Source organism: Aerococcus sp. 1KP-2016, assembly GCF_002252085.1.
Lineage (GTDB): Bacteria > Bacillota > Bacilli > Lactobacillales > Aerococcaceae > Aerococcus.
The window spans coordinates 1-57671 of record NZ_NEEY01000005.1; the positions used below are offsets into that span (position 1 = coordinate 1).

Sequence of the window (57671 nt, forward strand, 5' to 3'; positions counted from 1 at the left end):
GGCTTTATGCCATCAATCATATGTTTTTTCACTCCTTCTCTGATATCTCTTCTCATTCCTATTCCACTCCAATTCTATAGGGGATAAGAAGAGTATATAAAAAATGTAGGAAAACCAACAATTTTACATTGTCATTTTCCTACATTTTATAACTGTTCTTTACATCTCAAGCGCATTTTAAATGTTGCGTTATATACTTATTTACTATGTTTGATTTGTGTATTATCTAAATCAGTTCGAACAACCAGGACGTCACATGGTGCATTACGAATCACATATTCAGAGACAGAACCAATAAATAGGCGTTCCACGGCATTCAGACCAGTGGCACCTAGCATGATTAAATCAGCTTTATAGTCACCTGCCAAGCTATGGCAAAGTTGGTATTTGGCCGAACCATAATCTAAAACCGTTTCGACATGTTCAATACCTGCTTTGTGGGCAGCTTCTTTATATTCATCGAGCATCACTTTAGCTCTGCTAGTAATTGCTTCAGGGATTACTTCATTATACATGTTCGTCGTCTGGAAGGCGGAGGTATCGACAATGTGGGCGACAATTAAAGTAGCATTGTTCCGGCTAGCTACTGCTACCGCTTTCTTAAAGGCTAATTTAGATTCATCTGATCCATCAATTGGGGCTAAAATACGTGAATATTCTTGATACATTTTGCTCACGCTCCTTTCTTATATTATACCACTATGGATAAATATTGTAAGCGTTTAAGCTATCAGACAATCATAATTACCAAGTGGAATGTTAGAAATGAGCATACAAAAAAGGATGTAGCTAAAGCTACATCCCCCTAAAAATTTAATTTTATGGAAGAGCTCCGTTATGTGCCGTGACGAAATCTATCTGTATTGAACCCGCATTGATATACAGGTGGGAACTACATATCTACTTCGGCAGTCCTCGTGATGAGGCGTTACGTCCATAAACCTTGGCAGTTCCCTAGATAGCTAATTGTTCGGTCAACACATTGTAAGAAATCTCGAACACTACAGAGTAATTCTTCTTGTCATTATCATACATCTTTTTCTGCTAAAGTTCAAGTTTCTGCATCTGAATGCAGCTTATTTATTTTCCCGTTTACGTCTATTTTCTTCTAAAGCCCGTTCGTAATTGCCAGTACTACCAGCTTGGTAATAATGGCGACCAATTAAGGTATCTGGTAAGTATTGTTGACGGACCCAATGATTTGGATAGGCATGCGGATATTTATATTCAACACCATGCCCTAATTGACTAGCACCTTTATAATGCGCATCTTTTAAATGGGCTGGAATTAATCCTGCTTTACCTGAACGTACATCTGCCAGTGCTGCGTCAATGGCTTCAATTGCAGAATTAGACTTAGGTGATAAGGCGAGGTCGATAATCGCGTTTGCAAGCGGAATACGCGCTTCAGGGAAACCCAACTGGTTAGCAGCTTGCACGGCAGCTACTGTACGTTCAGTGGCACCTGGATTGGCTAAACCGATATCTTCATAGGCAATGACCAATAAGCGTCGACATAAAATTGCTAATTCACCCGCTTCAATTAAGCGAGCCGCATATAAGAGGGCTGCATCGACATCGCTGCCGCGGATACTTTTTTGAAAAGCTGAAATAACATCATAATGCATATCACCATCGGCATCATGTGAGAATGACTTCATCTGCATACTTTCTTCCGCAATGTCGAGTGTGATATGGATTTTGCCATCTTCACTTGCGTCAGTGGACTTCACACTCAGTTCTAAAGCATTTAGCGATGAACGGAGATCACCAAATGCGGCATGAGCGAAATGTTCTAAGGCATTGTCGTCTACAATTACTGAAAAATTGCCCAAACCACGTTCTTCATCTTCAAGCGCGCGTTTCAAGCCAAGCATGATATCTTCATCAGATAGGGGCTGGAGTTGAAAAATTTGCGTACGTGACCGAATGGCTGGACTCGTATTAATGAAGGGATTCTCAGTTGTCGCACCGATTAGCGTGATTAAACCCGATTCCAAATGGGGTAGTAAAAAATCTTGTTTTGTTTTATCAAGACGATGAATTTCATCTAGCAGTAATACGATACCACCAGAAAATTTGGCTTCATCGACCACAGCTTGCAAATCTTTCTTGCTGTCAGTGGCCGCATTTAATTTGCGGAAAGCATATTTGGTTGAACCAGCTATCGCAGATGCGATTGACGTTTTACCAATACCAGGCGGACCGTATAAAATCATAGAAGATAATTGTTTGGCCTTGACCATGCGGTGGATAATTTTACCTTCCCCAACCAAATGCCTCTGACCAATAATTTCTTCGATGGTGCGAGGTCGCATTCGATAGGCTAAGGGATTTTGTTGTGGCATGGTTTCGCCTCCTTTACATGAATGTTTTATCCAAATTGTACCATAATCACTGCAGTCCTGCGAATGTATGTTCTTATCAATAGAAGAATTGAGCTTCATAAATGGTCTCATAAGTGATTTAATGATAAAATGAAGCAAGCAGGTAATATGCATCGAGTTCGTCATAACGGTGCAAGCTTAGTAGAGTATATGAGGAGTTAGTGCAATATGGATTGGTTACAAACATTCATTCAACAAGCAGATATGAAACACGCCTTTAAGCAAGCGTCAATAGGAATTGAACGAGAAGGGCACCGCATCACACCAGATGGCGATTTAGCCTTATCTCCTCATCCTAAAAAAGTCGATGGTTCAACATCTGCTTTCTATATTCAACGCGATTTTGCGGAATCACAATTGGAGTTGGTGACCCCCCCTGCATATACATCGAGTGAAGTTTTAGAATGGTTGCAAGCAATCCATGAAGTGGCAATTGAATCCTTAGACAATGATGAACGGATTTGGCCATATTCAATGCCTCCTAAATTACCAAATGTTGACCAAATCAAAGTGGCAGACTTGGAAGATTTGGATGCAGTAGCCTACCGTGACTATCTAGTTGAAGCTTATGGTAAACAACTGCAGATGATTTCTGGTATTCACTTTAATATGCAAATTTCACCAGATTTTATTCATAAATTACATACAGAACTTATCGTCAAAAAGGGCGATACACGTAGTCTAAAAACCTTCCAATCAGACTTTTATTTACGATTAGCACGGAACTTCTTGCGCTACCAATGGCTACTGGTTTACTTATTTGGTGCAGCACCTGTAGCTGATGCATCTTTTTATCGTGACAAGCATGATACCTTTGAGGATGGACCCATTCGCTCTATCCGAAATTCACACCTGGGCTATATCAATAAGTCAGATGTTATCTTTACTTATGACAATCTAGAAGATTATGTCACTTATTTAGAAGAAAATGTGACAAATAAACATCTAATTGCCGAGAAAGAATTTTATTCAAATGTCCGTTTGAGAGGGGCAAAGAAAGCACGTTCATTACTCACAACAGGAATTAAGTACCTAGAGTTTCGTTTATTAGATATTCAACCGGATGCGCCATACGGTATCAAAGCTAGCGATATCGATTTTATGAAGTATTTCATCTTATATTTAATTTGGTCCGACAAAGACACCAATATGGATGAAGTGCGATACGGTATTCAAATGAAAACACAGGTTGCCGAGGAAGGTGCCTTTGATATGACTAGCATGCAAGCAGAGGGACGACTACTATTAGCCGATATGCAAGAGATGTTGCAAGCAATTGATGCCGACCAAGCAATTATCGATGTAACAACCCATATGCAAGCGCGTATTGAAGATCCAAGTTTAACGCCAGCTGCACAAATGATGACAGCAATGAAAGATACAGAGGGCTATTTACTAGCAGGTAAAACTTTTGCTGAAGAGTTATACCAATCAGCCTGGGAAAAACCATATGCGCTAGGTGGTTTTGAAGATATGGAACTTTCAACGCAAATTCTGATGTTCGATGCGATTCAAGAAGGGTATCAATTTGAAATTTTAGACCGTGACGACCAGATGTTGCGCTTTACTTACAAGGAACATCAAGAAATCGTGAAGAACGGTAATATTACAAGCAAGGATCCATACGTAGCACATTATGTAATGGAAAATAAAGTTGTGACGAAGCGCGTATTAGCTGAGGCTGGTTTTCGTGTGCCACAAAGTTTAGAATTTAAAGCGATTGACCAAGCCATGAAAGTGGCAGATTTATATGTGGCAAAAGCTTTTGTCATCAAACCAAAATCAACTAATATGGGATTAGGCATTTCAATTTTTAAACATGGGGCAAGTGCTGCAGAGTTTAAAGATGCTTTGGAGATTGCCTTTAAAGAAGATGGCGCTGTGTTGATAGAAGATTTTGCTTTTGGTACAGAATATCGTTTTTATGTACAAGACGGTAAAGTCTTGTCTATTGTCAATCGTGTTGGCGCTAATGTTATCGGTGATGGTAAATCTACAGTTGAAGAGCTTGTAGCGTTGAAAAACCAAGACAGCAAACGGGGGCACGATCACCGTTCCCCATTAGAGATTATTGCGCTTGGTGCGATTGAGGTTAATACATTAAGACAGCAAGGATATGATATTACAAGTATCGTACCAGAAGGTGAACAAGTATTTTTACGTGAAAATTCAAATATCTCAACCGGTGGAGATTCTATTGAGATGTTGGAAGATATGCATGATTCTTATAAGGAAATTGCTGTGAAGATGGCGAAGACGTTACAAGTGAATATTACGGGACTTGATTTAATGATTTTGGATATTCATGAACCAGCAACAGCTGATAATTATGCTTTAATTGAAGCAAATTTTAATCCAATGATGATGATGCATATTTACCCTGCATATGGTCAAGGTAAGCGTATCTCGAAAGAGTTATTACAATTTTTATATCCGGAAAAAACAAAATTTACAGGAGGAAAAGAATGAACGGCATCTATTTAGATTATGCGGCCACCACACCAATGGATCCAGAAGTCATTGAAGTTGTCGCAAAAGCCATGCAAGAAGATTTTGGAAATGCATCTAGCTATATAAGATAGGACGTGCATCAAAGCAAAAAGTAGAAGGGGTACGACGCTTAATTGCAGAGACTTTGAATGCAAAAGTCGACGATATTATCATTACCTCAGGTGGGACTGAGTCGAATGACTCTGCCATCTTGCAAACAGTTAATCGCTTAAGAGATAAAGGAAACCATCTTATTTCAACAGAGGCGGAACATTCTAGTGTATACCAAACCATGCGTCATCTTGAACGTCAAGGCATGGAAGTGACCTATTTACCGTTTGATGAAGAAGGACACATCGATTTTGATGCACTAAAAGCGGCGATTCGTCCTGATACGATTCTCGTTTCGATTATGGCAGGGAATAATGAGGTGGGTTCATTGCAAGATATCCAAGCAATTGGTGATTTATTGCATGAACGTGATATCTTCTTCCATACAGATACCGTCCAAACATATTTAAACGTCCCATTAGATGTAGAATCATTACATATTGATGCATTATCAATGTCTGCCCATAAGATTTATGGGCCTAAGGGTATTGGATTTATGTACTATCGTAATGCTACGGCTGACTATGCACCTTATGTCAAAGGGGGCAACCAAGAAAATAAAAAACGTGCGGGTACAGAAGCATTGCCATTAATTATAGGTATGGGCAAAGCCATCGAAAAACAATACAATAATATGGCTGGTCATCAAGCGCACCTAAATGAAATGCGAGATTACTTCTTAGCTGGTGCTAAGGAAAGAGGTATTGAATTACATATCAATGGTCCTCAAACGAGTGAATTAGCACATGTTTTAAATGTGTATTGGCCAAATCATCAATCTGATCAAGTGCTTATTAAGTTAGATTTACGAGACGCATATCTATCAGCTGGATCAGCATGTACCGCAGGCTCACTAGAACCTTCACGTGTATTAGTGTCAATGTATGGCGAAGATTCGCCACGAATTGCACAAAGTTTACGTATTTCATTCGGTGAACCCACAACGACAGAAGAAATTGACCAAATTTTAGATATCTTCGAATCTATTAAATAAATAATAGGGGGAAAAGAAATGGCATTTGCAAAAAAAGTACAATTAAAAGGTGCAACTAAAGCTTTTAAATTAGCAGATACAGTGAAAAAGTATACCTTACGTGACTATGGTTTCCAAGAAGGTAAGCAAGGTAATTTTGAATTTGAACGCGTGGTGAAACCAACCTTCAATGATAGTCGTGAAGTTTTATTCAAGATGAAAGTGTCCTCAGATTTAGAGGGCTTTACCATGAATGTAACGAATTTAAATGGCATGCAAGCGATCAATGTTTATAAGAATGATACCTTGCAACCTTTGAGAGAAGCCATTGAGCATTTACAAGCGGATCTTGTTGAACGTGGTGTACTTGAAGAAATTGCTTAGAATATAACGATATATAGGAGAAAAGTAAGCGTATCGCTTGCTTTTTTTTATATTGGGTATATACTTTAGACTTGTGATTTTATATCTACTATCAACCAGAAATACGACCTTAAATCGTAAATTTATGGCAGAAAGATGGTGATGTTGTGGTAGAAAATAATTCATCAACAAAAAAACCTAGAGTTGTTGTAGGAATGAGTGGTGGCGTTGATTCCAGCGTGACAGCTTTATTACTAAAAGAACAAGGGTATGACGTTATCGGTATCTTTATGAAGAACTGGGATGACACAGACGAAAATGGTTTCTGTACAGCGACGGAAGATTATAAAGATGTTGCGGCAGTAGCTAGTCAAATCGGTATTCCTTATTATTCAATTAACTTTGAAAAGGAATATTGGGAAAAGGTATTCACTTATTTCTTAGATGAATACAAACGCGATCGTACACCAAATCCGGATGTAATGTGTAATAAGGAAATTAAATTTAAAGCCTTTTTAGACTATGCATTAGAATTAGGTGCAGATTATGTAGCAACTGGACATTATGCTCAAGTTGAACGCGATGAAGATGGAAAAGTGCATATGTTACGTGGTGCAGATAATAATAAGGATCAAACATACTTCCTTAATCAATTATCTCAAGATCAATTACAACGTGTTATGTTCCCATTAGGTCACTTAGAAAAACCTGAAGTACGTCGAATTGCTGAAGAAGCAGGGTTAGCAACAGCTAAGAAAAAAGACTCTACAGGTATTTGCTTTATCGGCGAAAAGAATTTCAAAGAATTTTTAGGTAACTACCTACCAGCTCAACCTGGTAAGATGATTGCTGAAGACGGTACAGTAATGGGCGACCACATGGGCTTAATGTACTACACAATTGGCCAACGTAAAGGTTTAGGCATCGGTGGCGGTGGCCAAACAGATGATCCATGGTTTGTTGTAGGTAAAGATCAAGCGCAAAATGTATTGTATGTTGGACAAGGTTTCCACAACGATAAATTATACGCTGACTACCTAATGGCAAGCGATTTATCATTTATCGATGACGAATTTACAGCGAAATCTTTTGATTGTACTGCAAAATTCCGTTATCGCCAAAAAGATACACAAGTTCATGTGGATATCTTTGAAGATGGTAGTGCAAAAGTTACTTTTGCTGAACCAGTACGCGCAATTACACCAGGACAATCCGTTGTATTTTACAATGGTGCAGAATGCCTAGGTGGCGGTACTATTGATGCTGCATTTAAAAATGAAGCAGTCAAAGAACTACAATACGTTTAATTAGACATTTAACATATATTCAGACGATGCAATTCAATAACTAACATAATAGAGGCGTGATGTCATGGTCATGTCTCTTTTTGTTGTACTGGTAATAACAGTCTGTGGATTTTACCTTTCACCTGGGGTAGCTGTGGTATAATAGGCAGGATGATAAAAGTAAGAAAGGGGGAAATTGCCAGGATGGATATGGAGCAAACAAATGCGCCACAGGTGGATTATGTCATTGGTGAAGTAAAAGCAACCTTCTTCTTTAATGAAACAAATTTCTATAGGGTGATGTCGGTTTCGGTTGATGAGACCAATACCATGTATTCAGAAAACGAAATTGTCATGACTGGAAATTTCCCAACAATTCAAGATGGTACAACCTATTTATTTAAAGGAAAATTAGTAGACCACGCCAAATATGGTGTTCAATTCCAAGTGGTATCTTATGAAGCAAAACGTATTTCTTCTAGAGAAGGTTTAATACGTTACTTATCTTCAGAGCAATTTCCAGGTATTGGTGAAACATTAGCTAGTAGGATTGTAGATGCATTTGGTGAAGAGACGGTTGAAGTCATTTTAAATGAACCAGATCGTTTAAGTGTAGTAAAGGGGCTATCCAAAAAAACACGACTATTACTACATGAACGCATCAAAGCTCAACGAGGTAACGAGCAAGTTTTCGTCAAATTAGCAGAAATGGGCTTTTCATCCCGATTAGCAGCACAAATTTATGGTCTTTACCATAATGAAGCAATCACATTGATAGAAGAAAATCCTTATATTTTAATCGATGATATCCGCGGTTTTGGTTTCCAAAAAGCCGATCAAATTGCTTTAAATATTGGTTTTCCACTAGATTCACCTGTACGTATTGCAGGTGCGGTGACGTTCGTCTTGAACCACGCTACCTTCGAATCAGGGAATACATATGTGATGGAGCAACCTTTAATCGAAAAGACACAAGAGGTATTAATGCAAGGCCAAAGTCAATTTATTGACGGGGACAGCATTGCTGCTACCATTTCGGATATGAATGAAACGGGCCGCGTCATAGTATCTGAAGAGGGGCGGGTAGCCTTACCGACTTTGTATTATGCTGAAGTTGGCATAGCCAAAATGATGAGCAAGATGCAGCAACCACAATATCAACCCTCCTATCCTGGTGTTGATTTGGATGAAGAAATCAACAAATTAGAAGATGATTTTGGTATTCAGTATGGCAATGCCCAAAAGAAAGCCATCAAGGAAGCTTTAACCTCGAAGATGTTTATCTTAACTGGGGGACCAGGTACTGGGAAGACGACAGTACTGAATGGTATTGTGCATTTATATGCACGCTTGAATAATATTTCTTTAAATGTCGATGAGTATGATCCAGGTGCTTTTCCCATATCTTTAGCTGCACCAACAGGACGTGCAGCGAAACGAATGACAGAGATGATTCACTTGCCAGCATCGACAATTCACCGCTTATTGGGCTTAACTGGGGAAGAAGATGACCGTGACGATTCAGATGAATCTAATTTCCAATTAGAAACAGACTTGTTAATTATTGATGAAATGTCTATGGTAGATACCTGGCTAGCCTTTAAACTACTAACAAGTGTACCTTCTTTTATGCAAGTGATTTTTGTGGGCGATAAAGACCAACTTGCCTCTGTTGGACCGGGCCAAGTCCTAGCCGATTTATTATCTTCGCAAACGGTGAAAACAAGGGAGCTCGATGAAATTTATCGGCAAAAAAACCAATCAACAATTGTTCAATTAGCGCATGAAATTAAACAGGGCATTGTACCGAAAGATTTGATGGTGAATCAAGCTGATAGGTCATTTTTTAAGGTATATGCAGACCAAGTAGCCGATTTGGTAGCAATTATCGCTAAAAAAGCGATGCAAAAAGGCTACAATAAACGAGATATTCAAGTACTTGCACCCCAATATAAAGGTCAAGCAGGTATTAATGCGCTAAATGAACGGTTGCAAGCAACCTTAAATCCAAATATTGATGGTAAACGTAGAGAATTAGCCTATTTTGAACAAATTTTTCGTGTTGGTGACAAGGTGTTGCAACTGAAAAATCAAGCAGAAAAAAATGTTTTCAATGGTGATTTAGGTGAAATCGTAGCGATCTTTTTTGCCAAAGAAACGACCAACAAAGTAGATGAAATTGTCGTCAAATTCGACGAAACTGAAGTTACTTATGAACGAAATGATTTTGCTGAAATTACTTTGGCCTACTGTACATCTATTCATAAATCACAAGGGTCCGAATTTCCGATTGTAATTGTACCTCTAGTCCGCCAACATCACCGGATGCTGAAACGTAATTTACTATATACGGCGATTACACGGGCCAAACAGTCATTAATCATGTGTGGTGAACCGGATGCATTTCAAACGGCCATTCAAAATGTAGACGCCAGTCGTCAAACACAATTAAAGGATTTCCTGCTTGAAAGTAGTGATACCTTAGCGGAAATGGCTGAAGAGGGCATGGATTTTGTAGCAGAAACAGTAGCTGACGAAAGTAGTGATACAAAGAATACAGGGAAAAAACCGATGCATTATGGTCCGGTGGCAAGTGCAACAGATTCTTCAAATGAAGAAAAAGAATCATATTTGACGGCTGAATTGGTCATTTCTCAAAAGATTGATCCAATGATTGGTATGGCTGGTATCAGTCCGTATGACTTCTAGGTAGGATCTGGATAAAAACTTGACAAAAACCGCTATCTGTCAGTATAATTTGTAGGTAAATGGCCGGAATGCCAACAAGCAGAAAGAACCATATTTTATTGACCCTAAGCGAGAGTGATCAGGTGCAAGCACTCAACCAATAAAATGCTCTCTTTCTTTATTCAATAGTCGAAAGACTACGCGCTAGCGTTATCCAGCAACTAGAGAGGTAATGTAAACATAGCATTGCAAATGAGGTGGTACCGCGCATAGTCGTCCTCAATTTGCAGGGCTATGTTTTTTATTATAGGAGGAAAATATGAAACAATTAACATCAGCAGAAGTACGCCAATTGTGGTTAGACTTCTGGCAAACAAAAGGTCACAGTGTGGAGCCAAGCGCTTCTTTAATTCCAGTTCAAGATCCATCTTTATTGTGGATTAACTCTGGTGTAGCAACCCTTAAAAAATATTTTGATGGATCAGTTGTACCTGAAAATCCGCGTATTACCAACTCTCAAAAATCAATTCGTACCAACGATATTGAAAATGTTGGGGTTACAGCTCGTCACCATACACTATTTGAAATGTTAGGAAACTTCTCAATCGGGGACTATTTCAAAGCAGAAGTAATTCCTTGGGCATGGGAATTCTTAACTGATGAAAAATGGTTAGGCTTAGACCCAAGCAAGTTATATATGACTTACTATCCTGAAGATACTGAAACAGTAGCCTTATGGAAATCAACAACTGGTTTAACTGATGACCACTATGTACCAGTAGAAGATAATTTCTGGGATTTAGGTGCAGGTCCTTGTGGTCCAGATACAGAAATTTTCTATGACCGTGGCGAAAAATATCAAGACTTACCAGATGAAGACCCAGAAATGTATCCAGGTGGTGAAAATGAACGCTACTTAGAAATCTGGAATATTGTATTCTCACAATTCAATCACTTACCAAATGGTGAATATGTACCATTGAAACATAAAAATATTGATACGGGTATGGGTCTAGAACGTATGGTTTCAGTTATCCAAGATACACCAACTAACTTTGAAACTGATCTGTTCATGCCAATCATCGAAGCTGTTCAAGCTTTGGGCACAAAGGCAAAATATGGAGATACAAAATTAACGGATGTATCATTTAAAGTAATCGCTGATCATATACGTGCAGTTACCTTTGCTATTGGTGACCGTGCATTGCCATCTAATGAAGGTCGTGGCTACATTTTACGTCGATTAATTCGTCGTGCAATTATGCATGGTCGTCGTTTAGGAATCAAGGGCAATTTCTTAGCACAATTGGTACCAGTTGTTGCAGATATCATGGAAGCTTACTATCCTGAAGTGAAAGCAGATCAATCATTCATTCAAGATGTGATTGTGACAGAAGAAAACCGCTTTAATGAAACTATTAATGAAGGTGAAGCGATTATTGAAGAGGTCATTTCTAGTCTTAAAGCGGCACATGAAAAATTAATGCCTGGGGAACAAGCATTCAAATTATATGATACTTATGGTTTCCCATTAGAATTGACACAAGAATATTTAGAACAAGCAGGTATTGAAGTTGAATTATCAGGTTTTGAAAAATCGATGCAAGAACAACGCGAACGTGCACGTGCAGCACGTAAATCTTCTACGGGTATGGCAGTTCAATCAGATATTTTAGGTGAAATTGATGTTGATTCTGTATATGTTGGATATGACCAATTAGAAGTAGAAACACGTATCAATACAATCCTTGCTGATGATGCATTTGTCTCACTTGCACAAGCGGGTAGTGAAGTTTATGTAGTTGCAGACCAAACCCCATTCTACGCTGAAATGGGTGGACAAATTGCTGATACAGGTGTGATTGTAGACGAGAATGACCAATTGATTGGTAAAGTAGTAAATGTTGTTCGTGCACCAGGTGGTCAACACTTACATGAAGTTGTCTTGGAAGCGCCATTGGTATTAGACCAAACGGTTGTATTGAAAGTGGACCGTCGTCGTCACCATTCTATTGAAAAGAACCATACTGCGACTCATTTATTACACCAAGCATTAAAAGATGTATTAGGTGATCACGCAAATCAAGCTGGTTCATTGGTGACAGAAAACCATTTACGTTTTGACTTCTCTCACTTCGGTCAAGTTACACCGGATGAATTAGTTGAAATGGAAGCAAAAGTTAACCAAGCAATTGCAGATGCTTTCCCAGTTGTTACAACTGTCACAACTATTGATAAAGCAAAAGCAGCTGGTGCTCAAGCATTATTTGGTGAAAAATACGGCAATGAAGTGCGTATGGTTGATGTAAACCATTGGTCAATCGAACTTTGTGGTGGCACGCACGTCGCTAATACAGCAGAAATCGGTGTATTCAAAATCACTTCTGAATCTGGTATTGGTGCCGGAGTTCGTCGTATTGAAGCAGTTACTTCTTTAGCTGCTATTCAAGAATACCAACAACAAGAAGCAATTCTAAAAGAATTAGCAGAAGGTTTGAAAGTGAAGAAATTCTTTAATTTAGTAGGACGTTTTGCACAATTTAGAGAAGAGCATAAAGAAACTGTACAGCAATTAGGTGCATTACGTGATAAAATGAATGCGCAAGCAGCAGGTCAAATTTTTGATCAAGTAGAAGAAGTGGGCGGATTAACCATCATCGCGCAAAATGTACCAAATTGTTCTATGGATGATTTACGTAAAATTGCGGATGAATGGAAACAAAAAGCATCTTCTGATGTGTTAGTATTAGCAACATCAGCGGAAGAAAAAGCAAACTTGCTAATTGCGGTAAGCCCTAAAGCAATCGAAGCTGGCGTTAAAGCCGGTGACATGATTAAACAAGTAGCACCAAAAATTGGTGGTGGCGGCGGTGGCCGACCAGATATGGCTCAAGCGGGTGGTAAAAATCCAGCTGGTATCGCCGATGCACTTGCGTTTGCAAAAGAAATTATTGCTAAATAGTGGCGATTTCTTGTTAATACTTGTATAATTCGGTAAACTATAGATAATATTTGGAGGTGTTCTGATGACTAATAAAGATGAAACAGTCCTATTTAATTTCGGTGATAACAACGAAAAAGGCGTCAAAGAAACATTAGAAATCGTTTATGATGCATTGAAAGAAAAAGGCTACAATCCAGTAAACCAAATCGTTGGGTACTTACTATCTGGTGATCCAGCTTATATTCCACGTCATAACGAAGCACGTAATATCATTCGCTATCATGACCGCGATGAAATTCTTGAAGAGTTAATCGTGAACTACATGAAACAATCTGGGCGTAATTAATGCGATACATCGGACTAGATGTGGGTTCTAAAACAGTAGGCATTGCTGTCTCAGACCCATTTGGGTGGACTGCACAAGGGATAGAAATCATTCCGATTGATGAAGAAAGTGGCAATTTTGGTACCGACCGTATGGCGGAATTGATTAAAGAGTATGAGGTAGAAGCCGTTGTGATTGGCTTACCCAAAAATATGAACAATTCAATTGGTCCCCGAGCGGAAGCTTCACAAAAATATGGTCAATTAATGATAGATACCTTTGGTTTGCCAGTATATTACCAAGATGAACGTTTAACGACCGTTCAAGCGGAACGGATGTTAATTGCGAACGATGTAAGTCGTAAGAAACGCAAAAAGGTCATCGATAAGTTAGCTGCAGTACTCATTTTACAAAATTATTTAGATGCCCACCCATCGTAATGGTGTATAATAGATTTTTACCTAGATTTTAAATTTAAAGGAGATTAACACATGACTGAACATCACGACCACGAGCATGATCATTTACATGACCACGATCACGAACATGACCACGCAGACCATGAACATATTACAATCGTAGACGAAGAAGGTAACGAACAATTATTCGAAATCTTGTTTACGTTTGATTCAGAAGACTTTGGAAAATCATACGTTATCGTATATCCAGCAGGCGTTTCTGATGACGAAGGTGTAGAATTACAAGCCTTCTCATATGTAGAAAGTGGCGACGGCTACGAAGGTCAACTGAACCCAATCGAAACTGAAGAAGAATGGGATATGGTTGAAGAAGTATTAGCAACATTTATCGAAGATGAAGATTTATAATCTGTCGCTTTAAGTAAATGTCAATAAAAGAGAGAAAGCATCCAATTGATTTTGGGTGCTTTTTTCATGGAAAAAACGAAATAAATAATTGATGAGAAGAGTGGAAAATACTTGTAAATGAAATCATCAAGAGATAGAATGTATCCATAGATAAATTTCATCCATGAATGGAGGGTATTCAATGAAGATGAAAAGTGGGGTTGAACAAGCCCTTTGTATAATGATTATGCTGGCAACCCAGGCCGATCACCGTCCCATAAAAAGTACAATTTTAAGTCGGCGTCTTGAGGTGTCTGATTCATACCTGAAAAAAATCATGCGTTCTTTGGTGGTTTCAGGTTTGGTGCATTCTATAGCTGGTAAGGATGGCGGTTTTGTATTAAAGAAATCACCTAAAGATATGACGATGTTACATATTTATGAAGCGATTGAGGGCAAAGAAAGTTTTGTTCGACCAACAAATTTAGCAGAAAAAGTATTTTTACATGCTGATAAAATTAAGAATAAAAAACGCGAAGTATTAGATGTATTTTCTGATGCTGAGCAATTATTTAAACAACGATTACAAAAATATACACTTGAATCATTATTAATGGCAGGCACTAATGAAGTGAATGTTATAGATTGGGAATCAATTGTTACTTCTAACGAAAAAGAATAAGAATGGACGTGTGCTACTTTGATTAAGCAAGAATGGCAATCAATATTTACAAAGAAAAAAATGATCATTATTTTACTAGGGATAGCTTTTATTCCTTCGTTATACACAGTAATTTTTTTGAGTTCTATGTGGGATCCATATGGAAAACTTGCGAATTTACCAGTAGCCGTTGTGAATGAGGACAAGGCAGTTCAATATAATGATGAAAACTTAGCAATAGGGGATAATTTAGTGGATGAGTTGGAAAATTCAGATGAAATGGATTTTGAATTTGTGTCAAAATCAGATGCTGAGGCTGGATTAAAAGATGGTGATTACTATATGGTCATCACCATTCCCGAAAATTTCTCAGAAAACGCCACGAGCTTACTTGAAGATGAACCCAAACAAATGATCTTAAATTATGAAACCAGCGCGGGACATTCTTATATTGCCTCCAAGCTAACCTCTTCTGCAGCTAATACGATTAAGGATTCCGTATCTAGCGAAGTGACTAAAATATACGCGGAAACAATTTTTGCACAATTACAAACTGTGGCAGATAAAATGCAAGATGCTGCGGATGGTGGTAGTCAAATTAAAGACGGTGTAGAAGAAGCTGCAGATGGAAATGCTACAATAACAGAAAATTTAAACACTTTAGCATCATCAAGTCTAATTTTTGCTGATGGAGCAGATAGCTTAGATGTTGGTTTAAACACATATATTGATGGTGTCAGTCAAGTAAACGAAGGTGCTACGGCTTTAAACGAAGGTACCAGTCAATTAACAGATAGTATGCCTGCCTTGACATCGGGCGTAAGTCAATTGACTAGCGGTGCAGGCGATTTAGCTGATGGTAGTGCTACTCTAAGTGCTGGGTTAACTACTTTGTCTGATAATACAGTGACATTAGCAGATGGCGCTAATAGTTTGAACGATGGCATGGTGCAATTAGCTGAAGGGAGTCAGGCTTTAACAGATGGCTTATCACAATTAAATGCGAGTCTAACAAGCGAAGAACAGGCTGCGAAAATAACAGCTTTACAAACTGGATTAGATCAAATGAAATCAGGTTTAGATAATTTAGATAGTAGTTTACAGAATTCAAGTTTAGCTGGAGACTTATCAGATGTTACTGGCCAATTAGAGACATTATCGACTGCAATGGCAGATGTGCAAACACAATTGACCAGTATTGTAGCAGTTAGTGACCCAGCTAGTAATACAGAAGCTGTTTTAACAGCAATTGAAGCAAGCGGGGCTGCATTAACGCCTGAACAAGAGGCTGCAGTTAGTACGGCTGTTGCAAACCAATTTACGACAGTGGCCACTACTCAAGCGGGCTCAGTTCAAACGATTTCTACTGATTTATCGTCTCTATCTAGTTTGCAAGACGTTGATGTTACGGCAATTGGTAGCCAGATTGCTAATTTACAAGCAAGTGTTCATCAATTAACTGAAGGGTATGATGCTTTATATGATGGTACCAATACCTTAATTGATGGCGTTAACCAAGTGGCATCTAGTAGCGATACCTTATTAGCGGGCGCACAGACACTGGATGCTGGAATAGATCAAGCACAAAGTGGTGCTACTGCATTAGCTTCAGGTATGAGTCAACTGAATGACGGTACCCAAGAATTGAATGCGGGTGGTTTATCACTAACAGATGGTTCTAATCAATTGAGTGAAGGTCTAAATACATTGAATAGCCAAACAGGCACTTTGGCTGATGGCGCCATTCAATTGCAAGCAGGTACACAAGCCTTGGCTGATGGTACTGGCCAACTAGTTGCTAATAGTGGTCAATTAACTGATGGTACTAGCCAACTTGCAGATGGTGCAGGGCAAATTGCAGATGGGGCAGATCAATTGGCGAATGGATCACAAACATTAGGTGACGGCCTAGGCACAATCGCTGATGGTACATCTGAATTAAGTACACAGTTAGCGAATGGTAGTCAAACGCTGAACGAAGTTGATGCAACTGACAATACGTATGACATGATGGCAGAACCAGTCGACACTAATCAAACTGAAACCGCACCAATTCCAAATAATGGTACAGGGATGGCGCCATATATGATGTCTGTTGCTTTATTCATCGGTGCAATTACCCTAAATCTAATGTTCGATAGTTATACACCTAAAGGTCGCCCTAAAAATGGCATCAGCTGGTGGGCAAGTAAATTCTCTGTGTTGGCAGTGGTTGGTATTTTACAATCCTTGATTATGGTATTTCTATTACATACAGTGAATGGTTTAGAAACATTTTCTATGAGTAAAACATTACTCGTAACGATAATAACGGCCTTAACTTCAATTTCGATTGTCATGTTATTTAATTTATTGTTTGATAAAATTGGCTCTTTCATAATGTTAATTTTCTTGATTTTACAACTGTCAGGTTCAGGTGGTACCTATCCAATTCAATTGTCAAATCCATTCTTTGAAGCGATCCATCCCTACCTACCAATTACTTATTCTGTAGATGCCTACAGACAATTATTCGGTATAGGTGGTAGCATACGCACTGATGTATTTGTTTTAACGTCAATTCTGATTGTGTTCACGCTTTTAATCATTCTCTTCTACACTATAAAGTACAAGAAATTGAAAGCAAATGACTTTAAGACGCAAGCAGCAGTGTAGTGCAATTTTGTTAAAAACACGGTTAGGGGAATGTTACCTTACCGTGTTTTTTGATGTAGATTCAATTGCAGTCGGATTTCACATCCTGTCTGACCGCTCGTGCTCACATTCTGTAGTTGAGTTCGACAAAGCTGTCCCTTGCCCACTTCAAAATAGTTTGCGTCACATTTCATGTGCCACGGCACTATTTCTCCAGTGGTTAGGGCCAAAGCGCTTTTTCTCACCTCCTGTTCAATATTACAGTTTTTTTACGTTTGTTGGTTTTTACCAACTTTTATGTTGTTATTTTGGCTGTTCATGTATAATGGTTATATTAGTTTACTAGAAGAGGAGTCGCTATATGTCTAAGAAAGCGCGTGAAGAATTTTACGAGAAACAAAAACAAATTGATAAGAAATCAAATGGGACGGCTTCAAAAATCACTATGTGGGTGATTCTTGTGTTTATTGGCTTGTTAGTGGTTACAGGGTTATCATTAGGGTTCATGGCTATTCAAGGTGGCTTTGGTAGTTCGGATGAAACTGTTGAAGTGGAGATTCCAGAAGGCTCAACTGCATCTGATATAGCTAAGATTTTAGATGATCAAGGGATTATTTTTAATGATTACTTGTTTGTAACTTACCTAAGATTAACTGGTGAAGATGCAATTGAAGCAGGGACCTATACATTAAATAAAAACTTAGGATTCCAAGAGGCTTCAAATCAATTACAGCAAGGTGCAACAATTGAAGTGGCTACGCTAGCAATTCCAGAAGGTAGTTCATTAGAAGATATTTCGCAAATTATTGCAGATACTATGGGATTAGAACAAGCAGATGTTCTTACACAGATGACAGATGAAAGTCTATTCAGTGACTTGCTAGCACAGTATCCTGATTTATTAACGGATGTTTCTGAGAATGAGGATGTTCGTTACAAATTGGAAGGATATTTATATCCTGCAACCTATGAATTAGATTCATCAGCAACAGTTGCTGATGCAGTTACTATGATGGTTTCAGAAATGGAAAATATTCGCCTACAACATACGGCAGATATCGAAGCTTCTGGTTTAACTTTCCACGAATTTTTAACTTTAGCATCTTTAGTTGAAGCGGAAGCATCAACCAAAGAAGATCGTGAAATGATTGCAGGTGTGTTTAATAACCGATTAGCAATTGATATGCCGATTCAATCAGATATTTCAGTTTTATATGCGAATAATACACATTCTGCATACGTGACAAATGAGGATGCAGCTGTAGATTCTCCATATAATCTATACATTAATACTGGCTTAGGCCCTGGACCATTTAATAATCCTGGTCTTGAAGCGATTGAAGCCTCAATGAACCCAACTGAATCTAACTACCTATACTTTGTAGCGGATTTAACAACAGGGGAAGTTTACTACTCTGAAACATATGAAGAACATGCGGCGCTTGTTGAACAATATGTAACAGAAGCAAACGCAGATTTATAATATATACACATAAAACATAGAAAATAGCTTGAATTTACTTGCAATTAGGAGAATTTTTCTCTATATTTAATAGCAGTGAATTTGAGCTAATTTTTTGAATATTAGGAAGGTGTGTTTTTTTATGCGCAAACCAATTATTATTGGTGTAACAGGTGGTACAGGTTCTGGTAAGACGACTGTAACGCGTAAAATTATGGAAGAATTTGGAGATGTAAGTTTAGCTTATATTCCTCAAGATGCTTATTATAAAGATCAAAGTCATTTAACGATGGATGAACGTGTGAAAACAAATTACGACCATCCATTAGCATTTGATACAGAGTTATTAAACCAACATATTACAGCTTTATTGAATGGCCAAGCAATTCAAATGCCTGTATATGATTTTACACAACATAACCGTAGTACAGAAACAATTACAGTAGAACCAAAAGAAGTCATCATTATCGAAGGAATCTTAATCTTCTCAGATAAAGACTTACGTGATTTAATGGATATTAAAGTTTTTGTTGATACAGATGATGATATCCGTATCATCCGTCGTATTAAACGTGATATGGCTGAACGTGGACGTTCATTAGATTCTATTATTGATGCATATACAACAGTTGTAAAACCTATGCATGAGCAATTTATTGAACCAACGAAAAAATTTGCGGATATTATTATTCCTGAAGGTGGATCCAATAATGTTGCCATCGATTTAATGACAACTAAAATCCGCTCCGTATTACCAGCTGATTTAAATATTGAAGAATAGAATTAATTTTAACAATATTATATAAAGTGTATTGCAAAATATGCATTTCCATGATATTGTGTTCCTATTAATCTTTTTTGGTTAATAGTACTATATATGTTGTTAGGAGAAGAAGTATGGCAGAAGAGACATATCCAATGACCCAAGAAGGTCTTGAAAAGATTCAACATGATTTAGAAGAATTAAAAATTGTTAAACGTAAAGAAATCGTAGAACGTATTAAAATTGCACGTTCATACGGAGATTTATCAGAAAACTCTGAATATGAAGCAGCAAAAGATGAACAAGCTTTTGTTGAAGGTCAAATTCAAAAATTAGAAAAAATGGTACGATATGCTAAAATTATCGATCCTAATTCAGTAGATGAAGGAATCGTATCTTTAGGTCGTAAAGTTACATTTATCGAATTGCCAGATGGTGATGAAGAAGTTTACTCAATTGTTGGTCGAGCAGAAGCAGATCCACTAGACGGCAAAATTTCTAACGAATCACCAATTGCACGTGCCTTAATTGGCAAACGTGTTGGTGATGAAGTGTCAATCGCTACACCAGGCGGAGACATGACAGTTAAAATTACTAGCGTTGATGCTATCTAATCGTATAATCAAGCGAGTGCACACTTTCCATTGGAGGGTGTGCACTTTTTTTTGTAACTAGACGTGCTTTCATGCAATCATTTAGAATTTTCCGACTAAAGCCGCATGTATTTTTACAGTGGATGGATTACCATTAAAGCATAAAATAAGATAAAATGGAGATATCAAAGAAAGAATGGCGGGAAGTTATGAAAAATCGATATTTGATTTTTGCGTGTTTTGCTGTGCTAATAATTATCACAGGTCTATTTGCCTTACCGCAAAATATTTTTTTGTTTGCGCTTGGCTGCTTCTTATTAGCAATAGCGGAACGTGTAAAATTGCATGAAAGTCAAAATAATCAAAATCGGCGTTTGGAAAATGCATTATTAGTAGCGACTGGGTGTTTTTTCATCTTTATGAGTATTATTACACTGAGATATGTTAGTGGGATTATTGTGACATTGATTGCAATCGCTTTGTTCTATTTTACATTTGTCAAAACGCATGAACGTAAAGATTCAAATAAATTAGCAGTACGTCAAACAAAAATAGTGGCTGCTGAAGACGGTCAAAAATATGATAAACCTTTTTTACAATTCGAACAACTTTTCAACAAAGAACGATACGGAGAAACGATATATGCTTGGGAAGATACGGAAATGTATTATCTCTATGCCAATAATTTTATCGATTTTGGTTCGACCATAGTGCCCATGGGTACGAATGTTGTTGTGATTAATCAAGTATTTGGGCAAACAAAAGTTATTGTCCCGGAAGGCGTAGGCCTCTCACTGCATGCAAATGGTTTCCGAAGTGAAATTTCTTGGAACGGTGATATAAGTGTTTTAAATAATGAACGCCGTAATCTTCAAACTGAAGAATATGAAAAAGCTAATCGTAAAATATATTTACAAATTTCCCAAGGTTGGGGGCGTATTGAGGTGATTTTCCTATGAAAGGACGTCGCTTCTTAGCTATATTTTTAACTATATGGGTATCCTTGTTATTATCGAGTGTAATTGCAAATTTAGTCATCAATATTGCTGCTGGGACACTCAAATTGCAGTGGCATTATCAGTCGTTCTTACAGATGTTCATGCCGCTCATTAGTGTATTGTTTATTCTTATAGTGATTGCGTTTATCGCCACCATCATTTTATATTTGTTTCTTTTCAAGGATGAAGGATTGCTATTGGCTAAATTACGCGCTTTACAGCAACGGAAATATGATGATCCGGTATTAATTCAAACTTCAGATAGCATCTATTTATCAGAAGATGTCGAAATAGCATTGAAGAAAATCCGTGAATCTGGTCAAAATATGGAAGTAGCCCTGCAAGCGAAAACGGTGGCTGATGAAACAAATTCCCAATTAGATCGCAATGAATTAGTGAAGCAGGAACGCCAACGGATTGCCCGTGAATTACATGATTCAGTCAGTCAACAGCTATTTGCTATGACCATGCTTTTATCAGCTATTCAAGAGCAGTCTGAGGGAATAGATCCGGTTAATCAACAATTAATCGCTAAAGTAGCAGATATGGTTGATCAAGCCCAAGCAGAGATGCGTGCTTTATTGTTACATCTACGACCAATCTCCCTTACTAATCAATCCTTGGCCAAGGGGATTGAGCAACTATTTAAAGAATTAGAAACGAAGGTCAAAATCAATTTCGAAGCCAGCGTAAATGATGTTCAATTATTACCTGAAGTTGAAAATCACCTATTTCGAATTGTTCAGGAGTTGCTATCAAACAGTTTGCGTCATGCTAATCCCACTATTATCGAATGCCAATTATACGAAAAAGACCGCAACATTTATTTGCGTTTTTCTGATGATGGGGTAGGTTTTGATATGGAAAAAGAGGTAAGTAACAGCGGTGGTTATGGTTTGAAAAATATTCGTGAGCGCGTGGCTCAATTAGGTGGTACTGTGAATGTGATTAGTTTTATCAATCAAGGGACCCTGGTACAAATTGTAGTTCCTAGACAAATGGAGGAGAGCAATGATTAGTGTTTTATTAGTGGATGATCACGAAATGGTCAGATTAGGTGTGAGCACTTATTTATCAACTCAAGCAGATATCGAAATCGTAGGTGAAGCCAAAGATGGTCTAGAAGGCAAAAAAATGGCCCTAGCCTTACGTCCAGATATTATCTTGATGGATTTGGTTATGGATAATATGGATGGCATCCAGGCTACCCAGGAAATCCTGGCTGAATGGCCTGAGGCCAATATTTTAATTGTTACAAGTTTCATAGATGATGAAAAAGTGTACCCTGCAATGGAAGCAGGCGCTAAGGGCTATATTTTGAAAACATCAGCTGCCCATGAAATTGCTTCTGCCATACGTCGTACGAATGCAGGTGAATCGGTCATTGCACCAACCGTAAACGACAAATTAATTGCCCATGAAGTAGCAGCCAATCAACATCATCTCCATGATGATTTAACGAGTCGTGAGCGTGAAGTATTACAACTCATTGCGGCAGGTAAATCAAATCAAGAAATTGCGGATGAATTATTCATCACACTGAAAACAGTCAAAACGCATGTATCCAATATCCTTAGTAAATTAGCAGTAGAAGATCGAACACAAGCAACTATTTATGCTTTTCAAAACAACTTAGTGAAATAATGGTACACAGAAAAGGCTGAATCAAGCAATGCTTGGTTCAGCCTTTTTATATAATGAATAATCAATCTTAGACAGGCATTACGACAGCCATAATCATCGGATTACGTTTCGTACGTTTGTATAAGAAGGGTTGGAGCGCATTTTGCATTGCGTCACGTAAAATCTTTTCATTTACTTTCTTACCAGAATTTAGATGACCAATGACAGTTGTTCGAATTACTTTTTGCGCATCTTGAATTAAGCCAACAGATTCTCGCATATAGATAAATCCACGAGATACGATATCTGGGCCAGCGAGCAATTCATTCTTAGCAAAGTCTACTGAAACAACTGCTAGCACTAAACCATCTTCAGAAAGGTTATGACGGTCACGTAAGACGATATTACCAATATCACCAATACCTTTACCGTCTACATAGACAGCCTCACCAGGGAAGCTACCAGCACGGCGAGCAGACTCTTGGGTTAGTGCAAGGACTTCCCCATTCTTCATCACAAAAATATTCTCACGAGGAATACCAACTAATTCAGCTTGGTCCGCTTGAATACTTAACATACGGTATTCACCATGGACAGGCATGAAATATTTAGGTTTCATCAATGTTAACATTAATTTTTGTTCTTCTTGACTACCATGACCAGAAGTATGGACATTATTCACTTTACCGTGAATAACTTCAGCGCCAGCTCTAATAATTGGTTGATCACACGGTTAACACTCAAAGTATTCCCTGGAATAGGGCTTGAAGAGAAGATAACAGTATCATCAGGTTGAATTGAAATTTGGCGATGTGTACCGTTGGCAATACGAGATAAAGCAGCCATTGGTTCCCCTTGAGAACCTGTACACATAATCAATACTTCATTAGCAGGGTATTGGTTGATTTCACTACCTTGAATGAAAGCATCTTCACCTACATTGAAGTAGCCAAGCTCAATTGCATTTTTAATCGCAGATTCCATTGAACGTCCAAAGACAGCAACCTTACGACCTTGCGCTACTGCTACATCAATTGCTTGAGACAAACGAGAAATATTTGATGCAAATGATGCAAAAATAATACGGCCGTCGATATTTGAGATGATATCAGATAGTGATTCACCAACTACACGCTCAGATTTTGTAAAACCAGGTACTTCAGCATTTGTAGAATCTCCTAATAGTAGTAGGACGCCTTCTTCCCCGATTTGAGCCATTTTATGGATATCAGCTGGTTTCCCTACAGGTGTGAAATCAAACTTGTAGTCCCCAGTGAATACGATGTTTCCTGGTGGTGTTTTGACTACGATCCCCATTGCATCTGGAATAGAGTGAGTTGTACGGTAGAAAGAGATTGAAGTCTTTCTGAATTTGATAACTGAATCTTCATCAATGATGTGCAATTCAGCATCACGTAGCAAACCGTGTTCTTCCAGTTTGTTTTTAATCAAGGCCATAGCTAATTTTCCAGCATAGATAGGAATATTAATTTGTTTTAATAAGAAAGGAATACCACCAATATGGTCTTCGTGACCGTGAGTGATGAATAATCCCTTCACTTTTTGTTCATTTTGAATTAAGTATTGGTAGTTAGCGATAACATAGTCAATACCTAGTAAATCGTCTTCTGGGAACTTAACCCCAGCATCTAATAATAGTATTTCATCTTGAAATTGGATACCGTAAGAGTTCTTACCGATTTCGTCTAATCCCCCAAAGGCGAAAACGCCAACTTCATTGTTTTTTATGTCGACTTTCATTAATTAGAAAGCTCCACTACTTTGAAGTCTGGATTTTGTTGTTCATACTCTAAATGAGCACCTTCAAGAGGTTGGATAAACTCAACTAGATAGGGGGTTTCTTCTTCTAGATAAGCACGTACCTCACGTTTAGTTTCTGCTTGAATATACATAGTATGTGTTGATTCACGACGTGGAACTTCTTGACGTGAATTTTGATAAGTTACTTTAAAAATCATTGTATGCTCCTTTTGTTAATTTATTAGAAATGTGATCTTACTCGCTTATACCATTCTAACATATTTCATATTGCTTGCGCACTTTTTTGTAGAATTTTACCGTAATGGCACGCTTTCATATCAGGAATTTTCAATTTATGCTAAAATAAGCCTGAATAAGGCTTGGGGAGGTAATTATGAATATTGCAATAAAGAGTGCAAAATATGCGACTGCTACTTTTGTAGCCATTTTTCTAGCACAATGGTTGGGCTTGAATTACGCTGTATCGGCAGGGATTATCGCAATCCTATCCTTAGCCGAAACGAGTAAGAAAACCATTCAATACATCGGTAATATTACTTTGACAATGTTACTCAGTTTAACGGTTGCAACAATTTTATTTCAACTATTTGGTTATGAGATTTGGGTATTTTCATTGTACCTACTGATCACATATCCGGCAGCAGTTTTTTTGAAGAGTGACAATGCGATTGCACCATGTGCGGTATTCATTTCGCATTTGTTGTTGGAACAGTCGTCGAGTTTTGACTGGTGGATTAATGAATTATTATTACTGGTAATTGGTGTCGGTATTGCCATGATTGTTAATTTGTATCAAACATCCTCTAGTAACCAGATGAATCAAGTGAAATCTGAAATTGAAGAAAAGATGCAAGGCATCTTAAATAATTTAGCTGATAAGATGGATGATCCACAGCACCAAGATTTTCTAGTATATGAAGCAATCGATCAAACGAATGATTTGGCTAAGCATGGCCTATTTCTAGCCATGAAGGAGGTTGAGAATAATATTTCCGGGCAAGTAGACAATTACTATATTAATTATTTTGAGATGCGTATGAGTCAATTAACACTATTATTTGATATTAATGATTCCTTAGATAATATTTATGAATTAACCGATCAAACTTATGATTTAAGTGGATTTTTCCGTCATGTTAGTCAAGAATTATCTGAATCGAATACAGCAGCAAAACTACGCAATGAATTAGGCCAATTGAAGGATGAATATCGTAATTCCCCTCTACCGCAAAGTCGAAAAGAGTTCGAAACACGGTCAATCCTTTTTGATGTTTTACTCGATTGTGAGAAATTTTTAGCCTTAAAGTATGAATTTTATAAAAGTACTCACCGAATCAAACAATTGAAAAAACGTTAAAAAAGACATGGTTCCTATTCCGGAGCCATGCCTTTTGTTTTTAAACGTATAAGAAAATGGAGAAGAACATGCAAATGCTACCGCCTAAGACAAATAAATGCCAGATAACATGCCAATATTTGAAATCGTCATGGGCATAGAAAATGGTACCAACCGTATAGGTCACACCACCAGCAATTAACCACATGATACCACCAGTACCGATTGCTTCAATCATTTGCGGTATTGCGATGACACCAAACCAACCCATAAGGATATATAACCAAGTTGAGTATTTTTTCATTTTATCCAAGAAGAGGATTTTACCAAAGATACCCAAAAAGGCAATTAACCATTGGGCAATAAAGATGAACCAACCAAATTTACCACCAATTGCTACAAGGGCATAAGGGGTATACGATCCTGCAATCAAAAGGAAAATTGAAGAGTGGTCAATAATCTTTAAGATGCCAGATGCTTTGGTAAATGAAAGGCTATGGTATAGCGTGGAAGCTAAATAGAGCATACACATAGACAAACCATAAATGATGTAAGAAACAATTTCGATGGGATTCTCATTTGTTAACCCCTTGCGAATAAGGAAGATTGTTGCGACAATCGACAAAATAAAACCAATCCCATGAGTGATAGAGTTTAGAACCTCATTCGTGATATAATAGGACTTCGGATAGGGTAAATTGATTCTTTCGTTTGAGTGTGAGTTTGTAGACATCGAATTCCTCCTTAAGCAACTTGCAGATATTTCACATGTAGTATAGCATAACTGTAAAGTACATGATAAGAATTATAACTATGCAAATATCTAAACAAGTGTATTATAATTACTGTAAGCGTTTTAAAAAGTGGAAACATTTTGAGGTGAAAAAATATATGGCTCCTAAAATGGATTGGCATCTTGCAGGTGAATTGACGAAACAAACCCAAGCAGAGATTGAGAAAATCGAGAAAGTACATATCCTTGTAATAGGAAAAACGGGTGTAGGCAAGTCCACACTGATTAACAGTATATTTCGAGAAAAATTAGCAGAAACTGGTATTGGCCAGCCTATTACCAAACATTTACAAAAAATTGAAAAAGATGACATCCCAATGGTGCTCTATGATACGCGAGGATTAGAGTTGGATGCAGTGACCCAAAAGCAAGTATCTGATGATATAAACCAAACATTAACCAATATGGCTAAGAATAATGAGAAGATGCATGTTGCGTATTATTGTTTGAATGCAAATATTAGCCGCATTGAACCAGTAGAAATTCAATTAATCGAGGATTTATCGAAAAAAATGCCGGTTATTTTAATTTTGACTCAGGCAATCGGTGAACAAGCACTGAAGTTTGAAGAATATTTAATAAATCTAAATTTACCAGTTCAAAGTATCATTCGTGTGATGGTAAAAGATTACCAAGTAACACCTGAATATACGATACCAGCCTATGGTTTAAAAGAATTGGTCGAACGGTCATTTGGTTTACTACCCCAGAACTTACATATAGCTTTTAACAATGCCCAACAAATTGATATTGACCGTAAAGCAAGAGCCGCGCGACGTTGGGCGCGCAAATATATTGTATCGACCTTTGGGGTAGGGTTTACCCCAATACCATTTTCAGATGCAACGGTCTTAGTCCCCATGCAAATCGGTATGATGGCCCATTTAACAGCCATCTTTGGTATATCACTAGATCATGCGACAACCTTAGGTATTGTGGGTGCTATTGGTGGAACGGGCTCAGCAACTTATATTGGACGTCTGATCGTTTCAAATCTAGCGAAACTGATTCCCGGAGCGGGCTCAGTGGCAGGTGGTATCATTTCTGGAACCACAGCGGCATTAGTAACAACAGCCCTTGCAATGTCTTATATAGAGGTATTAACTTTTATTGCTATTAAAACAGCAAATAACGAAGTAGTTTCACCTAAAACAGTTCGTAATTTGATGAAGGAACGTTATAAAATTCGCTTGATTAGAGGGAAAAAGGATCCAGATTTTCAGGATGCAATGGTAAAAGTATCTAATCCTACTGATGGGGAAAAACAATTGGATAATGAGACATCGCAAACACAAACCAAAGTTATGAGAGACATGTCTGAACCAAAGATTAACTGGCCATCGTGGCCGCGAAGAGGCAAAAGATAAAGAATTTGTAAAATAGCTTGTTATGAAAACTATTGTATATGGTGTTCATAACTTTATGATATAATGTAGTTATAATGATATATGTGGGTGAGACAAGTGGAAGAACAAGAAGCGTATGAAAAATGGGTAAAAAGTTTAGATGAGGTCCGGATGCCAAGATGGGAAGAAATTACAGAAATCCCACTTTATATGGATCAATTGATTGCCGTAGTAACTAAGTATTTAGAACCATTTCAAGTGTTCTCAGATGATAAGATTCCAGTTACTTCATCGATGGTGAACAATTATGTGAAATTAAATTTGATCCCGAAACCAATTAAACGCCATTACAACAAACGACATATCGCTTATTTAATCGTGATTACTTTATTTAAAGAAGTCATTTCGATTCAAGATATCCGACGCGTATTAATTTTTCTTGCCAATTCACAGGGAAATTCAAATGCCTATAACCAATTTTGTGAACTATTAGAAAAAACAATTAAGCACAGTGGTAATGTGTATTTAAATAAAACCGATGATTATGAAAATAATCTAAACTATGCAAGTAAAGAGGATTATGACCGCTATATTATTTTCTTGGCATGTGAGATGATCACAAACTTGCTTTTTGCCAAGAAATTTATCGACTTAATTGAGCAAGAAAACGAAGAAAAGTCAGACAATGAATAAGTAACCGGAGGTATTATTTTGGAAAAGTTAGGATTTATAGTAGATTCGGGATCTGATGTCCCTCAAGATGTCATCAGCAAATATGACGTTGAAGTTCTGCCCTTAAGTGTGAACTTTAATGATGGTCATTATTTAGATGGCGTAACCATTCAACCACAAGAAGTATTTGAACGTATGGAAGAAGAAATTCCCAAAACGTCATTGCCAAGTGGAGATTTAATCCAACAAGCATTTGAAAATTTAATTGCAAAAGGTGTTACACAAATTATTGCAATTACGATTTCATCAAATCTATCAGGGACCAATAACTCTGTTCGTCTTATTGCGGAAGAATATGACAACGTGGATTGTTTCCTATTAGATACAAAAAATGTAGGTATTGGGTCAGGATTATTCATGGTTGCAGCAACTAAATACTTTGAAATGAAAAATGATTTTCAAACAATCAAGGAAAAGTTGCAAGCCTCAGTTGAATACGGTCACGTATTCTTCCATGTACCAACACTTAAATATTTAATTGCAGGTGGTCGTATTGGCCGTGTGGCTGGTGCCGTTGGTTCATTGCTAAATATCCAACCAATTATTACTTGTGATGAAGATGGTATCTATACAACAATTGCGAAAATCCGTGCTTCTAAAAATAATAACGAAGAGAAGACGATTAATAAACTATTAGAATTACTGGTGTCTGCTGGCAAGAACCAAGACCAGTACTTACTTGGATCATGTGGTGGAAACCCAGCAGCAAGAAAGACGGCAGCTAAATTATTGACCAGTCTAAAAGAGGCTTTGCCACATTATGAAGAAGCATATGATGTGCAGTTAAGCTCAGCGTTAGCTGTTCATACAGGTCCAGGTTTACTAGGTTGTGCAATCTTGCCGCTATTTAAATAAACGTTTTAAAAGGCACTGAAGTTCCCTATTGGGAGGTCTTCAGTGCCTTTTATTATTTTCGGCGTGCGCGTAACATTGAAATTAGTAAGATAAGGGCAATCACCGCCGTTACAACAAAGAAGGCAATGCCTAATAATTCCGCATAGTAAGTTTGTGCAGAAGTGATGATAAAGGTGGATGCGAGAATAAGCGATGATAGGATAACCCCGAATATCACGCGATTAATCATACTGTTAATATCTCGTAACCGTTCATCAATATTTTCAAAGGTAATGCGGACATTTAAGCGACCATTATTGATATTATCAACCATGGTCTCTAATTTATTTGGTAGATGTCTGATAGTATTAACTGAGCGAAAAGCTTCACGTGCTAAAAGACTAGGATCGACATATTTCTCCCAAGAGATTGCACCACTTGATAAAAAGAATGATTGGAATATTTGCATAAAATCTAAATTAGGGCTGAGATTTTGCGCAACGCCTTGTACCATCGCTACTGTTTTTTCTAACATGATATATTCCGATGGGAAGGTTAAACCATGGCGATGACCAAATTTTAATAAATCCTGGAAAATAGCATCAATATTCAAAGCTTCCATTCCGGCAGTAAAATATCTATCGAATAAATCATCAATATCACGGTACAAAAGCACTTTATCGAGCGGTTTATTTTGCTTACAAATTTGCAAGAGTAGATTCACTAAGTGGTCAATGTCTTTGGCAATCAAGGCGCTTAAAATTTGGATTAGAATTTTCTTTTCTGAAGGGGAAACTTTTCCCATAGCACCAAAATCAATGAATACAATACTGCCATCTTGAATCATGATATTACCAGGATGAGGATCCGCGTGGTAAAAACCATCCTCAAAGACTTGGTACAAATAAGAGAGTACCAATTTGTGTGCTATATCATCTAAATCATAGGATTCTTGCTTTAATGCATGTATCGTCCGATGGAAATACCTGATTCATAATCCTGAACTAACACACGTTTATTTGTGAGGGGTAAATAAGGCAAGGGTGATTTTATAGTTGTCCGATTTCGGTGATTTTCACTAAAGCGCAACATATTATGGGCTTCATTGACGAAATCTATTTCTTCCATTACCTGCCGTTTAATATCTTTTAAAATTTCAACAGGATTGACAATGACATCGATAAAGATTGACGGCACAGCTTCTACGACACGAATAAAAATATTGATATCCCGGATTAGTTGGGCTTCAATTTCAGGTCGCTGAATTTTGATGACTACTTTCTCACCCGTTTTGAGTTGGCCCTCGTGGACTTGGGCAATAGATGCAGATGCGAGTGGTTCATGGTTCACATAAGCAAAATCTTCCTCAAATAAATGACCACTTTCAGAATAATACTGGTCCTGAATAACGTCAAAAGATAAGGGAAGGGTGTTTTCTTGTAATTTCTGTAGCTCAGTTAAATATTCGGCCGATAATAAATCACTTCTTGTTGACAAAATTTGGCCAATTTTAATAAAGCTCGGCCCTAATTCTTCAAAAGCTTGGCGTAGTGCTTGGGGTCGATTATCATTTTCCCGTTTTTTGAATTTATGTCTAATTTCACCGAAACCATATGTACCTAGAACGGAAACCATTTCACGAAATCGGCTAGAATCACTTTGCATATTATCACCGTCAATTCTTAAAAAGGCATCTTGTTATGCAACAAAATGCCTTTAACTTTACTTGTATGATGCATTAAATTTCAGTTGTTGTATCGTCAACTTCAATTGAATCTGCAGCAACTGTATTCGTACCCTTTAATTTGCTCACTTCTTCAGTTAGGGCTTCAACTTGCGTTTGTAAATTTAAAATACGTTCGGATAATGTTTTATCCAAAGGGTCTTCAGTACGTACGCCATTATCACCTTGAACAACTCGTTTAATATCTTCACTTAGGACTTTACCTTCAGTAACAGAAATTTGGCCTTTTTCAATCAAAGTTTTTAGCGTTTCTTCAGCTTTTTCATAAGATAAACGGGTGCCACCAACAGCGGCTAGGAATAAATTTTTAATTGTATCCATTTTGAAACACTCCTTTTAAGGTAACTGCTTAGTGATAGGGTACTTATATAATATAGTATAAGTTATGCTTGTTCAATAAAATTGTATACAAAATTCTCCTCGGATGGATTGAAATCTACCTCAAAGTCATACCCATTGAAGAACCATTCATCATTTTGTGTAATGTAATAGTAAATACCATCAACGGTTTGATCTGCAAGTACGTTACCCGTGGGTGCTTCTATGGTCAAACCTACAGAGAATCCCTCATGAACCGCTGTTTTCCCGTAAACACGGCTATGAAAACCAACTTGACTGCCTTCAGTCAGTCCCATTTCTTCGACAAAATATTGTTGAGCTGCTGGCGTAATTGATAACTTCATTGTATATGCTCCTTCTTACTTTCAATTCATTATAGGTTCATTATAACTCACTCAATTTTTAAAGCAATTGATTTATTTAAGCGCCTTCATAGCAAGGTTTTCATGCTTGTTGAATTCTTGTTATTCCACCATTAATCCTAGGAATTATGATAAAATATTCATATAGTTACTGAATAGGAGGAAGCAAGAATGACATCAGTCGTAACATTTGATAATGTATCGTTTAAACCAAACGAGGAGGCATTATTAAGTGATGTATCTTTTGAAATTGAACAAGATGAAATGATCAGGATTGAAGGACCATCAGGTAGTGGAAAGAGTACCCTATTAAAATTAATTTCCTCATTGATTCCAAGAACGACGGGGCAAATATTATTTGAGGGGAAATCTATTGAAGCTGTGGGGTATCAAGAATATCGTAAAGCAGTGTCTTATGTGGCTCAAAATCCGCACTTATTTGGACAAACTATTCGAGATAACTTCGAGTTGGTTTTTGAAGCGCATGATGCAGACTTTGATGAAGCTAAAGTTCTGACATTTATGAAACAATTTGGTTTATCGCATATTGAATTGGACAAATCAATTCATAAAATCTCCGGTGGTGAAAAACAACGCGTGGGTTTAATCCGACATTTATTATTTCCACCAAAAGTGTTGCTACTAGATGAAATTACCTCTTCATTGGATGAAGAAAATCGTCATCGAGTATGGGAGATTTTACTTGATTATAAGCAACAACATAAAGTATCTATTTTGTGGGTTAGTCATATTGAAGATAATGATATTTTCCCGGATAGAATTTTTCAAATTAAGAATAGAGCATTAACTATAGAAAAGGGTGCAGCAAATGACTAGTCAATTAACAACAACACCAACTTCATTAATGTTTTCCTTTGTCTTAGTTTTATTCGCAGTGTTCATCTCTTACCGTGAAAAACTAGGTTTGGAAAAAGAAATTTTATGGGCTATGTTCCGAATGGTCATCCAGTTAGTTGTGATTGGATACGTACTAACTTATATTTTTCAAATTGATTCTAAAATTGTAACTGCAATTATTATGGCCTTTATGATTTTTAATGCAGCATTTAATGCCGCTAAAAGGGCAGATAAAATTCCTAATGCCTTAAAAATTTCCTTGATTGCCATCTTGGGTGGTGTGGCAGTATCTATCCTGGTGCTTGTTTTCTCAGGATCTATTCAATTTGTACCAGCTCAGATTATTCCAATTACTGGTATGTTAGTAGGTAATGCAATGTCAGTACTTGGCCTATCTTTTCGTAATTTGAATAATGAATTTGCAAAAGGACAACAAGAAGTGAACGAACGATTAGCGCTGGGAGCATCCATTAGATTAGCATCTGCAGATATAATCCGAGAATCTATCAAAGGCTCATTGCAACCAACTATCGACTCTGCGCGTACCGTTGGTTTGGTCCTACTTCCGGGTATGATGACAGGTATGATGTTAGCCGGTGCAGTACCAATGGATTCTATCATGTATCAGATTTTAATTTACTTTATGATGGTGGCTACATCGGCTATTACTTCAGTGATTGCAGTTTACCTATCTTACAAACATTTCTATTCTGAATATGGTCAACTACAATTACCGCAATAGATAATTAAGCGTATTTTTGTACATAAAATTTAGTAAATACAGTAAATGATGATGGGTAATGGCATCATCAAGGGGGATTCTCATGGGTTTGAAATACCAAGAAATAGTAAAAGTGCATCATTTTCATTGTAACGCATTTGGCGAAATGACACTTTCAGCACTGCTAGATATCATGCTGATTGCTTCTAATAATCAAGAAACAAGTATTCCAGCAGATAGTCAGGGTTTTAGAGATAAGGCTTGGGCATGGATTATTACACAAAATCAAATTGATATTAAGCGCTTACCACGCTATAATGAAGAAATTATCGCATACACTGAACCAACGACCTATAACAAATTTTTCTGTAAACGGTATTTCGCATTAAAAACGACCAATGACGAAATTTTGGTTGAAGCTGAAACGACTTTCGCATTAATCGATTTGAATCAGCGATCAATCGTTAGAATACCAGAAGAAATTGGCGAATGGTATCAAGTAGTACTTGAAGCTAAACCTAGTCGTCGTAAACGATTAGCCAAAACTTTAGTAGAAGATAGCAAGCAAAATTCATTCGAAGTAAAATTTTTAGACATTGATGTTAATAATCATGTAAACAACACCATTTATTTGAAATGGTTATCAAATTCCTTAGGTATGGAATGGTTTGAAAAATATGAACCTATGTCCTTTACCATCGCATATGAAAAAGAAATGTACCTACATCAAGAAGGTACCGTTCATTCAGATTTAAGTAGTTTAGATGAGACACTGTCTCGTGGTGATCACTTTGTGACCCATCATATTATCGATAGTGTAGACAATGTCCACTGTTTAACGGAAATTACTTGGAAAATAAAATAGTAAGTTTGGAGTTATTATGCAAGTGAATAGAGATTACTATATCATCGACCGTAAAGAATGGAATCATTACTTACAGGACTTAAACAATCCATTCGATATTAATTTAACTAATGAACAATTGAATAGCCTAACATCCTTGAATGACTCCTTAACGATTCGAGATGCAATCGAAGTATATAAACCCTTAACCCAGTTAATTTCTATTTATCGTGAAAATTATAATCAGTTAGAGACAAAACGGGCAAAATTTATGGGGATTTCTGAAAAAATACCGCCTTTTATTATTGGTATAGCCGGTGGTGTGGCTGTAGGGAAAAGTACTACAGCGCGTTTATTGAAGCTATTCCTAGCGCATGCCTATCCTAAATTAAATGTCGAATTAGTTACAACAGATGGATTTCTATACCCAAATAAAATATTACAGGAAAAGGGTATCATGAATCGAAAAGGATTTCCAGAATCTTATAATATGGAGAAATTGGAACAATTTTTAGTGGATGTGAAGAGCAATAAAGAAGAAATTGTTTATCCGAAATATTCTCATTCAATTTATGACATCATTGAAGACGGGTCAAATGTGTTACGCAATCCACAAATTTTGATTGTTGAAGGAATCAATGTGCTACAGACGGCGGAAAACTCAAATGTGTTTATGAGTGATTTCTGGGACCTTTCTGTTTATGTGGATGCTGACTCAGATATGATTGAAAAATGGTTCTATCAACGATTCCGTTTATTAGTTTTACAAGCAAAGGATCGCCCCGAAGATTATTATTATCAATTCAGACAACTTTCATTTGAAAAAGCTATGCAGATGGCTGGCGATACCTGGCGCAATATTAACTTGGTCAATTTACAAGAATATATCTTACCAACGAGAAATCGTGCAAATATCGTGATTCATAAAGAAGATCATCATTATATTAATGAACTTTGGATCAAGAAATATTAATAGAGAGTGGGATGATATATGGAGAAAAAACGTACGTGGCAACGTTTATTGGGCTTATTGTTCATTTTCGTTTTGTCATATTGGGGAATCAACAATCTTGCAGTGATTAAAAATGCATTTGATGCAATTATTGGCGTTGTAAGACCATTTCTATTAGGAGCAGCACTCGCTTTTGTATTAAATATCCCGCTAAACTTCTTTGAAAAGCATATGACCAAATGGTTAGGTGGTTATAGAAAATGGTTTAGAGTAGTGGGTATTTTATTTGGTTTTAGTATTATCGTTGGTATTATTTCCTTTATCGTTTTCCTAGTTGTACCAGATTTACAAGAAACGTTAGGGTCATTTATTGCCCAAGTACCAGCAGAAATTAATTTACTTTACAGTAAAATAAATCAATATATCATGGATAATCCGGAAATTGTGGCAACTTTTAATCAACTCAATTTGGATGTTGAACGGTTGCGGACACAAGCTTTCGATATGATACAAAGCTTTTCATCAGGCGTTCTAGACACGACATTTAGTGTGGTAGGAAATCTAGTCAGTGGTGTATTTAATGGTTTTGTAGCTATCATCTTTGGGACATCTATTTTATTTAAGAAAGAAACTTTGATACGCCAATTAAAGAAAATCATCTATGGCACACTCAATTTAAAGTGGGCCAACTATGTGGTCAATGTTGGTTCGGAAGCGAATCAAACTTTTTCTCAATATGTTAGCGGTCAGGTCACAGAAGCGGGTATTTTACTGACATTAGTGTTCATCGGTATGAATATCTTTCAGTTCCCCTTTGCCTTGTCTGTTTCCGTATTAACGGGGTCAATGGCCTTAGTCCCAATTTATGGGGCTGTGATGGGTGGTTTTGTTGGTTTCTTACTAATTGCCGTAGTAAATTTCCAACAAGCTATTTGGTTTGTAGTATTTATTGTGATCGTCCAACAATTTGAGGGGAACATTATTTATCCAAGAGTTGTGGGTGGTTCTGTCGGTCTGCCAGGCATTTGGGTCTTATTTTCAGTAACAGTAGGTGGTGCGTTCTTTGGGATTGCCGGCATGTTATTGAGCGTACCAGTTTTTGCCTTGTGCTATAAATTAGCATCAGCAACTATTAACTATAATTTAGAAGAAGCTGGGCTAGCAATTTCAACAGACAGCCGAAATTTACGGGCTAAGAAATATAGATAAATAGAGGTATCCATGTATACAAAAAAGCAGTAGCGACACTGAAGTCGCTACTGCTTTTTTTGGTTCTATTATAAATAGTGTTGGTGAGCTTTCACATTGAATCCCATGTACACCTTTTCTTGTATCGAGCGTTCTATGAGCCATTAAGAGTATCCTAATGATACTTCGACAGGTGACTCTTCAGAGAATTGACTATTGTATAAGTCAGCATAGAAGCCATTGGCAGCCATTAATTCATCATGGGTACCGAATTCTGTAATATTCCCTTCTTGCATCACTAAGATGAGATCTGCATCACGAATAGTCGATAGACGGTGAGCAATCACAAAACTTGTACGGCCTTCCATGATTTTATTCATGGCTTCTTGAATTAATTTTTCAAGACGGGTATCAACTGAAGAAGTGGCTTCATCCAAAATTAAAATATCGGGATCAGCAATCACGGCCCGTGCGATTGTCATTAATTGTTTTTGACCTAAGGAAATATTATTGGCCTCTTCATTGATTTCCATTTCATAACCGCCTGGAAGGGTATGGATGAAATGGTCGACATTGGCAACTTCGGCTGCTTCCTGTACTTCATAGTCATTGGCATCTAATTTACCAAAGCGGATATTTTCCCTTACCGTGTCTGTGTACAACCAAGCGTCTTGAAGTACCATACCGAAATGATTTCTTAATTCTTCACGGGTCATAGATTTTGTTGGCACACCGTCAATTTTAATTGCGCCAGCATCAACATCATAGAAGCGCATTAATAAATTGATAAGGGTTGTTTTACCAGCACCTGTAGGACCAACGATTGCTACAGTTTGACCTGGTTTAACTTTTAGTGAAATATCTTTCATTAAAGGTTTTTCTGGATTATAACCAAATCGTACATGATCAAATTCGACGGCACCTTTTACTTTTGCAGGTAGATGACCTGAAACGGTTTCTTGTTCTTCTTCTTCCTCTGCTAGAAAGTCAAATACACGATGCGATGCAGCCAAGGCAGCTTGTAGCACACCACTTAATTGCGTCAACATTTGAATTGGTTGCGTAATTTGCATCACATATTGTACCAGTGCTTGTAAGTTACCTACAGTCAATTTGCCAGCTAATGTAAATAAACTACCAGCTAGCGCAGTAGCTACGTAACCCAAGTTACTTACTGTGCTCAGTAGGGGCATCATTAATGAAGATAAGAAACTTGCCTTAAATCCGTAATCACGGAGATATTTGTTACGACGTTTGAATTCCTCAATAGATTCTTGCTGATGACCGTATACTTTAATTTCGGTAAAACCACTTAGTTGTTCTTGCGTATAGCCGAATAAGTTACCAAGAGCATTCGCTTGATCTTGGAAGGCAGATTGAGATTTATTAATGATTAATTTTGCGAATAAATAGGATAAAGGGATCGTTGCCAAGATAATAAAAGCCAATTGCCATTGGATGATAAACATAGAGATAACGGCAAAACTAATACCAAGTATGGCATTCAAAAATTGAATAAAAGATTGTTGTAGGGCATTCGTTATTGAATCAATATCATTGGTCATGCGAGACAAAATATCTCCTGTAGCATGACGATCAAAATATGAAACAGGCATACGGTTGGCTTTTTTCGCGACATCATTACGTAAATCGTAAATAGCACTTTGGACGACATTCGTTAACCAAAATTGGCCCAGAAATTCACCAGACCAGTAGAAACAACCACGGATGAAATACATTACGGCTACAAAACCAATGTATTGATAATTAATACCAGCACCGGGCACGCCTTTCATCATATCTACCACATTAGCAGTTAACTCAGTGATGGCTAAACCTAATATAATTGGTTCTAGTACACTAGCTATATTCATCCAAACAGTTGCAAGCATGGATAGGAAAAATTGTACTTTATATGGTTTGATGTAGGTCCATAAGTTCGCAAGGATTTCTTTTGTTGGGATTTCTTGTTTTTCCACTTGATTAGTAGTCACGGTTTAATTCCTCCTCACTTAATTGAGATGATGCGATATCATAGTATAATTTAGAAGATTTCAATAGTTCTTTATGCGTACCAAGAGCGGCTACTTCACCTTCATCTAGGACAATGATTTGATCAGCATGGATAATTGAACTTACACGTTGGGCAACAATAATAGTAGTAGCATCTTTTGTTTCTTCTTTCAATGCTTGACGTACTGCGGCATCTGTTTTGAAGTCTAATGCTGAGAAGGAGTCATCGAAGATATAGATTTCACGGTCAGCTATAATCGAACGTGCGATCGATAGGCGCTGCTTTTGGCCACCTGAAAGGTTAGCACCACCTTCATCTAAATGGGTGCCATACTTGGTATCAAGACGGTGAATAAATTCATAAGCCTGAGATACACTGGTAGCATGCTCCATATCTGCTTCATCGGCATTAAATTTACCGTAACGTAAATTTTCAGCAATGTCCCCGGTGAACAGTAAGGCTTTTTGTGGTGTATAGCCAATTTTATTGCGTAAGGCATTTAACTCATAGTTTCGAACATCCACACCGTCGACAAGTATTTGACCTTTCGTAACGTCGTAGAAGCGAGGAATTAATTTAACTATCGTAGATTTCCCAGATCCAGTAGAGCCAATAAAAGCAACGGTTTGTCCTGGTTCTGTTTTGAAAGAAATATTTCTTAACACAGGTTTTGATGCATCAGGATAAGCAAAGTCAACATTACGGAATTCTAATGTACCATGTTCTTCTGTATCTGTGATGGCTACCTGTGCATCTGGTTCAGCGACGGTGATGGGGGTATCCATTACTTCTTGAAGACGACTAGCAGATACAGATGCACGCGGAAACATCATGAAAATATTAGCAAATATCAATAATGAATATAGGGCATGGAATACATATTCGATGAAAGCAACCATGATACCGACTTGCATATTACCTTCAGCAATCATTGAAGAACCAAACCATAAGATTGTAATAATAACCATGTTTAATAGTAACGAAAAGATAGCCGGCGTGATGGCGATTGTTTTAAATAGTTTACTAGATAGGCTCTTGTAACTCTTATTCACTTCTTGGAAACGACCTTGTTGGAAGTTTTCATTGTTAAATGCACGAATGACACGCAGACCCGTGATATTTTCTCGTAAGATACGATTGATATTATCAAGCTAGCCTGTTGTTTTTCAGAAATAGGTAACGTGTATTTAGCAATAAATATGACGGAAAGAATGATGATAATGGAAACTGGAATGACGAAAACACCTAGCGCGGGTGAAATTGAAAAAATCATGACAATAGAGAAAATTAGCATCATCGGTGATACTAATCCTTGACGTAAGATCATTTCCATAAATTGTAAAATCACAAAAGCATCTGTAGAAATACGGGTTGTTAATGAAGCAACTCCTAATTCCTGAAACTCATGATGCGATAGGGACTGCATTTTTTCATAGGCATCATTACGTATGTTCATGGTCATATCATTTACGATACTTGAGGTGGTATATGAAGTGATTGTACGTGATAACAAAGATAAAAGAACTAATCCTACCATGATGAGGGCATATTGCCATAATAATGGTCTATTTTCATTAATAATTGCGTTATCAATCATTTGTGCTAAGTAAGTGGGTAAGCCAATCATTACGCCAGCTACACCGAATGTGGCGATGAATGTAATCAATAATTTACCCGGGTAACGTTTGACATATTGCCAAATAAATTTCAAATTGTTCTCCTCCTTTAAATCTGTGGGTCAATAGATACCCAGCAAAATATTTTTTAAGCTTTTTGAAGATAATTTAACCGTAAATTGAATAAAAGCAGACCAAATAAAATTTGATCTGCAATTTATAATCAGCATTTGCATGCATCTTTATTTTGCGTATAAGCTACGAATACGGTCTTGTACGTCTTTGTTTTCTAGGAATTCTTCATAGGTTGTATCCATACGGTCAACAACACCATTTGGCGTTACATGAATAATACGGTTTGCAATTGTTTGAATAAATTCACGGTCATGCGATGTGAATAAAACAACTTCTTTGAATTTGATTAATCCCTCATTCAGGCTTGAAATTGATTCAAGGTCTAAATGGTTTGTAGGGTCATCCATTACTAATACATTAGCTTTAGATAACATCATCTTAGATAGCATACAACGGACACGTTCGCCCCCTGATAGAACATCAAGATTTTTATTTACTTCATCTCCAGAGAAAAGCATACGACCTAGGAATGAACGTAGGAAGGTATTATCTTCTTCTTCTGGACCATTGGCAAATTGACGTAACCAATCAAGAATACTTTGTTGGCTATTTTCAAACTCATGAGAGTTATCACGGGCCAAGTATGTTTGGGTGGTGGTTACACCCCATTTGTAAGTACCTGAATCTGCCTCCATGTTACCAGTAATGATTTCCATCAAAGCTGTCGTGGTTACATCATTACGAGATACAAAGGCTACTTTATCATTTGGACGAATATTGAATGATACATTGTCCAAAACTTTTACACCATCAATCGTTTTAGAAAGATTTTCAACGGTTAACACATCATTACCAATTTCACGTTCAGGTTCGAAGCCAACGAATGGATATTTACGGCTTGAAGGGTGAATATCATCCAATTCGATTTTTTCCAACGTCTTTTTACGTGATGTTGCTTGTTTTGATTTAGATGCATTGGCAGAGAAACGGGCGATAAAGTCTTGTAATTCCTTAACTTTTTCTTCTTTCTTTTGATTTGCATCTGCTTGTAATTTTGCAGCCAATTCAGAAGATTGTTTCCAGAAGTCATAGTTACCTACATAAAGTTGGATTTTACCATAGTCAACATCACAGATGTGTGTACATACTTTATTTAAGAAGTAACGGTCATGGGATACGACTAATACAGTGTTAGGGAAATTGATGATGTATTCAGATAACCATTCGATGGTTTCAGAATCCAAACCATTGGTAGGCTCATCTAGTAATAATACATCGGGGTTTCCAAATAATGCTTGCGCAAGTAATACTTTTACCTTATCTTGCTCTTGCAATTCGCTCATTAGTTGGTAGTGCATATCTTCTGAAATACCTAAGCCACGTAATAATTGAGCCGCTTCATTTTCAGCATCCCAACCATTCATTTCTGCGAATTCAGCTTCTAATTCACCAGCACGAATACCATCAGCTTCAGAGAAATCAGCTTTTGCGTATAGGGCATCTTTTTCTTCTCGTACTTCATATAAACGTTCATTACCCATAATTACTGTATCTAAGACAGTGTGTTCTTCAAAACCAAAGTGATTTTGGCTTAAGACTGATAATCGTTCACCAGCACCTAGAGATACATTACCTGTTGTAGGGCTTAGTTCACCTGACAATACTTTTAGGAAAGTAGATTTACCGGCACCGTTAGCACCAATAATGCCGTAGCAGTTTTCTGGTTGAAAATTAATATTTACTTCATCATACAATTTGCGGCTACCAAATTGCACACTTACGTTATTTACTGTTAACATTTTGTTCCTCTTTCTTCCAATTGATGATATAGCGTTGGTAACGCTCGACAAATCTCATGGTACATGATAAACACCTTTGAATCAAATACTATTCATTCAAAGGTGTCAAATTTCATCATAAACTTATAATTCAGTTTATATCAGAATGCTTATTTTTTATTGATACGATTTTGTAAACGCTCAAACCAAGTCATTTTACTTTTTGGCACATTGTTGCGTGATTTTTCTAATTCTTGTTGTGCTTTTTTCATAAAAATTTGTTGAGAATCTACAGGTGGTAGATCATTTGTTACATATTGGTATGAGCAATCAGGTAATTTGTAACGAGCTTTCGTGTTGTCATCTAAGTAAACTTTAAGAATTTCCATGATTTCATTATGAATATTTTTATCTAAAACTGGGAATTCTATCTCAACACGACGAATCATATTACGTGTCATCATATCGGCAGATGATAGGAATAATTTTTCATCGCCATTGTTCTTAAACCAATAAATACGGCTGTGTTCTAGGAACCGACCCACAACAGAGATGACATTGATGTTGTCAGAAACACCTGGGATACCTGGTACTAAACAGCAAATACCGCGGATGATTAAATCCACTTTAACACCGGCTTGACTTGCTTCGTACATTTTTTTTATCACATCTTTAGAAGTTAAAGAGTTCATTTTGGCAATAATGTGACCATTTCCATTCACTTTATGTGATTGGATTTCTTCTTCAATATCTTCAATGTAATTATCACGGATATCAAACGGAGATACGTGTAAGTAGTGGTAGTCTGGTTGATTAGAATAACCGCTTAAGTAGTTAAAGAAGTCAGTTGCATCTTCAGCAATACCTTCGTTTGTTGTGATAATACCCATGTCTGAGTAGAAACGAGCGGTTTTGTCGTTGTAGTTACCTGTACCTAAATGCACATAACGGTATACGCGACCATTTTTTTGTTTCACAACCATGGCAATCTTAGAATGTGTTTTCAAGTGGGTTTTACCATAGATAACATGACAACCGGCTTCTTCTAACACTTTGGCCCATTGTACATTGTTTTCTTCGTCAAAACGTGCTTTTAACTCTACTAATACGGTAACTTGTTTTCCACGTTCTGCTGCTGTTTTTAGGGCAGAGATAATTGGTGAATTACTAGAAACACGATATAGCGTTTGTTTAATTGCAAGTGTATTAGGGTCATTCGCCGCATCTTGAATAAATTCAACTACTGGTTTAAATGAATCATATGGGTGATGTAGGAAAATGTCGCGTTTTTCTGCTAATTTAAATAGGTCAGTAGTTTGCAATTCCGCTGGATAAACCGGTTTAAATGGCTTGTAACGTAAGTGTGGGAAGTAATTTTCTAAAACATCGATGGCATCGTTTAATCCAGTTAAATCTAACGGTCCATTGACGAAGTATAAATCACGCTCGAATAAGCCCAATTCATCTAATAGGTATTCAATATCCCCCTCGATAATCGCTTGATTTTGGTTATTTTCTAACTGAACCTCAATCCGTACAGCCATACCATTACGACGTTGTACCAAATAGTCTTCAATGACTGTTAATAGGTCTTCGGCACCGTCTTCTTGGATATCTAAATCTGCATTTCGTGTAACACGGAATAGGAAAGTAGAATCAATTTGGTAACCAGTGAATAACGTTTCGATAAAGTTGGTCACGATATCTTCCAAATAAATGAAGTAGTTATGGCCATCTTCTTCATAATGATAAAAACGGTTCACTAACTGTGGAATTGGGACAATGGCTACTTGTTGTTCGCCTTCACGGCTCAAGTTCACGAAAATATGAATTAATTTATTATTTAAACTTGGAAAAGGGCGATAAGCATCAATACCTAAGGGTGTCAGTGTAGGGTAAATTTCATTAAAGAAGAATTTCTTCATTTGTTCTTTATGATCATTTGGTGCTTCGTTATAGCTAATGAAGTGGATATCATAGTTTTCTACTTCTTTTTCAAGTCCTGGTAAAGTGCATATTGGTAATCATTATTTTCATGATTTTTCTCAGAAACAGCAATTAATTGTTGTTCTGGTGTCCATTGTTTTTTGGTATCTAATTCATTGATATTCAAATGATATTGATCTTGTAAACCCGCAACACGTACCATCATGAACTCATCAAGGTTTGAGGTACCGATACTTAGAAAACTTAATCTTTCTAGAAGTGGATTACGATCATCAGCTGCTTCTTGCAGCACACGGTGGTTAAAATTTAACCACGATACTTCACGGTTTTCATAGTAATCTGGGTTATCAAGATCCAACTTTACTAATTCAGTCATTTTTTTGATTTCTCCTTTTTATTAAATGGTTGATGAAATGGAGAGATATTGTCTTTTAAGAAATGGCTAGATAAGATTTTGCATGGATAAATTCTAAGGAGATGTCTTTGCCAATCGCTCGTTCAATATGTTTCTTTTGATCTTCTGAACGATAGACTTCCGATAATAATTCACCTTGATAGAAGATGCGTAGAATTAGGCTACCACCTTTTCGTACAAGGTCCATACTTTTGACTATATTATTATGCGAATCATTTAAACATTCTGCAAATTTAATTAAGCCTCCAATATTTTGAAGGGATTCCACTTGTTTGTCTTCTAGCATCTCTCCATAACTTGATAGGTATCGGTCGAATAATGTTTTATTTTTATAAGATGCTAAAACAGCTAGTGCTAATCGATGTGGATGTGAAAATCCATTTAAATTCGAATTTGATAAAAGGTAGAAGGTATGTTGTGATGCGTTGCCTGGCTCAATCATTTCGCCAAGGTTATATAAATATGCACCATAATCCATCAATTGTAATTCAGTATCGTTCAATTGAATGTAGCCATCTTCATTTAAGGCATCATACAGTTGTCGTGTAATCACCATGCGTTGTGCGGCGTCTGACATTGAAAATTGATAGATGCTAGATAATCTTTCAACTGTTTCCTGGGCAACATGATTGATATCAAAGGCTGCTGGATATTTATTTTCTAAATATTCATAGACGATACCTTCACGTAACCCTTGTTGTGAGAATTTAAAGATGGGCGAGCCACTGCTTGAATCAATTCTTGGAAAACAATAATTGCTGGGATAATGATATCCGCACGGTTGGAAGAAAGACCTTCTAATTTCAGCATATCTTTCATTGTTTGTTCTACGAAGATATTATAAACGTCATCAATTTCTTCGGGACTCATGGTATATTCGTGTAATCCAGCCATACCATATTTGGTATGCATCTGGTGTACACGAGCAACATTACGCGCAGAACCACCAATAGCAAAGATTGGTAACTGTAAATCAGCGAAGAAAGGATGTTCAGCAAAGGATTGCTTCACAAATTTCCGCGTTTCCTTAATGGCTTTTGCATCGTTAAAATCCTTACCTTCAAAAAATCTTTCTTGTAATGAAACTACCCCAAATGGGAATGAGAAAAATTCAACAAGGTTTTTATCTTTGAAAAGGGTGATTTCAGTTGAGCCACCACCAATGTCAATTGAAATACCATCACGGTCGCTCATAGAATGGGCAACAGCAGAGAAACCATAAAAAGCTTCCATTTTCTCTGGTACTAATTCGATCGTCACACCAGTTTTCTTTTGTACCTGGTCAATAATATCATCCCTATTTTTTGATTGGCGAATAGCAGCTGTAGCTTTTGGTAAGATACGGTCTGCTTTCAGGATGGCAGCTTCTTTGGCAAAGGCGCCAATGATACGTGCTAGCGTATCAATACCTTCTTGTGACATTTCATTGTCATCCGTAATATATTGAAAAATACGTGCAGGTATTTTAATATTCTGAATTTCTCGCATTGCTAAATTATCTTCTACTTGAAAGACAACAAGGCGAATAGAGTTTGAGCCTATATCAATCAAACCAATTCGTTCTTTCATAATGGTTGTGTCCTTTCGTTTCTCGTGAGCAACAGTAACAACTAATTTTTAAATTTATCTAAAATTAGTATAACTTAATTTTTGTATTCAGAAAACCTTAATTGCCTTAGTTTACATATATAGGCCCAATTAGCAGATGAGTGTATGTAAAAAGGACCATGACAGATGACATGATCCTTTTGCATACGTTTAACATAAAGTAAGCTTTTAATTTTTGGCGCCTGCTAGCTCTAGGGCATGGTGAATGGCATTGGCCACACCAGCATTGTAATTTGTAGTCGTTTCATATTTGGCTACATCTTTTACACCTTGTTCGGCATTAGCCATAGCAAATGAATAACCAGCTACTTTTAACATGGATAAATCATTGAAGTTATCGCCAACAGTAACCACATTTTCGATGTTGTAACCATGTTCTTGGCAATATTTTGTTACGGCAATCCCTTTAGTACCGTCTGCATGATTAATTTCAATATTGTATTTGAATGATGAGGTCACGTGTGTATCTGGATAAGCTGCTTTAATTTCTTCACCTAATGGTTTGATGGTATTTTCTGGGTCAACGTCAACAAAAGTAATTTTAATGATGTCTTGACCCTCCTCAGTGATTAAGGTACGTAAATCATCACGAAAATCAATCGTAGTCACTTCATTAGATTGCGTTGCTCGAGTACGCGCTTCTTCAACTGACATATCAGGATTTAAACTTTGGATAAGCTCAGTAATCCCAACGATACGCTGTTCAAGTGAAGATGAGTAGACATTTTTACTTGTCATAGCTTCCATATAATAGCCAACTTCATAACCTTTATTTAGAATAGCCAAAGCTGTCTCTTTATCGATATCCACCTCGTACTCAACTTGACCATTACGATCGAACAAAATAGAACCATTCAAACCGATGATAGGGCAGCGGATACCTGCTTCATCTAATTTTACCTTAGCCTCTGTGTAGTTACGACCTGTACAAACGACAAAGGGAATCCCCATGTTATATGTTTGCATGATCGCATCAATATTTGCTTGCGGAATTTCCATATTTTCATCTAGCAACGTGCCATCCATATCCGATACAATTAGTTCAATCATGTAAATGCTCCTATCTATCTTTTATTATCTTTAGTGTACCATGATAGAAATATTTCCACTAGCTAAAGGGGACCAAAAAGGGTAGAAGTGTTCGCGAAATCAGTCGAAAAATGGTATAGTGGCATTTATATTTTTTAACGTTTATAGAAAATGAAGAGGGGATCTTATGACTACTTTAGCAAAAATGCCAGACGATTGGGCAGGGCATGTATCTTCTGTCCTCAACACAGCAACTTTTCAGCAGTTTACGGCGCAACTTGAACAAGCTTATACGAGAGAGACCATCTATCCGGATGCGCGCAATGTTTATGAAGCATTTCGTTTAACACCATTTAATCAAGTCAAAGTTGTCATCCTAGGGCAAGATCCCTACCATCAACCAGGCCAAGCGCATGGTTTAAGTTTTTCTGTCCAAAGCGAGGTCAAATTGCCACCTTCTTTACGGAATATCTACAAAGAATTGCAGACTGATTTGGATATTCAACCAGCAACGCATGGAAATCTTACGGCGTGGGCAAAGCAAGGTGTTTTATTGTTGAATGCTGTTTTAACTGTTCCAGATAGCCAAGCGAATGCTCATAAAGGCAAAGGGTGGGAAGCTTTAACGGATGCTGCAATTGCAGCCTTGAACGAGAAGGAAACGCCAGTGGTATTTATCTTATGGGGCAACTCTGCCAAAGCAAAAAGGACCTTGATAGATGAACGTAAGCATTTTGTACTTACATCCGCCCATCCAAGTCCATTATCAGCTTCACGCGGTTTCTTTGGGTCAAAACCATTCTCTCAAACGAATGATTTACTGGAATCATCAGGTCAAACGCCAATTGATTGGCATGTATAAAACACAAGAATAGTTTATGGCGAGTATTTTTAATGTGTATGTGGGTGATGAATACATTGTCCAGGTACACAATGGCATGTAACCTCATCCACATACGTTGCCTGGTCTAAAGCACCAAGGATATGTTGTTTCATACGATCATCTAAAATCGCTGCTTGAATGAGGGCATTGATGACTTTGTCGGCATCTGTGTTACACCAACCACTCAGTAAAGTTTGCGCTTGGTTAGCCAAGGCTTCATCTTCGTTGATTGCTGCACTATACAGAAATGAGCGACCATCTTTTTTTGTGGTAAGCCATTCTTTTTTTGTCAAACGACCGATGAGCGTTTTGATGGTTGCAGGTTTCCATCCTTTTTTGTCAGATAGCGATTCGATGATTGTGCGTGAATTGGTTTACTTTTGGGCCCAAACAACACGCATAACCTCCCATTCAGCCGCTGAAACATCATGATGCGTATTTGTTTCGTGGTCATGTTGTATGGTAAGTTCAGCCATATTGATAACTCCTTTCGCAAAAGTTTATAAGGTATTTAGTTAATTTAAGTTTACAGGTGTAGTCTTAAAAACACAAGTAAAAGCCATTTTTCTTAATTTAAAACGATTGAAACATTTTTTGTATATTCATCTCATAAAATGATTTTTTTTAAAATTTGTTTAATTGAGCAAAGCGTATTGGTCATTGCACTTGTGTAATTAAACTGAATAAACCGGTAAAACTTTTTTGGTTTAAATCCTTGTATTTCGTGAATTATCCATATATAGTTGGTACATATTAAAAAACACCACTACATGTAGTGGTGTAATTTTTTTACAGAGGAGGCATGTGATTTGAAGATTGTGTATATGTCCTTAACTGGTCAAACACAAAAGTTCGTTAGTAAGCTTGGCATGGATAGTTTGCGCATCACTATGGACAATTCTTTTCAACCGATTAATGAACCATATATCGTAATTGCTCCTACATATGATATTGAGGTAACAGAAATTTTAAATGATTTTATTGAAACCGCCGATAACCAATCTTATTTAAGAGGTGTTTGTGGGTCAGGTAATTTAAATTTTAGCGAATTGTATTGTTTTACCGCTAAAGATTTAGCAAAGGCTTATCAAGTGCCTTTACTCTTGAATTTCGAATTTCAGGGTACTTTAAACGACGTAAACATAGTGAAAGAAAAGGTGAATGAAATTGGATCAACCGAAAGCAGTAGTTCAAGATAAAGAAATTACATATTTCAAATTAAATAATGAAGTGAATAGACCACTAGATGGCAAAATTCAAATTGACAAGGATAAAGAGGCAGTTCGTGCTTACTTCTTAGAACACGTCAACCCAAATACAGTTTTCTTCTATACTTTAGACGAAAAAATCGACTATCTAATCGAAAATGACTACTTGGAAGAAGCGTTCATCAATTTGTATGATCGTGAATTCGTGAAGAAAATGATGCAAGATGCATACAATTTCAAATTCCGATTTAAATCATTCATGTCTGCATACAAGTTTTACAACCAATATGCATTGAAAACAAATGATGGCAAACGATACTTAGAACGTTACGAGGATCGTATTGTTTTCACAGCATTATATTTAGCTAATGGTGATGAACAATTAGCAAGCGACTTGCGAGATGAAATGATTAACCAACGTTATCAACCTGCCACACCAACTTTCTTAAACGCAGGTCGTAAACGTCGTGGTGAATTGGTATCATGTTTCTTAATTCAAGCAACTGATGATATGAACTCAATTGGTCGTACGATTAACTCTGCATTACAACTATCTCGTCTTGGTGGTGGGGTTGGGGTTAACCTTTCAAACATCCGTGCTGCGGGTGACCCAATTAAGAAAATTGAAAATGCTTCTTCAGGGGTTATTCCAGTGATGAAATTATTGGAAGATTCATTCTCATACTCTAACCAATTAGGTCAACGTAACGGGGCCGGAGCGGTATATTTAAATATCTTCCACCCAGACGTGGTATCTTTCCTATCGGCTAAGAAAGAAAATGCTGATGAAAAAATTCGTGTTAAAACCTTATCACTAGGTCTAGTTGTACCAGATAAATTTTATGAGTTGACTGAAAAAGATGAATTAATGTACTTATTTAGTCCATATGATGTTGAACGAATTTATGGTAAACCATTCTCTTACGTGTCTATTACTGATGAATACGAAAACATGGTGAATAATCCTGAAATTAGAAAATCTAAAATTCGTGCACGTGATTTAGAGAATGAAATTTCTAAATTACAACAAGAATCTGGCTACCCATACATCATTAATATTGATACTGTAAATGAAGCCAACCCAATCGATGGTACCATTGTGATGAGTAATTTGTGTTCTGAAATATTACAAGTACAACGCCCATCAATTATTAACAATGACCAAACATTTGAAGAACTAGGTACGGATATTTCTTGTAATTTAGGTTCAACCAATATCTATAACTTAATGCAATCACCAGACTTCGGTAAATCTGTCGAAACAATGGTTCGTGGCTTAACATATGTTACAGATGCATCAGCAATTGATGTAGTTCCTTCAATCAAAAAAGGGAATGATCTAGCCCACACAATTGGCTTAGGCGCGATGGGTCTACACACTTACTTTGCATTGCATGAAATGTATTACGGTTCTCCAGAATCTGTTGAATTCACCGATAAATACTTTATGCTTTTGAACTACTACACTTTAGTAGCATCTAACAAAATTGCAAAAGAACGTGGTGTAACATTTGAAAACTTTGAAAATTCAAAATATGCAACTGGTGAATACTTTGATAAATACATCAACAATGATGAAGCATCATTTAAATTCCCACAAGTAGAAGAACAATTTGAAAATATCCATGTACCAACGGCAGAAGATTGGAAGGCTTTACGTGCTTCAGTTCAAGAATACGGTCTATACCACCAAAACCGTTTAGCTGTTGCACCAACTGGATCAATTTCATATGTAAATGAAACGAGTTCAAGTTTACACCCAATTATTCAATTGATTGAAGAACGTCAAGAGAAGAAAACAGGTAAAACTTACTATCCAGCGCCACATTTAAGTAATAAAACATTACCTTATTATCAATCTGCTTACGATTTAGATAACCGTTTAATTATTGACATCTATGCAGCTGCGCAAAAACATATCGATCAAGGGATGAGCCTTACCTTATTCATGCGTTCTGATATTCCTACAGGTTTATACCCATGGAAAGAGGGCCGTACAAGTAAAATGACGACACGTGATTTAAACATCTTACGTCGTTATGCATGGAAACGAGGTATCAAATCAATTTACTACGTACGTACATTTACAGATAATAACGAAGAAATTGGTGCCAACTACTGCGAAAGCTGTACAATCTAATTCAACGTTTCATCGATATTTTGTAATAAGGAAGGACCACTAATGACTAGTTTTAATGAACATCCATATATCGCCATTAACTGGAATGATATAGAGGACATGATTGACAAATTAACCTGGGAAAAATTGACTGAACAATTTTGGTTAGATACCCGTATCCCATTATCAAATGATTTAGATACTTGGCGTACGTTGACTGCCATTGAAAAAGATATGATTGGCAAGGTATTTGGTGGCTTAACGCTACTAGACACCTTACAATCTCAAGATGGTATTGAATCCTTGAAAGCAGCTATTCGCACGCAACACGAGGAAGCAGTGTATAACAACATTCAATTCATGGAAAGTGTACATGCAAAATCGTACTCATCAATTTTCTCTACTTTAAATACACCGAAAGAAATCGATAAAATTTTTGCTTGGACACGTGAGAATGAATACATCCAACATAAAGCAAACCGTATTCATGATATTTATGAATCAGGTACGGACTTAGAAAAGAAAGTAGCGTCAGTTTTTCTTGAATCCTTCCTATTCTATTCTGGTTTCTATGCGCCACTTTGGTATTTGGGTAATGGTAAAATGCCTAACGTTGCGGAAATTATTAAATTAATCATCCGTGACGAAAGTGTCCATGGTACCTACATTGGCTATAAATTCCAACTTGCTTATAACCAGTTGCCAAACCAAGAACAAGAAGATATTAAAAATTGGGCTTTCAATTTGCTATTTGAGCTATATGAAAACGAAACAAAATATACTGAATTCATCTATGATGATTTAGGTTGGACGGAAGATGTGAAAGTTTTCCTTCGATATAACGCGAATAAAGCATTGCAAAACTTGGGCTTTGATCCATTGTTCCCTGATACTGCTGATGATGTAGATCCTATTGTTATGAATGGTATTTCAACTGGTACATCAAACCATGATTTCTTCTCTCAAGTAGGTAATGGCTATTTACTAGGTGAAGTTGAAGCAATGTCAGATGATGATTACAGCAAGTGGGACTAACATCATTTTTAAAGAAAGACACAGAAAAAGCGTATTGCCAATATTTTGGCAGTACGCTTTTTTATTTATCAATTATGTTTTGCATACTTGTTTTCATTTGTTTCGTCAGCCACTTGTTGATGAGTGCATAGACGGGCTTGGTATTACCGTACAACATACATTCATGACCACGATTTTCAAACATCAAAATGGAAACGTCTTTAAATTTAGCACGCGTGAATTGTTTGGCGAGTTTCTGTGTTTCTTTACCGCCAGCAATTAAAGGATCTTTACGGCCAGCGATAATCGCTATGGGTAGGTCTCGGCGAATGTTATTTAACCAAGAAGGTATTGTAGCCTTGTGGGCTATTTTTACCAACTCTGCAAAGCCATTATTGGTGAATACAAAACCAACTAATGGCCAATCCTGTACTTGTCCGTCTTTTGGTGGGTACCAATAAGCAGGAAACGATTTGCTTACCAAAGGATCATCACTCAAACCAGTACCAAATAATTTTTGATGAATATAATAATTATAGGCTTGAGGGTGTATCGTATTTAAAATTGGTGCGAGCGCTGCACCTGTTGCATATAAGGGACTATTGGTATTGGTCCCGCTAAGAAGCACACCATCAATCTCGTGGCTATGTTTACCTAAATATAGGCGGGTAATGTACGCACCCATTGAATGACCTAGTACGTAATAGGGTAGATTGGGATGTTTCTTTCTAGTAGCTGTGACCACGCGATGTAAATCTTCAACCATTATTTCATCTGCACGGTTGGTCCCAAAATAACCAAGACGATTTGCTTCCTTAGCTGTGCCCCCATGGCCGATGTGGTCGTGTGCAATGACCAAATAATTTTGCTGTAAAAATGATTCAGCAACCTTTTTATAACGGCCACCAAATTCAGACATACCATGTACGATATGTATAATTGCTTTCGGATGCTCAGCTGTTTGCCAGGCATATACTGGAATAAACGGACGATCTGGCGAAGCTGAGGGAATGCTTGTTGTATCATAAGTATCTACTGTAAACATAAAAATCCTCCATTAATATTCTGTTATGTCACTATTATAATGATACAAAATCATTATGACAACGAAAAAGGAGTAACCGCTATGATACCTTAACTGGATATCTTATAGGAGTTACTCCTTTTTTATGGTTATTTTATGCAGCAGGGTCTACGGGTGTTGAACTTTCTGTCGGTGTTGAACTTTCTGTCGGAGTACTAGATTCTACTGGTGTGCTAGAAGTAGCTTCACTCTCAGTTGGTGTTTCCACTGAACTAGATGATTCTACAGCTGAACTTTCGGAAGTAGCACTAGATTCAACTTCTGAGGAACTAGATACTTCACTAGATGATGACACTTCTGAACTAGAAGATGAAATCACTGAAGAGCTTGAAGAACTAGATGAAATTACAGAAGAACTTGAAACTGTAGAACTAACACTTGATGAACTTGCAATCGCATTACCAGATGCTAACCAGTCTTGGTAATCAGCATATAGGTCATCATTTGCTAAACCAGTAAGGATATTAGATGCTGGTGTAGTAGACGTTGGGAATTCAGTTGGAACGGCATCCGCAACTAATTTTACTTCATGTACAGAATCAGGTTGTACCCAATCAGCATTATCCGCTGTGGTTGATAAGTATCCCATAATGGATTGATATAGGTAGCTTACGATATATTTATCGCTACCATCTAGGTATCCGACTTCATCAGTTGAGAATTGATTGTCATACCCAGTCCAAATGGATAGGGCATAGTCAGTAGTATAACCACTCATCCAAGTATCTGGTACCGCGCTCTCAGTAACACCCAATTTGGCAAGCTGTTGCTCGTTATAGTTGGTTGTACCAGATTTACCAGCCTCAGCTAACCCTGGTGTATGGTAATTAGTTGATAGACCATATGAAGTATCTGTAAAGTTATCCTTCAACATATCAGTTACCATATAGGCTGTTGAGTCTTCCATCGCTTGAGTGGATGTAGCATCTACTGTAACTTTTGTACCGTCTATGGTTTCAAAATAATCTACGGCACGTGGTTGGTTGTAAGTACCATAGTTACCTAATGTAGCGTAAGCAGCGCTTAATTGCAGTGGGGTAATTTCTCCACCAATCGCATTAGATTCAAAGGCGGCGCCACCTTGATCTTCATTTAGTGTAATACCGATTTTAGATAAGAATTCAGTAACTTTCTCAGAACCAACTTCTTGGAATAATTTCAAGGCTGGAATATTACGTGATCCAATCAAGGCTTGACGAATCGTCATCGTACCCATATATGTTAGATCATAGTTGTTAATTTCGGTACCATCAGTATAAGTATGTTCTTCATCAACAATTGATGACTCAGTTGAATAGTTCAAGTATTCAATAGCAGGTGCATAATCAGCAAATGGTTTGATAGATGAACCAACGCTTCGGTCTAATTCCGTTGCACGGTTATAAGAGAGAAGGGTATCTTGGTTCCGTCCACCGAATAGGGCTAAAATGTGTCCTGTTTGTGTATCTACTAATGACGCAGCGGCTTGCATATTGTCATCTGTAAAATATAGTCCTTCTTCATCTTGAATTGTATTGTACATTTCAGTCATTGCATCCATATCCAAGTATGTATGAATTTGTAAACCATCTGAATACATGTCGTAACCAGCATCTTCAATATCTGCGGCTACTTGCTGCACGTATGCATCCAACATAATATCTGTTTCAGATTGTGCAGTTTCTTCTGTTGAAATATCCTGTAAACCGTCATCAATTGGGGTGGCAACTGCTTCGTCATATTCTTCTTGAGTGATTTTCTCATTCTCTAACATTGCTTGTAAAACAATATCACGACGTTCTTTAGCCGCGTCAGGATCTGTATAAGGATCATAGGCATTAGGTGCTTGAGGCATACCTGCCAGAAGCGCAGTCTGTGCTAATGATAGTTCATTTAAAGGTTTGCCATAGTAAACTTCGGCAGCAGTACCAATACCATAAATTCCATTGGCCATATAGACTTTATTAATATAAAATTCAAAAATTTCTTGTTTTGAGTATTCTTGTTCTAATTGAATGGCCAACCAGATTTCTTGAACCTTACGTTTATATGTTTGGTCTGATTCATTGGTTGAGAAGGCCGTTAGTTTCACTAACTGTTGTGTCAAGGTTGAACCACCCTGTGCAATACCACCTGCTTTTAAGTTTGCTAAGAAAGAGCCGGCAATACGTATAGGGTCAAATCCATTATGTTCTAAGAAGCGTTGGTCTTCAATGGACGTTACGGCATCAAACGTTTGTTGGGAAATATCTTCTTCTGAAACGATCGTTCGTTCATTTTTGCTAGTTTCATATACAACATTTCCTTCACTATCATAGATACTTGAAGCAATTGTGCCATATAAGTCTTCTTCTGCAATTGTCGGTGAGTCCTTCACCCAACTATATGCGATCACAGACAGGGCAATGGCAATAATTGCGCCAATACCAAAGAGGGCGATTAGTATTTTTTTCCATAAAGCCATACCTCTTTTTTTATTACGTTTTTTCTTGCGATTCGACGATGATGAATTTTGGCTTCGTCGTCTAGTATTTTGTTCCTGAGTCATTTTACTCAATCCTACTTTCTTTAAAGATTATTACCGAATTTTTCTTCCATTAGAAGTAATTGATCAACTGCCTTTAAGTAATCAAGTTGCGGTTGATAACCCATTTCAACCAATATACCTTCACTTTGAATGCGTTCAAGTGGAATAGCCGTCATTTCCTTGGCTAAAAAAGCCTGCCAATCTTCAAGTAACGCGCGAATGGGGTAGACATATGCCTCATTTCTTGCCTTAAATAAAAAAAGAACAAAACAAAAGCCACCATGATGTAAACATTGTGTCATGTGGTCAATTTGATGTTGATGAATATTGTGTAAGGGAAATGTCGTTTTAAGGTTTGTTTGCTTGGCCTCAAAATCAATGTATTTTCCCTTGTAAACACCATTGTAGTCAGTTGTCGAAGCGACTTTATAGTAAGCTTCCTTGATGACGGCGCGACTTCTTTTGGGATAATCTACCGTGACAACTTGAATGGGGGTAGGCTTTTTATGGATGACAGCTTTATCATGCAACAGATACCACTTGTTTGTATGATTGATCATATCTTCCAATTTCATCCCACGGTTAGAAAAAGTTGTTTTACCTTTTCGTATCTTAGGTAAATCATGTTGCGTTTGAGCTTGGTAAATTTTACCATTTGGATACCGCATGATGTCCTCCTTCAGATATGGCATGTTTGTCCATATTTACCTTATTTTAGCGTATATTCTACTAATAGAATAGTTTTACATAATTAATTTAACATAAAAATAAGAAAAGTGAGATTTGTCCAATAGTTACCTATAAAATAGGATGAAGGGTGGTCATTTTTGCTCAATAACTAGACAATTCAAAGGATTTAGTGTATTATTTTATGATGTTAGGATTACGCAAATATCGTAATCAATAGTAAATATATCAAATGTTAGGGGAATTTTAAATGTCAGTAAATTATGAACAAACATCAACAAACGAAGGTATCTTACATTTTACAGTTGCTAAGGAAGATGCAGACAAAGCGTTGAAACAAGCTTTCAACCGTGTAAAAAAAGATGTAACAATCCCAGGTTTTCGTAAAGGTAAAATCAACTATCAAATGTTCGTAAAAATGTTTGGTGAACAATCATTAATCGAAGATGCAGTAAACATTGTACTTCCAGAAGCTTACACTAAAGCAGTTGAAGAATCTGGTTTGGAAATTGTTGTACAACCTCGCTTTGATATCGAATCAGCTAACAAAGGCGAAGACTGGAAATTATTAGCATACGTTGCTACTAAACCAGAAGTTAAATTAGGTCAATATAAAGAATTAACAGTTGCTAAACAAGATGTTGAAGTTTCTGAAGAAGAAATCAACGAACGTCTAGAATCAGCACAATTCAACTTAAGCGAATTAGCTTTAAAAGATGGCGCAGCTGAAGAAGGCGATACAGTAGTAAT

At 37.1% G+C, this 57671-nt stretch carries 50 protein-coding genes, 1 other RNA gene and 2 pseudogenes (1 of these 53 running past the window's edge); 31 read left to right on the top strand and 22 right to left on the bottom strand.

The window, feature by feature from the left end; translation table 11 throughout:
- Positions 1 to 197: 197 nt before the first annotated feature.
- The 3 genes from B9P78_RS01850 to B9P78_RS01860 all read right to left on the bottom strand — a co-directional run bounded on the left by B9P78_RS01850 (position 198) and on the right by B9P78_RS01860 (position 2348).
- Positions 198 to 668 carry a universal stress protein gene (locus B9P78_RS01850; protein WP_094517884.1) on the bottom strand — a complete coding sequence of 157 codons (471 nt, stop codon included), beginning with the start codon at positions 666 to 668 and terminating at the stop codon, positions 198 to 200.
- A gap of 157 nt (positions 669 to 825) precedes the next feature.
- A non-coding RNA gene (ssrS, locus tag B9P78_RS01855) (6S RNA) lies at positions 826 to 1013 on the bottom strand.
- 63 nt (positions 1014 to 1076) lie between these two features.
- On the bottom strand, positions 1077 to 2348 hold the full coding sequence (locus B9P78_RS01860; protein WP_094517885.1) for a replication-associated recombination protein A: 1272 nt from the start codon (positions 2346 to 2348) through the stop codon (positions 1077 to 1079).
- 207 nt (positions 2349 to 2555) lie between these two features.
- Here B9P78_RS01860 and gshAB point away from each other — a divergent pair, with 207 nt between their 5' ends.
- The 17 genes from gshAB (at position 2556) to B9P78_RS01945 (ending at position 23128) form a co-directional block, all read left to right on the top strand.
- The gene (gshAB, locus tag B9P78_RS01865; RefSeq protein WP_094517886.1) at positions 2556 to 4856 is read left to right on the top strand and encodes a bifunctional glutamate--cysteine ligase GshA/glutathione synthetase GshB; all 2301 of its coding nucleotides are present in this window, start codon (positions 2556 to 2558) and stop codon (positions 4854 to 4856) included.
- Between the two features lie 166 nt (positions 4857 to 5022).
- Positions 5023 to 5982, top strand: coding sequence for a cysteine desulfurase family protein (locus B9P78_RS01870; RefSeq protein WP_233487649.1), 960 nt, complete (start codon positions 5023 to 5025; stop codon positions 5980 to 5982).
- A gap of 18 nt (positions 5983 to 6000) precedes the next feature.
- The gene (locus B9P78_RS01875; protein ID WP_094517887.1) at positions 6001 to 6345 is read left to right on the top strand and encodes a hypothetical protein; all 345 of its coding nucleotides are present in this window, start codon (positions 6001 to 6003) and stop codon (positions 6343 to 6345) included.
- Positions 6346 to 6539: 194 nt separating this feature from the next.
- Positions 6540 to 7631 (top strand): tRNA 2-thiouridine(34) synthase MnmA, encoded by a 1092-nt coding sequence (mnmA, locus tag B9P78_RS01880; protein ID WP_094517938.1) that lies wholly within the window; start codon positions 6540 to 6542, stop codon positions 7629 to 7631.
- A gap of 183 nt (positions 7632 to 7814) precedes the next feature.
- Positions 7815 to 10319, top strand: a complete 2505-nt coding sequence (locus B9P78_RS01885) for an ATP-dependent RecD-like DNA helicase (RefSeq protein WP_094517888.1) — start codon at positions 7815 to 7817, stop codon at positions 10317 to 10319.
- Positions 10320 to 10617: 298 nt separating this feature from the next.
- Entirely contained in the window at positions 10618 to 13260 is a 2643-nt protein-coding gene (alaS, locus tag B9P78_RS01890; protein WP_094517889.1) for an alanine--tRNA ligase, read from the top strand.
- A gap of 64 nt (positions 13261 to 13324) precedes the next feature.
- The gene (locus B9P78_RS01895; protein WP_094517890.1) at positions 13325 to 13588 is read left to right on the top strand and encodes an IreB family regulatory phosphoprotein; all 264 of its coding nucleotides are present in this window, start codon (positions 13325 to 13327) and stop codon (positions 13586 to 13588) included.
- Positions 13588 to 14007, top strand: a complete 420-nt coding sequence (gene ruvX, locus B9P78_RS01900; protein ID WP_094517891.1) for a Holliday junction resolvase RuvX — start codon at positions 13588 to 13590, stop codon at positions 14005 to 14007. The genes B9P78_RS01895 and ruvX overlap by 1 nt, the downstream gene beginning before the upstream one ends.
- Positions 14008 to 14058: 51 nt before the next feature.
- The gene (locus B9P78_RS01905; protein ID WP_094517892.1) at positions 14059 to 14394 is read left to right on the top strand and encodes a DUF1292 domain-containing protein; all 336 of its coding nucleotides are present in this window, start codon (positions 14059 to 14061) and stop codon (positions 14392 to 14394) included.
- A 181-nt stretch (positions 14395 to 14575) separates the two neighbouring features.
- Complete coding sequence (locus B9P78_RS01910) at positions 14576 to 15055, top strand: Rrf2 family transcriptional regulator (RefSeq protein ID WP_094517893.1); 480 nt, start codon at positions 14576 to 14578, stop codon at positions 15053 to 15055.
- Between the two features lie 18 nt (positions 15056 to 15073).
- Positions 15074 to 17689, top strand: a complete 2616-nt coding sequence (locus tag B9P78_RS01915) for a YhgE/Pip domain-containing protein (protein ID WP_094517894.1) — start codon at positions 15074 to 15076, stop codon at positions 17687 to 17689.
- Between the two features lie 340 nt (positions 17690 to 18029).
- Complete coding sequence (mltG, locus tag B9P78_RS01920) at positions 18030 to 19151, top strand: endolytic transglycosylase MltG (protein WP_094517895.1); 1122 nt, start codon at positions 18030 to 18032, stop codon at positions 19149 to 19151.
- 121 nt (positions 19152 to 19272) lie between these two features.
- Positions 19273 to 19911: a uridine kinase gene (udk, locus tag B9P78_RS01925; protein ID WP_094517896.1), complete on the top strand. Its 639-nt coding sequence runs from the start codon at positions 19273 to 19275 to the stop codon at positions 19909 to 19911.
- Positions 19912 to 20027: 116 nt separating this feature from the next.
- Positions 20028 to 20507, top strand: coding sequence for a transcription elongation factor GreA (gene greA / locus B9P78_RS01930; protein ID WP_094517897.1), 480 nt, complete (start codon positions 20028 to 20030; stop codon positions 20505 to 20507).
- Between the two features lie 188 nt (positions 20508 to 20695).
- Positions 20696 to 21445 carry a cell wall-active antibiotics response protein LiaF gene (gene liaF / locus B9P78_RS01935; RefSeq protein WP_094517898.1) on the top strand — a complete coding sequence of 250 codons (750 nt, stop codon included), beginning with the start codon at positions 20696 to 20698 and terminating at the stop codon, positions 21443 to 21445.
- On the top strand, positions 21442 to 22503 hold the full coding sequence (locus B9P78_RS01940; protein ID WP_094517899.1) for a sensor histidine kinase: 1062 nt from the start codon (positions 21442 to 21444) through the stop codon (positions 22501 to 22503). Before liaF ends, B9P78_RS01940 begins: the two co-directional genes overlap by 4 nt.
- Positions 22496 to 23128: a response regulator transcription factor gene (locus tag B9P78_RS01945; protein ID WP_094517900.1), complete on the top strand. Its 633-nt coding sequence runs from the start codon at positions 22496 to 22498 to the stop codon at positions 23126 to 23128. Before B9P78_RS01940 ends, B9P78_RS01945 begins: the two co-directional genes overlap by 8 nt.
- Before the next feature lie 67 nt (positions 23129 to 23195).
- Here B9P78_RS01945 and rnjA read toward each other — a convergent pair.
- Together rnjA and B9P78_RS01955 are read right to left on the bottom strand one after the other, a co-directional pair.
- Positions 23196 to 24868, bottom strand: a pseudogene (gene rnjA, locus B9P78_RS01950) (ribonuclease J1).
- On the bottom strand, positions 24868 to 25086 hold the full coding sequence (locus B9P78_RS01955; RefSeq protein WP_094517901.1) for a DNA-directed RNA polymerase subunit epsilon: 219 nt from the start codon (positions 25084 to 25086) through the stop codon (positions 24868 to 24870). The pseudogene rnjA and the gene B9P78_RS01955 overlap by 1 nt, the downstream one beginning before the upstream one ends.
- A 176-nt stretch (positions 25087 to 25262) precedes the next feature.
- Here B9P78_RS01955 and B9P78_RS01960 point away from each other — a divergent pair, with 176 nt between their 5' ends.
- Positions 25263 to 26246: an aromatic acid exporter family protein gene (locus B9P78_RS01960; RefSeq protein WP_094517902.1), complete on the top strand. Its 984-nt coding sequence runs from the start codon at positions 25263 to 25265 to the stop codon at positions 26244 to 26246.
- Positions 26247 to 26286: 40 nt separating this feature from the next.
- Here B9P78_RS01960 and B9P78_RS01965 read toward each other — a convergent pair whose 3' ends face one another.
- Complete coding sequence (locus tag B9P78_RS01965) at positions 26287 to 26958, bottom strand: hemolysin III family protein (RefSeq protein WP_094517903.1); 672 nt, start codon at positions 26956 to 26958, stop codon at positions 26287 to 26289.
- Between the two features lie 158 nt (positions 26959 to 27116).
- On the opposite strand from B9P78_RS01965, the gene B9P78_RS01970 reads away from it, so the two are divergent.
- From B9P78_RS01970 to B9P78_RS01980, 3 genes are all read left to right on the top strand, one after another.
- A complete protein-coding gene (locus B9P78_RS01970) occupies positions 27117 to 28385 on the top strand; it encodes a YcjF family protein (RefSeq protein WP_094517904.1) in 1269 nt (422 codons plus the stop codon).
- Positions 28386 to 28481: 96 nt separating this feature from the next.
- Entirely contained in the window at positions 28482 to 29057 is a 576-nt protein-coding gene (locus B9P78_RS01975; protein WP_094517905.1) for a DUF1836 domain-containing protein, read from the top strand.
- 18 nt (positions 29058 to 29075) lie between these two features.
- The gene (locus tag B9P78_RS01980) at positions 29076 to 29951 is read left to right on the top strand and encodes a DegV family protein (protein ID WP_094517906.1); all 876 of its coding nucleotides are present in this window, start codon (positions 29076 to 29078) and stop codon (positions 29949 to 29951) included.
- Between the two features lie 52 nt (positions 29952 to 30003).
- Here B9P78_RS01980 and B9P78_RS10465 read toward each other — a convergent pair whose 3' ends face one another.
- The 4 genes from B9P78_RS10465 to B9P78_RS01995 form a co-directional block, all read right to left on the bottom strand.
- Positions 30004 to 30849 (bottom strand): AarF/UbiB family protein, encoded by an 846-nt coding sequence (locus B9P78_RS10465; RefSeq protein WP_255377053.1) that lies wholly within the window; start codon positions 30847 to 30849, stop codon positions 30004 to 30006.
- A 38-nt stretch (positions 30850 to 30887) separates the two neighbouring features.
- The gene (locus B9P78_RS10470; protein WP_255377054.1) at positions 30888 to 31595 is read right to left on the bottom strand and encodes an AarF/ABC1/UbiB kinase family protein; all 708 of its coding nucleotides are present in this window, start codon (positions 31593 to 31595) and stop codon (positions 30888 to 30890) included.
- A gap of 73 nt (positions 31596 to 31668) precedes the next feature.
- Positions 31669 to 31995, bottom strand: coding sequence for a hypothetical protein (locus B9P78_RS01990; protein ID WP_094517907.1), 327 nt, complete (start codon positions 31993 to 31995; stop codon positions 31669 to 31671).
- Between the two features lie 62 nt (positions 31996 to 32057).
- Entirely contained in the window at positions 32058 to 32357 is a 300-nt protein-coding gene (locus B9P78_RS01995; RefSeq protein ID WP_094517908.1) for a HesB/YadR/YfhF family protein, read from the bottom strand.
- A gap of 189 nt (positions 32358 to 32546) precedes the next feature.
- Here B9P78_RS01995 and B9P78_RS02000 point away from each other — a divergent pair, with 189 nt between their 5' ends.
- The 5 genes from B9P78_RS02000 (at position 32547) to B9P78_RS02020 (ending at position 36959) form a co-directional block, all read left to right on the top strand.
- On the top strand, positions 32547 to 33212 hold the full coding sequence (locus B9P78_RS02000) for an ATP-binding cassette domain-containing protein (protein WP_094517909.1): 666 nt from the start codon (positions 32547 to 32549) through the stop codon (positions 33210 to 33212).
- Complete coding sequence (gene fetB / locus B9P78_RS02005) at positions 33205 to 33975, top strand: iron export ABC transporter permease subunit FetB (protein WP_094517910.1); 771 nt, start codon at positions 33205 to 33207, stop codon at positions 33973 to 33975. The genes B9P78_RS02000 and fetB overlap by 8 nt, the downstream gene beginning before the upstream one ends.
- An 82-nt stretch (positions 33976 to 34057) precedes the next feature.
- Positions 34058 to 34819: an acyl-[acyl-carrier-protein] thioesterase gene (locus B9P78_RS02010; protein ID WP_094517911.1), complete on the top strand. Its 762-nt coding sequence runs from the start codon at positions 34058 to 34060 to the stop codon at positions 34817 to 34819.
- A 16-nt stretch (positions 34820 to 34835) separates the two neighbouring features.
- Positions 34836 to 35771, top strand: coding sequence for a type I pantothenate kinase (gene coaA, locus B9P78_RS02015; RefSeq protein ID WP_094517912.1), 936 nt, complete (start codon positions 34836 to 34838; stop codon positions 35769 to 35771).
- Between the two features lie 18 nt (positions 35772 to 35789).
- Positions 35790 to 36959 (top strand): AI-2E family transporter, encoded by a 1170-nt coding sequence (locus B9P78_RS02020; protein WP_094517913.1) that lies wholly within the window; start codon positions 35790 to 35792, stop codon positions 36957 to 36959.
- A gap of 143 nt (positions 36960 to 37102) precedes the next feature.
- Here the strand turns inward: B9P78_RS02020 and B9P78_RS02025 are convergent, their stop codons facing one another.
- From B9P78_RS02025 to B9P78_RS02050, 8 genes and pseudogenes are all read right to left on the bottom strand, one after another.
- Positions 37103 to 38932: an ABC transporter ATP-binding protein gene (locus tag B9P78_RS02025; protein WP_094517914.1), complete on the bottom strand. Its 1830-nt coding sequence runs from the start codon at positions 38930 to 38932 to the stop codon at positions 37103 to 37105.
- Positions 38922 to 40663, bottom strand: a pseudogene (locus B9P78_RS02030) (ABC transporter ATP-binding protein). The gene B9P78_RS02025 and the pseudogene B9P78_RS02030 overlap by 11 nt, the downstream one beginning before the upstream one ends.
- A 147-nt stretch (positions 40664 to 40810) precedes the next feature.
- Complete coding sequence (locus B9P78_RS02035) at positions 40811 to 42442, bottom strand: ABC-F family ATP-binding cassette domain-containing protein (protein WP_094517915.1); 1632 nt, start codon at positions 42440 to 42442, stop codon at positions 40811 to 40813.
- A 149-nt stretch (positions 42443 to 42591) separates the two neighbouring features.
- Positions 42592 to 44439 carry a polyphosphate kinase 1 gene (gene ppk1, locus B9P78_RS02040; protein WP_369824314.1) on the bottom strand — a complete coding sequence of 616 codons (1848 nt, stop codon included), beginning with the start codon at positions 44437 to 44439 and terminating at the stop codon, positions 42592 to 42594.
- Entirely contained in the window at positions 44406 to 44744 is a 339-nt protein-coding gene (locus B9P78_RS09955) for a hypothetical protein (RefSeq protein ID WP_233487650.1), read from the bottom strand. Before B9P78_RS09955 ends, ppk1 begins: the two co-directional genes overlap by 34 nt.
- Positions 44745 to 44799: 55 nt before the next feature.
- Entirely contained in the window at positions 44800 to 45360 is a 561-nt protein-coding gene (locus B9P78_RS09960; protein WP_233487651.1) for a hypothetical protein, read from the bottom strand.
- An 83-nt stretch (positions 45361 to 45443) separates the two neighbouring features.
- Complete coding sequence (locus tag B9P78_RS09965) at positions 45444 to 46352, bottom strand: Ppx/GppA family phosphatase (RefSeq protein ID WP_233487652.1); 909 nt, start codon at positions 46350 to 46352, stop codon at positions 45444 to 45446.
- A 207-nt stretch (positions 46353 to 46559) separates the two neighbouring features.
- On the bottom strand, positions 46560 to 47441 hold the full coding sequence (locus B9P78_RS02050) for a Cof-type HAD-IIB family hydrolase (protein WP_094517916.1): 882 nt from the start codon (positions 47439 to 47441) through the stop codon (positions 46560 to 46562).
- A gap of 166 nt (positions 47442 to 47607) precedes the next feature.
- Here B9P78_RS02050 and B9P78_RS02055 point away from each other — a divergent pair, with 166 nt between their 5' ends.
- Positions 47608 to 48282, top strand: coding sequence for a uracil-DNA glycosylase (locus B9P78_RS02055; protein WP_094517917.1), 675 nt, complete (start codon positions 47608 to 47610; stop codon positions 48280 to 48282).
- 29 nt (positions 48283 to 48311) lie between these two features.
- On the opposite strand, the gene B9P78_RS02060 is transcribed toward B9P78_RS02055, so the two are convergent.
- Positions 48312 to 48662, bottom strand: a complete 351-nt coding sequence (locus tag B9P78_RS02060; RefSeq protein ID WP_304528642.1) for a BlaI/MecI/CopY family transcriptional regulator — start codon at positions 48660 to 48662, stop codon at positions 48312 to 48314.
- A 450-nt stretch (positions 48663 to 49112) separates the two neighbouring features.
- Between B9P78_RS02060 and nrdI the strand changes: the two genes are divergently transcribed.
- From nrdI to nrdF, 3 genes are read left to right on the top strand one after another with little or no spacing between them, the layout of a single operon-like run.
- Positions 49113 to 49502: a class Ib ribonucleoside-diphosphate reductase assembly flavoprotein NrdI gene (nrdI, locus tag B9P78_RS02065; RefSeq protein ID WP_094517918.1), complete on the top strand. Its 390-nt coding sequence runs from the start codon at positions 49113 to 49115 to the stop codon at positions 49500 to 49502.
- Positions 49465 to 51651, top strand: coding sequence for a class 1b ribonucleoside-diphosphate reductase subunit alpha (gene nrdE, locus B9P78_RS02070; protein ID WP_094517919.1), 2187 nt, complete (start codon positions 49465 to 49467; stop codon positions 51649 to 51651). The genes nrdI and nrdE overlap by 38 nt, the downstream gene beginning before the upstream one ends.
- Positions 51652 to 51693: 42 nt before the next feature.
- On the top strand, positions 51694 to 52665 hold the full coding sequence (gene nrdF, locus B9P78_RS02075) for a class 1b ribonucleoside-diphosphate reductase subunit beta (RefSeq protein WP_094517920.1): 972 nt from the start codon (positions 51694 to 51696) through the stop codon (positions 52663 to 52665).
- A gap of 61 nt (positions 52666 to 52726) precedes the next feature.
- Here the strand turns inward: nrdF and B9P78_RS02080 are convergent, their stop codons facing one another.
- The 3 genes from B9P78_RS02080 to recU all read right to left on the bottom strand — a co-directional run bounded on the left by B9P78_RS02080 (position 52727) and on the right by recU (position 56902).
- Positions 52727 to 53689: an alpha/beta fold hydrolase gene (locus B9P78_RS02080; protein ID WP_094517921.1), complete on the bottom strand. Its 963-nt coding sequence runs from the start codon at positions 53687 to 53689 to the stop codon at positions 52727 to 52729.
- Between the two features lie 133 nt (positions 53690 to 53822).
- A complete protein-coding gene (locus tag B9P78_RS02085) occupies positions 53823 to 56255 on the bottom strand; it encodes a transglycosylase domain-containing protein (RefSeq protein ID WP_094517922.1) in 2433 nt (810 codons plus the stop codon).
- A gap of 20 nt (positions 56256 to 56275) precedes the next feature.
- Positions 56276 to 56902 carry a Holliday junction resolvase RecU gene (gene recU, locus B9P78_RS02090; protein ID WP_094517923.1) on the bottom strand — a complete coding sequence of 209 codons (627 nt, stop codon included), beginning with the start codon at positions 56900 to 56902 and terminating at the stop codon, positions 56276 to 56278.
- A 269-nt stretch (positions 56903 to 57171) separates the two neighbouring features.
- On the opposite strand from recU, the gene tig reads away from it, so the two are divergent.
- Positions 57172 to 57671, top strand: partial view of a trigger factor gene (gene tig / locus B9P78_RS02095; RefSeq protein ID WP_094517924.1) — the 5' end (the start) only. The gene runs 784 nt beyond the window's last position; 500 of the gene's 1284 nt are visible here — the first part of the coding sequence; its start codon is at positions 57172 to 57174; the stop codon falls past the right edge of the window.

Coding starts and splice junctions, on each gene's coding strand:
- B9P78_RS01955 (WP_094517901.1), bottom strand. CDS start 25,086: ATGATTTTTAAAGTAACTTATCAAAATTCACGTCAAGAAGTTCCACGT.
- B9P78_RS09955 (WP_233487650.1), bottom strand. CDS start 44,744: ATGACTGAATTAGTAAAGTTGGATCTTGATAACCCAGATTACTATGAA.
- B9P78_RS01875 (WP_094517887.1), top strand. CDS start 6,001: ATGGCATTTGCAAAAAAAGTACAATTAAAAGGTGCAACTAAAGCTTTT.
- coaA (WP_094517912.1), top strand. CDS start 34,836: ATGCAAGTGAATAGAGATTACTATATCATCGACCGTAAAGAATGGAAT.
- B9P78_RS02035 (WP_094517915.1), bottom strand. CDS start 42,442: ATGTTAACAGTAAATAACGTAAGTGTGCAATTTGGTAGCCGCAAATTG.
- B9P78_RS02010 (WP_094517911.1), top strand. CDS start 34,058: ATGGGTTTGAAATACCAAGAAATAGTAAAAGTGCATCATTTTCATTGT.
- B9P78_RS01990 (WP_094517907.1), bottom strand. CDS start 31,995: ATGGATACAATTAAAAATTTATTCCTAGCCGCTGTTGGTGGCACCCGT.
- B9P78_RS02085 (WP_094517922.1), bottom strand. CDS start 56,255: ATGACTCAGGAACAAAATACTAGACGACGAAGCCAAAATTCATCATCG.
- B9P78_RS02020 (WP_094517913.1), top strand. CDS start 35,790: ATGGAGAAAAAACGTACGTGGCAACGTTTATTGGGCTTATTGTTCATT.
- mnmA (WP_094517938.1), top strand. CDS start 6,540: ATGAGTGGTGGCGTTGATTCCAGCGTGACAGCTTTATTACTAAAAGAA.
- nrdE (WP_094517919.1), top strand. CDS start 49,465: ATGAAATTGGATCAACCGAAAGCAGTAGTTCAAGATAAAGAAATTACA.
- B9P78_RS01885 (WP_094517888.1), top strand. CDS start 7,815: ATGGATATGGAGCAAACAAATGCGCCACAGGTGGATTATGTCATTGGT.
- ruvX (WP_094517891.1), top strand. CDS start 13,588: ATGCGATACATCGGACTAGATGTGGGTTCTAAAACAGTAGGCATTGCT.
- alaS (WP_094517889.1), top strand. CDS start 10,618: ATGAAACAATTAACATCAGCAGAAGTACGCCAATTGTGGTTAGACTTC.
- liaF (WP_094517898.1), top strand. CDS start 20,696: ATGAAAAATCGATATTTGATTTTTGCGTGTTTTGCTGTGCTAATAATT.
- B9P78_RS01905 (WP_094517892.1), top strand. CDS start 14,059: ATGACTGAACATCACGACCACGAGCATGATCATTTACATGACCACGAT.
- recU (WP_094517923.1), bottom strand. CDS start 56,902: ATGCGGTATCCAAATGGTAAAATTTACCAAGCTCAAACGCAACATGAT.
- B9P78_RS01895 (WP_094517890.1), top strand. CDS start 13,325: ATGACTAATAAAGATGAAACAGTCCTATTTAATTTCGGTGATAACAAC.
- mltG (WP_094517895.1), top strand. CDS start 18,030: ATGTCTAAGAAAGCGCGTGAAGAATTTTACGAGAAACAAAAACAAATT.
- nrdF (WP_094517920.1), top strand. CDS start 51,694: ATGACTAGTTTTAATGAACATCCATATATCGCCATTAACTGGAATGAT.
- B9P78_RS01960 (WP_094517902.1), top strand. CDS start 25,263: ATGAATATTGCAATAAAGAGTGCAAAATATGCGACTGCTACTTTTGTA.
- B9P78_RS01940 (WP_094517899.1), top strand. CDS start 21,442: ATGAAAGGACGTCGCTTCTTAGCTATATTTTTAACTATATGGGTATCC.
- B9P78_RS01910 (WP_094517893.1), top strand. CDS start 14,576: ATGAAGATGAAAAGTGGGGTTGAACAAGCCCTTTGTATAATGATTATG.
- B9P78_RS02080 (WP_094517921.1), bottom strand. CDS start 53,689: ATGTTTACAGTAGATACTTATGATACAACAAGCATTCCCTCAGCTTCG.
- udk (WP_094517896.1), top strand. CDS start 19,273: ATGCGCAAACCAATTATTATTGGTGTAACAGGTGGTACAGGTTCTGGT.
- B9P78_RS01850 (WP_094517884.1), bottom strand. CDS start 668: ATGTATCAAGAATATTCACGTATTTTAGCCCCAATTGATGGATCAGAT.
- B9P78_RS02000 (WP_094517909.1), top strand. CDS start 32,547: ATGACATCAGTCGTAACATTTGATAATGTATCGTTTAAACCAAACGAG.
- B9P78_RS01970 (WP_094517904.1), top strand. CDS start 27,117: ATGGCTCCTAAAATGGATTGGCATCTTGCAGGTGAATTGACGAAACAA.
- B9P78_RS09965 (WP_233487652.1), bottom strand. CDS start 46,352: ATGAAAGAACGAATTGGTTTGATTGATATAGGCTCAAACTCTATTCGC.
- greA (WP_094517897.1), top strand. CDS start 20,028: ATGGCAGAAGAGACATATCCAATGACCCAAGAAGGTCTTGAAAAGATT.
- B9P78_RS01860 (WP_094517885.1), bottom strand. CDS start 2,348: ATGCCACAACAAAATCCCTTAGCCTATCGAATGCGACCTCGCACCATC.
- B9P78_RS02055 (WP_094517917.1), top strand. CDS start 47,608: ATGACTACTTTAGCAAAAATGCCAGACGATTGGGCAGGGCATGTATCT.
- B9P78_RS02050 (WP_094517916.1), bottom strand. CDS start 47,441: ATGATTGAACTAATTGTATCGGATATGGATGGCACGTTGCTAGATGAA.
- gshAB (WP_094517886.1), top strand. CDS start 2,556: ATGGATTGGTTACAAACATTCATTCAACAAGCAGATATGAAACACGCC.
- B9P78_RS09960 (WP_233487651.1), bottom strand. CDS start 45,360: ATGTCAGACGCCGCACAACGCATGGTGATTACACGACAACTGTATGAT.
- fetB (WP_094517910.1), top strand. CDS start 33,205: ATGACTAGTCAATTAACAACAACACCAACTTCATTAATGTTTTCCTTT.
- B9P78_RS01995 (WP_094517908.1), bottom strand. CDS start 32,357: ATGAAGTTATCAATTACGCCAGCAGCTCAACAATATTTTGTCGAAGAA.
- B9P78_RS01945 (WP_094517900.1), top strand. CDS start 22,496: ATGATTAGTGTTTTATTAGTGGATGATCACGAAATGGTCAGATTAGGT.
- B9P78_RS10470 (WP_255377054.1), bottom strand. CDS start 31,595: ATGCAAAGTGATTCTAGCCGATTTCGTGAAATGGTTTCCGTTCTAGGT.
- B9P78_RS01965 (WP_094517903.1), bottom strand. CDS start 26,958: ATGTCTACAAACTCACACTCAAACGAAAGAATCAATTTACCCTATCCG.